This is a genomic window from Mesorhizobium sp. M1409, assembly GCF_040317535.1.
Lineage (GTDB): Bacteria > Pseudomonadota > Alphaproteobacteria > Rhizobiales > Rhizobiaceae > Mesorhizobium.
In genome coordinates this window covers 56,788-113,238 of record NZ_JAMYKV010000017.1, presented here as the reverse complement: position 1 = coordinate 113,238, position 56,451 = coordinate 56,788, and the positions used below count along the sequence as shown (strand labels likewise).

51 protein-coding genes, 2 pseudogenes and 1 riboswitch (2 of these 54 cut by a window edge) are annotated in these 56,451 nt (G+C 62.7%); of the genes and pseudogenes, 24 read left to right on the top strand and 29 right to left on the bottom strand.

The window, feature by feature from the left end; all coding sequences use genetic code 11:
* On the bottom strand, positions 1-665 hold the 5' portion of the coding sequence (bcoG, locus tag NKG99_RS16005) for a 3-dehydrocarnitine:acetyl-CoA trimethylamine transferase BcoG (RefSeq protein WP_023810589.1). It extends 253 nt beyond the left edge of the window; the window shows 665 of its 918 coding nt (coding positions 1-665); it begins with the start codon at positions 663-665; the stop codon falls past the left edge of the window.
* Positions 666-799: 134 nt separating this feature from the next.
* Here bcoG and NKG99_RS16000 point away from each other — a divergent pair, with 134 nt between their 5' ends.
* Positions 800-1,780: a GlxA family transcriptional regulator gene (locus NKG99_RS16000; RefSeq protein WP_352869359.1), complete on the top strand. Its 981-nt coding sequence runs from the start codon at positions 800-802 to the stop codon at positions 1,778-1,780.
* A gap of 62 nt (positions 1,781-1,842) precedes the next feature.
* Here the strand turns inward: NKG99_RS16000 and NKG99_RS15995 are convergent, their stop codons facing one another.
* Together NKG99_RS15995 and xylA are read right to left on the bottom strand one after the other, a co-directional pair.
* Positions 1,843-2,052, bottom strand: a complete 210-nt coding sequence (locus tag NKG99_RS15995; RefSeq protein ID WP_352869357.1) for a hypothetical protein — start codon at positions 2,050-2,052, stop codon at positions 1,843-1,845.
* Between the two features lie 396 nt (positions 2,053-2,448).
* Positions 2,449-3,774, bottom strand: coding sequence for a xylose isomerase (xylA, locus tag NKG99_RS15990; protein WP_352869355.1), 1,326 nt, complete (start codon positions 3,772-3,774; stop codon positions 2,449-2,451).
* Positions 3,775-3,910: 136 nt separating this feature from the next.
* Here xylA and NKG99_RS15985 point away from each other — a divergent pair, with 136 nt between their 5' ends.
* Complete coding sequence (locus tag NKG99_RS15985; RefSeq protein ID WP_352869353.1) at positions 3,911-4,273, top strand: nuclear transport factor 2 family protein; 363 nt, start codon at positions 3,911-3,913, stop codon at positions 4,271-4,273.
* Between the two features lie 197 nt (positions 4,274-4,470).
* Here the strand turns inward: NKG99_RS15985 and xylB are convergent, their stop codons facing one another.
* The 3 genes and pseudogenes from xylB to NKG99_RS15970 form a co-directional block, all read right to left on the bottom strand.
* Positions 4,471-5,925, bottom strand: a complete 1,455-nt coding sequence (xylB, locus tag NKG99_RS15980; protein WP_352869351.1) for a xylulokinase — start codon at positions 5,923-5,925, stop codon at positions 4,471-4,473.
* Positions 5,926-6,007: 82 nt separating this feature from the next.
* Entirely contained in the window at positions 6,008-7,330 is a 1,323-nt protein-coding gene (locus tag NKG99_RS15975) for a tetratricopeptide repeat protein (RefSeq protein WP_352869349.1), read from the bottom strand.
* Positions 7,331-7,730: 400 nt separating this feature from the next.
* A pseudogene (locus tag NKG99_RS15970) lies at positions 7,731-8,353 on the bottom strand (LysE family translocator).
* A gap of 216 nt (positions 8,354-8,569) precedes the next feature.
* Between NKG99_RS15970 and NKG99_RS15965 the strand changes: the two are divergent.
* The 8 genes from NKG99_RS15965 (at position 8,570) to NKG99_RS15930 (ending at position 15,391) form a co-directional block, all read left to right on the top strand.
* A complete protein-coding gene (locus tag NKG99_RS15965) occupies positions 8,570-9,337 on the top strand; it encodes a L,D-transpeptidase (RefSeq protein WP_352869347.1) in 768 nt (255 codons plus the stop codon).
* Positions 9,338-9,423: 86 nt separating this feature from the next.
* Positions 9,424-10,590, top strand: coding sequence for a diphosphate--fructose-6-phosphate 1-phosphotransferase (locus tag NKG99_RS15960; RefSeq protein WP_352869345.1), 1,167 nt, complete (start codon positions 9,424-9,426; stop codon positions 10,588-10,590).
* Between the two features lie 34 nt (positions 10,591-10,624).
* Positions 10,625-11,344 (top strand): MBL fold metallo-hydrolase, encoded by a 720-nt coding sequence (locus tag NKG99_RS15955; protein WP_352869399.1) that lies wholly within the window; start codon positions 10,625-10,627, stop codon positions 11,342-11,344.
* 262 nt (positions 11,345-11,606) lie between these two features.
* The gene (locus tag NKG99_RS15950; RefSeq protein WP_352869343.1) at positions 11,607-13,130 is read left to right on the top strand and encodes a DegQ family serine endoprotease; all 1,524 of its coding nucleotides are present in this window, start codon (positions 11,607-11,609) and stop codon (positions 13,128-13,130) included.
* A gap of 141 nt (positions 13,131-13,271) precedes the next feature.
* Complete coding sequence (locus NKG99_RS15945; protein WP_352869341.1) at positions 13,272-13,883, top strand: molybdopterin-dependent oxidoreductase; 612 nt, start codon at positions 13,272-13,274, stop codon at positions 13,881-13,883.
* Positions 13,880-14,626 carry an FAD-binding oxidoreductase gene (locus NKG99_RS15940; protein ID WP_352869339.1) on the top strand — a complete coding sequence of 249 codons (747 nt, stop codon included), beginning with the start codon at positions 13,880-13,882 and terminating at the stop codon, positions 14,624-14,626. The genes NKG99_RS15945 and NKG99_RS15940 overlap by 4 nt, the downstream gene beginning before the upstream one ends.
* A 130-nt stretch (positions 14,627-14,756) precedes the next feature.
* Entirely contained in the window at positions 14,757-14,990 is a 234-nt protein-coding gene (locus tag NKG99_RS15935) for an AbrB/MazE/SpoVT family DNA-binding domain-containing protein (RefSeq protein ID WP_352869337.1), read from the top strand.
* On the top strand, positions 14,987-15,391 hold the full coding sequence (locus NKG99_RS15930; RefSeq protein WP_352869335.1) for a type II toxin-antitoxin system VapC family toxin: 405 nt from the start codon (positions 14,987-14,989) through the stop codon (positions 15,389-15,391). Before NKG99_RS15935 ends, NKG99_RS15930 begins: the two co-directional genes overlap by 4 nt.
* Positions 15,392-15,407: 16 nt before the next feature.
* Here the strand turns inward: NKG99_RS15930 and NKG99_RS15925 are convergent, their stop codons facing one another.
* Both NKG99_RS15925 and NKG99_RS15920 read right to left on the bottom strand, forming a co-directional pair.
* Entirely contained in the window at positions 15,408-16,508 is a 1,101-nt protein-coding gene (locus NKG99_RS15925) for an FAD-binding oxidoreductase (protein ID WP_352869332.1), read from the bottom strand.
* A gap of 71 nt (positions 16,509-16,579) precedes the next feature.
* Positions 16,580-17,827 (bottom strand): aromatic ring-hydroxylating oxygenase subunit alpha, encoded by a 1,248-nt coding sequence (locus tag NKG99_RS15920; protein WP_352869329.1) that lies wholly within the window; start codon positions 17,825-17,827, stop codon positions 16,580-16,582.
* Between the two features lie 115 nt (positions 17,828-17,942).
* Positions 17,943-18,144, bottom strand: a riboswitch (cobalamin riboswitch).
* A gap of 508 nt (positions 18,145-18,652) precedes the next feature.
* Between NKG99_RS15920 and NKG99_RS15915 the strand changes: the two genes are divergently transcribed.
* The 3 genes from NKG99_RS15915 to NKG99_RS15905 all read left to right on the top strand — a co-directional run bounded on the left by NKG99_RS15915 (position 18,653) and on the right by NKG99_RS15905 (position 19,446).
* Entirely contained in the window at positions 18,653-18,856 is a 204-nt protein-coding gene (locus NKG99_RS15915; RefSeq protein ID WP_352869327.1) for a DUF680 domain-containing protein, read from the top strand.
* Positions 18,857-18,925: 69 nt separating this feature from the next.
* Positions 18,926-19,132 carry a DUF680 domain-containing protein gene (locus NKG99_RS15910; RefSeq protein ID WP_352869324.1) on the top strand — a complete coding sequence of 69 codons (207 nt, stop codon included), beginning with the start codon at positions 18,926-18,928 and terminating at the stop codon, positions 19,130-19,132.
* A 77-nt stretch (positions 19,133-19,209) separates the two neighbouring features.
* Complete coding sequence (locus NKG99_RS15905) at positions 19,210-19,446, top strand: DUF680 domain-containing protein (protein WP_352869321.1); 237 nt, start codon at positions 19,210-19,212, stop codon at positions 19,444-19,446.
* 86 nt (positions 19,447-19,532) lie between these two features.
* Here NKG99_RS15905 and NKG99_RS15900 read toward each other — a convergent pair whose 3' ends face one another.
* The 5 genes from NKG99_RS15900 to NKG99_RS15880 form a co-directional block, all read right to left on the bottom strand.
* A complete protein-coding gene (locus NKG99_RS15900) occupies positions 19,533-20,645 on the bottom strand; it encodes an ABC transporter ATP-binding protein (RefSeq protein WP_352869318.1) in 1,113 nt (370 codons plus the stop codon).
* A gap of 41 nt (positions 20,646-20,686) precedes the next feature.
* A complete protein-coding gene (gene bglA / locus NKG99_RS15895) occupies positions 20,687-22,351 on the bottom strand; it encodes a beta-galactosidase BglA (RefSeq protein WP_352869315.1) in 1,665 nt (554 codons plus the stop codon).
* A 4-nt stretch (positions 22,352-22,355) separates the two neighbouring features.
* Positions 22,356-23,510, bottom strand: a complete 1,155-nt coding sequence (locus tag NKG99_RS15890) for a carbohydrate ABC transporter permease (RefSeq protein WP_352869312.1) — start codon at positions 23,508-23,510, stop codon at positions 22,356-22,358.
* Position 23,511: 1 nt separating this feature from the next.
* Positions 23,512-24,525 (bottom strand): carbohydrate ABC transporter permease, encoded by a 1,014-nt coding sequence (locus NKG99_RS15885; protein WP_352869309.1) that lies wholly within the window; start codon positions 24,523-24,525, stop codon positions 23,512-23,514.
* A 248-nt stretch (positions 24,526-24,773) separates the two neighbouring features.
* Complete coding sequence (locus tag NKG99_RS15880; protein WP_352869306.1) at positions 24,774-26,129, bottom strand: ABC transporter substrate-binding protein; 1,356 nt, start codon at positions 26,127-26,129, stop codon at positions 24,774-24,776.
* Positions 26,130-26,493: 364 nt separating this feature from the next.
* On the opposite strand from NKG99_RS15880, the gene NKG99_RS15875 reads away from it, so the two are divergent.
* The 3 genes and pseudogenes from NKG99_RS15875 (at position 26,494) to NKG99_RS15865 (ending at position 29,478) form a co-directional block, all read left to right on the top strand.
* A complete protein-coding gene (locus tag NKG99_RS15875; RefSeq protein ID WP_352869304.1) occupies positions 26,494-27,516 on the top strand; it encodes a substrate-binding domain-containing protein in 1,023 nt (340 codons plus the stop codon).
* A 243-nt stretch (positions 27,517-27,759) separates the two neighbouring features.
* Positions 27,760-28,968, top strand: a complete 1,209-nt coding sequence (locus NKG99_RS15870; RefSeq protein WP_352869301.1) for an ImmA/IrrE family metallo-endopeptidase — start codon at positions 27,760-27,762, stop codon at positions 28,966-28,968.
* Positions 28,940-29,478: pseudogene (locus NKG99_RS15865) on the top strand (DUF4411 family protein). The gene NKG99_RS15870 and the pseudogene NKG99_RS15865 overlap by 29 nt, the downstream one beginning before the upstream one ends.
* A gap of 122 nt (positions 29,479-29,600) precedes the next feature.
* Here NKG99_RS15865 and NKG99_RS15860 read toward each other — a convergent pair.
* From NKG99_RS15860 to NKG99_RS15820, 9 genes are all read right to left on the bottom strand, one after another.
* Positions 29,601-31,037, bottom strand: a complete 1,437-nt coding sequence (locus NKG99_RS15860) for a S8 family serine peptidase (RefSeq protein ID WP_352869300.1) — start codon at positions 31,035-31,037, stop codon at positions 29,601-29,603.
* A complete protein-coding gene (locus NKG99_RS15855) occupies positions 31,027-31,695 on the bottom strand; it encodes an anti-sigma factor (protein ID WP_352869298.1) in 669 nt (222 codons plus the stop codon). The genes NKG99_RS15860 and NKG99_RS15855 overlap by 11 nt, the downstream gene beginning before the upstream one ends.
* A complete protein-coding gene (locus tag NKG99_RS15850; RefSeq protein ID WP_352869295.1) occupies positions 31,692-32,258 on the bottom strand; it encodes a sigma-70 family RNA polymerase sigma factor in 567 nt (188 codons plus the stop codon). The genes NKG99_RS15855 and NKG99_RS15850 overlap by 4 nt, the downstream gene beginning before the upstream one ends.
* Positions 32,259-32,530: 272 nt before the next feature.
* Positions 32,531-33,370 carry an alkaline phosphatase family protein gene (locus tag NKG99_RS15845; protein ID WP_352869293.1) on the bottom strand — a complete coding sequence of 280 codons (840 nt, stop codon included), beginning with the start codon at positions 33,368-33,370 and terminating at the stop codon, positions 32,531-32,533.
* A gap of 53 nt (positions 33,371-33,423) precedes the next feature.
* Positions 33,424-35,079, bottom strand: coding sequence for an ABC transporter ATP-binding protein (locus tag NKG99_RS15840; protein WP_352869290.1), 1,656 nt, complete (start codon positions 35,077-35,079; stop codon positions 33,424-33,426).
* A complete protein-coding gene (locus NKG99_RS15835; protein WP_127262628.1) occupies positions 35,079-35,903 on the bottom strand; it encodes an ABC transporter permease in 825 nt (274 codons plus the stop codon). The genes NKG99_RS15840 and NKG99_RS15835 overlap by 1 nt, the downstream gene beginning before the upstream one ends.
* Before the next feature lie 9 nt (positions 35,904-35,912).
* Entirely contained in the window at positions 35,913-36,872 is a 960-nt protein-coding gene (locus NKG99_RS15830; protein ID WP_352869287.1) for an ABC transporter permease, read from the bottom strand.
* A 15-nt stretch (positions 36,873-36,887) separates the two neighbouring features.
* Complete coding sequence (locus NKG99_RS15825; RefSeq protein ID WP_352869285.1) at positions 36,888-38,474, bottom strand: ABC transporter substrate-binding protein; 1,587 nt, start codon at positions 38,472-38,474, stop codon at positions 36,888-36,890.
* Positions 38,475-38,628: 154 nt separating this feature from the next.
* On the bottom strand, positions 38,629-40,614 hold the full coding sequence (locus NKG99_RS15820; RefSeq protein WP_352869283.1) for a CocE/NonD family hydrolase: 1,986 nt from the start codon (positions 40,612-40,614) through the stop codon (positions 38,629-38,631).
* Between the two features lie 181 nt (positions 40,615-40,795).
* On the opposite strand from NKG99_RS15820, the gene NKG99_RS15815 reads away from it, so the two are divergent.
* The gene (locus NKG99_RS15815) at positions 40,796-41,050 is read left to right on the top strand and encodes a BrnT family toxin (protein WP_352869397.1); all 255 of its coding nucleotides are present in this window, start codon (positions 40,796-40,798) and stop codon (positions 41,048-41,050) included.
* Positions 41,037-41,348: a BrnA antitoxin family protein gene (locus NKG99_RS15810; RefSeq protein WP_352869282.1), complete on the top strand. Its 312-nt coding sequence runs from the start codon at positions 41,037-41,039 to the stop codon at positions 41,346-41,348. Before NKG99_RS15815 ends, NKG99_RS15810 begins: the two co-directional genes overlap by 14 nt.
* A gap of 9 nt (positions 41,349-41,357) precedes the next feature.
* Here NKG99_RS15810 and NKG99_RS15805 read toward each other — a convergent pair whose 3' ends face one another.
* The 4 genes from NKG99_RS15805 to puuE all read right to left on the bottom strand — a co-directional run bounded on the left by NKG99_RS15805 (position 41,358) and on the right by puuE (position 44,799).
* The gene (locus NKG99_RS15805) at positions 41,358-41,951 is read right to left on the bottom strand and encodes a nucleoside deaminase (protein WP_352869279.1); all 594 of its coding nucleotides are present in this window, start codon (positions 41,949-41,951) and stop codon (positions 41,358-41,360) included.
* A 67-nt stretch (positions 41,952-42,018) separates the two neighbouring features.
* The gene (locus NKG99_RS15800; protein ID WP_352869277.1) at positions 42,019-42,510 is read right to left on the bottom strand and encodes an ureidoglycolate lyase; all 492 of its coding nucleotides are present in this window, start codon (positions 42,508-42,510) and stop codon (positions 42,019-42,021) included.
* Positions 42,507-43,370, bottom strand: coding sequence for a bifunctional allantoicase/(S)-ureidoglycine aminohydrolase (locus NKG99_RS15795; protein ID WP_352869275.1), 864 nt, complete (start codon positions 43,368-43,370; stop codon positions 42,507-42,509). The genes NKG99_RS15800 and NKG99_RS15795 overlap by 4 nt, the downstream gene beginning before the upstream one ends.
* Positions 43,371-43,380: 10 nt before the next feature.
* The gene (gene puuE / locus NKG99_RS15790; RefSeq protein WP_352869272.1) at positions 43,381-44,799 is read right to left on the bottom strand and encodes an allantoinase PuuE; all 1,419 of its coding nucleotides are present in this window, start codon (positions 44,797-44,799) and stop codon (positions 43,381-43,383) included.
* Positions 44,800-45,003: 204 nt separating this feature from the next.
* Here puuE and uraH point away from each other — a divergent pair, with 204 nt between their 5' ends.
* The 4 genes from uraH to xdhC all read left to right on the top strand — a co-directional run bounded on the left by uraH (position 45,004) and on the right by xdhC (position 50,614).
* Positions 45,004-45,378 (top strand): hydroxyisourate hydrolase, encoded by a 375-nt coding sequence (uraH, locus tag NKG99_RS15785; protein WP_352869271.1) that lies wholly within the window; start codon positions 45,004-45,006, stop codon positions 45,376-45,378.
* 3 nt (positions 45,379-45,381) lie between these two features.
* Positions 45,382-46,863 (top strand): xanthine dehydrogenase small subunit, encoded by a 1,482-nt coding sequence (xdhA, locus tag NKG99_RS15780; RefSeq protein WP_352869269.1) that lies wholly within the window; start codon positions 45,382-45,384, stop codon positions 46,861-46,863.
* 202 nt (positions 46,864-47,065) lie between these two features.
* Positions 47,066-49,408, top strand: coding sequence for a xanthine dehydrogenase molybdopterin binding subunit (gene xdhB / locus NKG99_RS15775; protein ID WP_352869267.1), 2,343 nt, complete (start codon positions 47,066-47,068; stop codon positions 49,406-49,408).
* Between the two features lie 72 nt (positions 49,409-49,480).
* On the top strand, positions 49,481-50,614 hold the full coding sequence (gene xdhC / locus NKG99_RS15770) for a xanthine dehydrogenase accessory protein XdhC (RefSeq protein ID WP_352869396.1): 1,134 nt from the start codon (positions 49,481-49,483) through the stop codon (positions 50,612-50,614).
* Between the two features lie 19 nt (positions 50,615-50,633).
* Here xdhC and NKG99_RS15765 read toward each other — a convergent pair whose 3' ends face one another.
* The 3 genes from NKG99_RS15765 to NKG99_RS15755 all read right to left on the bottom strand — a co-directional run bounded on the left by NKG99_RS15765 (position 50,634) and on the right by NKG99_RS15755 (position 53,936).
* Positions 50,634-51,899: an LLM class flavin-dependent oxidoreductase gene (locus NKG99_RS15765; protein WP_352869265.1), complete on the bottom strand. Its 1,266-nt coding sequence runs from the start codon at positions 51,897-51,899 to the stop codon at positions 50,634-50,636.
* The gene (locus NKG99_RS15760) at positions 51,896-52,912 is read right to left on the bottom strand and encodes an LLM class flavin-dependent oxidoreductase (RefSeq protein ID WP_352869263.1); all 1,017 of its coding nucleotides are present in this window, start codon (positions 52,910-52,912) and stop codon (positions 51,896-51,898) included. Before NKG99_RS15760 ends, NKG99_RS15765 begins: the two co-directional genes overlap by 4 nt.
* A gap of 103 nt (positions 52,913-53,015) precedes the next feature.
* Positions 53,016-53,936, bottom strand: coding sequence for a LysR family transcriptional regulator (locus NKG99_RS15755; RefSeq protein WP_352869261.1), 921 nt, complete (start codon positions 53,934-53,936; stop codon positions 53,016-53,018).
* A gap of 132 nt (positions 53,937-54,068) precedes the next feature.
* Here NKG99_RS15755 and NKG99_RS15750 point away from each other — a divergent pair, with 132 nt between their 5' ends.
* A complete protein-coding gene (locus NKG99_RS15750) occupies positions 54,069-55,286 on the top strand; it encodes a urate hydroxylase PuuD (protein WP_352869259.1) in 1,218 nt (405 codons plus the stop codon).
* Position 55,287: 1 nt separating this feature from the next.
* Positions 55,288-56,451: the 5' portion of a guanine deaminase gene (gene guaD / locus NKG99_RS15745; protein ID WP_352869257.1), read on the top strand. The gene runs 150 nt beyond the window's last position; only the first 1,164 of its 1,314 coding nucleotides appear in the window; it begins with the start codon at positions 55,288-55,290; its stop codon lies beyond the right edge, outside the window.

The following is a 56,451-nucleotide window of genomic DNA, read 5'->3' as shown; positions in this document are numbered from 1 at the left end:
GACGGCACATTGTTGACCATGGCCATGAAGGTGTTGAGATCGTCGGGCGCGCCCCAGGGCACGCCCATGCAGAGCTGTACGAGCGCGTCGGGATTGAGCACCTTTTCCTCGACCAGCTGCTTGGCGAACCACAAATGGCCGGTGTCGAAGGCCTCGATCTCCGGCTTGACGCCGAGCGCCGTCATCATGCCGCCCATGGCGCGCAGCATGCCGGGCGTATTGGTCATCACATAGTCGGCCTCGGCGAAATTCATGGTGCCGCAGTCGAGCGTGCAGATTTCCGGCAGGCACTGACGCACGTGTTCCATGCGGTTGGTGGCGCCGCCCATATCGGTGCCTTTTTCGTTGAGCGGCAGCGGCGCTTCCGGCGAGCCGAACACCATGTCGCCGCCCATGCCGGCGGTCAGGTTCAAGATGACGTCGACTTCCGCCGCGCGAATACGCTCGGTCACTTCGCGATAGAGATGCACGTCGCGCCTGGGCTTGCCGGTTTCGGGGTCGCGCACATGACAGTGGACGATCGCAGCGCCCGCCTTGGCCGCATCGATGGCCGAATCGGCGATCTGCTTGGGGGAGCGCGGCACGTGCGGGCTGCGATCCTGCGAGCCGCCGGACCCGGTCACGGCACAGGTAATGAAAACCTCACGGTTCATCGCAAGCGGCATGGAACTCTCCTCCGAATAGAACAAGCCATGCATGTCGCCCAAAAGTGGGAACCGGTTTTGGGATGACGACATGCACAAGAGCTGACCACAATGCCCGACTTGCCGGAAACTGTTTTGCGTTTTACGAAGCTTCCATGACGAAAGGCGAAAAACCGACGATCTTTTGCGCCGAGCGCTCTCCGCTCAAGGTAACGCTGCTGGTGTTTTCCGGCTCGTCTATCATGTGCGTGGCCTCGGCCGTCGATCCCTTGCGCGCCGCCAACCGCATCTCCGGCGAGACCCTGTTCGATTTCAGGCTGGTCTCGGTGACCGGCGAGGCTCCGGTCACCACCTGCGGCCTGCCGGTGGCGGTCAGTGGCCGCTTCGATGCGGGCGAGCCGACCGACGTTCTTGTCGTCGTCGCCGGCTTCGGCACCCAGAATTATGCGACGTCGGCTCTGTTGTCAGGCCTGCGCAGGGCGGCGCGGACAGCACGCGCGTGCGGCGGTGTCGAAGCCGGCACCTGGCTGGTGGCGCGCGCCGGCCTGCTGGAAGGGCGCAGCGCCACCACCCACTGGGAGGACATGGAGGACTTTTCCTCGGCCTTTCCCGGCGTCGACGTGCGCCCGGACCGCTATGTCATTGACGGGCCGGTGTTCACGTCGGGCGGCGCGTCGCCGACCTTCGACCTGATGCTGCATTTGATTCGCACGCGGCTCGGCATGGCCGTCGCGCTCGATGTCGCCAGCGTCTTCATCTACGACCAGGCGCGTGCCGCGACCGACGCGCAGCCGCTGGTCTCGCTCGGCCGGCTCGACGGCTACGATCCGCGGCTGGCGCAAGCCATTCGGCTGATGGAATCGCATGTCGACCAGCCGCTCACCATAGAAGCGGTGGCAAAACGTGCCGGGGTGACGGCACGGACGCTGGAAAGCATCTTTCGCAAATCGATCGGCGAGACGCCAGGCGCCTATTATCTCAGGCTGCGCCTCGGTGCTGCCCGCAGGCTGGTGGTCGACACCAGGGTGGCGATGGCCGATATTGCCGGGCGGACCGGATTTTCGTCCGCCGCGGCATTTTCGAGGGCTTTTTCACGGGCTTTCGGCGAAGCGCCGGTCAGGCTGCGCCGGGGCTGAGTGCATGTCACCCAAAAGTGTATTTCGGTTTTGGGACAATGACATGCACAAAATCGGAAAGATCAGGCAGCGTCCTGGTGATCGCTGCCGCTGTCGATTTGCGAGCGCATCTGTCTGGCAAGATGGGTCTCGAAGCGGCTGGCCACGGCGCGGTCCCATTCGTTCGAGCGGTGTGTGCCATCCTTCGGATGCGGCATTGCCATCAGCCTATCGATGATCGATCCGGCCTCGCCCGCTGAGAGCAGGGCGTCGATTTCACGTTCGTTCTGCATATCGGGTCGCCTCCTTCTTCCTCACCCGCCACGAGCCGGTCTTATACGAGATACGTGACGGCAGTTTGAAGGCAAGAGCGAGGTCATTGAAGGGCGCCAAAGGGCAAAACCGTGTCGTCGCACCCGTCCTTGCGCAAAGTTTGTTCCCGCGTCCGGGCAGGCCAGGTCAAGGAGAGATCTAAAGCCGCTTTTCGAACAGCAGGCAGCCGAGGATCTATGTGGTCCTCGGCTGCCTGTCGCGAAAAGGGCTGACTAGAGCATTACCGCTCTAACGCTTTGTTTTGACGCAATTCCGGACGGAAAACCGCTTCACACTTTTCCTGGAATTTCTCTAGCAGGAAGCGATTGCCGCGGCTTTCAGTCAGACGTGGTGGATATCGGTCCAGAGGTCGGACTTCACACGTACCGGTTGACGATGTTTTCCAGCAGTTCCTGGCGGCCCGACCTTGGGTGCGGCTCGATCTTCTTCTTGACGACGCGCTCGGCGATATCTTCCAGCGTGCGCTTGCCGGACAGCATCGCCTTGCCCTCGGCCGTGTTCCAGCCGGCATAGCGTTCGGCCAGCGGTGCGGACAGCGCCTTGTCCTCGACCATCCGGGCCGCCGCCTTGAGGCCGCGTGCGCAGGAATCCATGCCGCCGATATGACCGATCAGCAGATCCTGTGGGTCGAGCGACTGGCGGCGCAGCTTGGCGTCGAAATTGGTGCCGCCGGTCTTGAAACCGCCGGCCTGCAGGACCTGGTAGTAGGCCAGTGCCATTTCAGGCACGTTGTTGGGGAACTGGTCGGTGTCCCAGCCCGACTGATAGTCGTTGCGGTTCATGTCGATCGAGCCGAAGACGCCGAGCGCATTGGCCAGCGCCAGCTCGTGCTCGAAGGAATGACCGGCCAGAATGGCGTGGCCCTGCTCGATGTTGAGCTTGACCTCCTTCTCCAATCCGAAGCGCTTGAGGAAGCCGTAGACGGTCGCGACATCGTAATCGTACTGGTGCTTGGTCGGCTCCTGCGGCTTCGGCTCGATCAGGATCGTGCCCTTGAAGCCGATCTTGTGCTTGTAGTCGACGACGAGGCTGAGGAAGCGGCCGGCCTGCTCCTGCTCGCGGGCAAGGTCGGTGTTGAGCAGCGTCTCATAGCCCTCGCGCCCGCCCCACAGCACGTAGTTCTCGCCCTTCAGACGCTTGGTGACGTCAATGCAGCTTTTCACCGTCGCCGCCGCATAGGCAAAGACATCCGGATCGGGATTGGTGGCGGCGCCCGACATGAAGCGGCGATTGGAGAACAAATTGGCCGTGCCCCACAAAAGCTTGACGCCGGTCTGCTTCATCTTTCCCGCGAAGTAGTCGGCGATCTCGTCGAGGCGGGCCGCACTTTCGGAAAAATCCTTGCCTTCCGGCCGTACATCGGCGTCGTGGAAGCAGAAATAAGGCGCACCGAGCAGCGAGAACATCTCGAAGGCGACATCTGCTTTCAGTTTCGCCAGTTCCATCGTGTCGGTGCCGCCGGCCTTGGGAAACCACGGCCGGTCGAAGGTCTGGCCGCCGAATGGATCGCCGCCCGGCCAGGCAAAGGAATGCCAGTAGGCGACGGCGAAGCGCAGATGGTCTTCCAGCCGCTTGCCGGCGACGACCTCGTCGGGATTGTAGAACCGGTAGGCCAGCGGATTGGTCGAATCCGGTCCCTCGTATTTGATCTTCTTGATGTCGCCGAAAAATCCGCTGCTCATGATTTCTGTCCTCTCTCGAATAGTTCGCCCTGATTACGTCAGGTAATTCGCCTTGATTACCTCAGGCGTAATTGGTTTCGTTCGTCCGCTGGTCGAAAAGGCTCGTGTCAGAACCGTCAAACAAAGGAGACAGACCATGACCGACCTCAACAAGATCGCCCAAAACTACATCACCGCCTGGAACGAAAGCGATGCCGAGCGCCGGGCCGACTTGCTCAAGGCGACCTTCACCGAAGACGTCAGCTATCGCGATCCGCTCATGCAAGGCGACGGCCATGAGGGCATCGCGGCTCTGATCGGCGGCGTGCAGCAGCGCTTTGCCGGGTTTCGCTTTTCGCTGAAGGGCACGCCGGACGGTTTTGCCGACAAGATACGCTTCTCGTGGAATCTCGGACCCGAGGGGACGCCTTCGGTGATCGAAGGCACCGATATCGGCGTCATCGAGAACGGCCGCCTGAAGAGCGTCACCGGTTTTCTCGACAAGGTCCCGGCGCAGTGAGGACTTCTGGGGGAGGCGGGCGTGAAGCACCCCCCTCTGGCCTGCCGGCCATCTCCCCCGCAAGGGGGGAGATTGGTTGGCGTCCGCGCCATCGCCAATCATCCACCTTGCAGGACTGGCATACCCGCCAACGCTGCTAATCTCCCCCCTTGCGGGGGAGATGCCCGGCAGGGCAGAGGGGGGTGCCTCGCGCTCATTCACGCGGTCACGCCCCTGATTGCCGGGTAGAGCGACCGGTAGCGCTGATACGCATCCGCATACGCCCCAGCGAGCGCAGCGTCCGGTTCAACGGTAGCATCCGTGCTGGGCGCCGTGCACACAGCCAGCGGATCGGCACCCGTCGCCGCGATCAGGCCGAGCCGTGCGGCGCCAAAGGCGGCGCCGAAGTCGCCGTCGGCGGGAATGTCGACGGGCAGTTGAAGCGCGGTGGCAATCGCCTTCAGCCAGTAGCGCGAGCGCGAACCGCCGCCGATCGCTGTCACCCGCGTCAAGGTCGTGCCGGCCTTGGCCAGGGCTTCGAGGCTGTCGCGGAAGGCAAAGGCGACGCCCTCCAGCACGGCCTGCGTCAGCACGGCACGGCTCGATTCATGCGCCAGCCCGGTGAACGCGCCGCGAATGGCGGAATCATTGTGGGGTGTACGCTCACCCGAGAGATAAGGCAGGAAGGACACGCCGCTGGGTGTCTTCAATGAGTCGCCGAGTTCGGCGGTCAATTCGCCGGCGCCTTTGCCGGTGATTTCGGACAGCCAGTTCAGCGAATCGGTTGCCGACAGGATGACGCCCATCTGGTGCCAGGTGTTCGGAAGCGCGTGGCAGAAGGTATGCACTGCACTTGCCGGGTTGGGCAGGTAGGACGCGTTGGCGGCAAACAGCACGCCCGATGTGCCGAGCGAGACGAAGGCGTGGCCGGCGCCGACCGTGCCCATGCCGCAGGCAGAGGCCGCATTGTCACCGGCACCGCCGGCGATCGGAATGCCGGCCTGGACGCCCCATTTCGAGGCCAGTTCGATACGCAGCGCGCCTGCCTTCTCCGTACCCTCGACCAGCGACGGCATCTGCTTTTCATCGAGCGATGTCGCAGCGAGCAGTTCCGCACTCCAGCGGCGCTTGCCGACATCGAGCCAGGACGTGCCGGCGGAATCCGACATTTCCGAAATGTGTTCGCCCGTAAGCCAGAGCCGCAGGAAATCCTTGGGCAGCAGCACTTTCGCGACCTTGGCGAAGACTGCGGGCTCGTTGTTCTTAACCCAGGCAAGCTTGGGCGCCGTGAAACCGGGAAATACGATGTTGCCGGTCAGCGCGCGGAAGCGCGGATCGGCGTCGAGGACGGCGGCCTCGGCATGGCTGCGTGTATCGTTCCACAGGATGCAGGGGCGCAGCACCTTGTCGGAGGCATCGAGCAGCGTTGCGCCATGCATGTGGCCGGACAGGCCGATACCCTTGACCGCGGCGAACTCCCCGGGATGCCTGGCCTTGAGATCGGCAATCGCCTCTTCGCAAGCGCGGATCCAGTCGTTGGGGTTCTGTTCCGACCAGCCTGGATGCGGCCGCGACACGTCGATCGACGCATGGCCGGAACCGATGACGGTTTGCCCGGCATCGATGAGCAGCGCCTTGACGCCCGATGTCCCGAGATCGAGGCCGAGATACATGGTTTCCTCCCCTTGCCATTAATTTTTTCGGGTCCCGAAATAATATGGCTTGGTCAGTTTCTAAGACAAGATCGGTCGCGGGTCAATTCTCTGACAAATCGGCGGCACGCCGGGAAAGCAGCGCCGACACCGGACTGTCGGGTCGCGCCATCGACCGTTCTGCCGTCAGCGCCCGGGCAAGCGCACCCTCACCGGCGCGCAGGGCCGCCTCGATCAGTGTCAGGTCGATGACGTCGCGTTGGGCGTGGCTGCCGCCGAAACGGTGGGCGATCGCCCGGATCGGCCGGATCAGGCGTACGGTCTCGGCATAGCTGCCCTCACCGAATGCCTTGATGGCGAGCGTGAGGGGATGGCCGACATCCCTGGTGAAATCCGCATTGTCGTCGTTGCCATGCATGGCCTCGCGCTGCGTGTCGAGCAGGGTCCGAGCCGGGGCTTCGAGCCCGGCGCCGACAAACGCCATCATCGCGTGGGCATCGTTGAAGGCATAATTGCCGGCGCCGGCGTTGCGCCAGTTTGCGGCGATTGCCGTCCAGCGGTCGCCGACATCGATGCAGCCAAGATAAAGCCGCCACAGGATTGCCGACGCATCGACCATGTTGAGCGCCATCGTCGATTGCACGCTGTAGATGGGGCCGTCATAGAGCGCCAGCACTTCGTCCGTTTCACCGAGATCATAATGGAACAGCGCCAGGTGCCACCAATTGTGCACCTGCAGGAAGCTCTCCCTTGTCCACGCCTCAGGGTTGGCGCGCATCCAGGCGATGCCATCCCTTTGCCGGCTTTGCATTTCCATGACATGGGCGACGGCATGCTGCGCCCAGCCGTCGCGCGGCTCCATGTCGACTGCCGAGCGGCCAAGCTGTTCGGCCCTGATATAGTCACCCATTTCCTCCAGCCCGAAGGCCTGCATGCCGAGCATGGCGTGATAGCCGGGCATGCCGCTTTGCCAGGACGGCAGGGCACGGGCGATGCGGTCGCGCAGCATGCGGGCATTGCCGGTGAAGAAATCGATCTGGTGGCCGACCTGCAGCGCCAACCCGTCGCGCGGGGTCTCGATGGTGATATCCTCAAGAACGCGGCTGGCTTGATGCCAACGCCCGTTGGCGAGATGACCGAGAGCCGAGACATGCGCCTGCTCGCGCGCGGTCGCGGCAAGCGGCAGTGCCGTCTCATGGCACGCCTTGGCCACGGCCGTCGCCTCCCGCTCGGTCGCAAGGCCGAACAGATAGCCCTTGAAGACATGCGCCATGACAAAGCCCGGATCTTCCGCGATGGCGCGGTCGATGGACGCCACGGGATCGCCGATGAAGCACTGCAGTTGACGCACTGCCTGGCTGTAGGGCGTGACTCCCGCCTCCGTTGCACCCGAAAGCGTCAGGCCGAATACGTCCCTGATTGCCATGCGATGTCCTTTCATCGACCCGTGACAGGCCCTCGATCCTTCGGCCCAAGGCGATCCTAAAGCATGAGCCACCGACACGCCAACCATGCGCGCTGCGTTTGCCGCATGCGTGCTGGATCCATCCGCCGGGAACACCGTTTACACCTGCGATAGCGGCGACTCGGGCGGCAGACCGAGGCGTGATCGCCAAGGTGACGGACAAGGTCAGCATCTTCGCCACCGGCGACTACACCACCAATCCTGGCGGCGACAAACGCCGCATCCTCGAAGGCAATTTCGGCTTCAGCGTGAAATAGTGAGGCGAAGGTGTGCTGATATTCAGGTGATGCCGGTTTGCCACGGCTGTTTTCGCTGACCGCCGAAGTTGGCGCTGCCCGACGAACGAATCCAACCCCCTACCTCAGTTACCCGAACGCATCGCCACCGTGGCGATGCCGGCGCCGACCAGCAGCGTGCCGCCGGTGCGATTGAAGATGCGGATCGCCTTGGGATTGCGCACGACGTTGCGTGCGCGTGCCGCGATCAGCGCATAGCCGAAGGCATTGGCGAAGGCGAGCGCCAGGAAGGTCGTCTCGAAGATCAGCATCTGCGTCCAGAAATCGGCGTGCCGGTCGAGGAACTGCGGCAGGAAGGCGACGAAAAGGTGATGCTTTTCGGGTTGAGCGCGGTGACCAGCCAGGCATGCGCCATCATCTTGGCCGACGACACCGCATCGGTGAGCGGTTCGGCTTTCAGCGCGCCGCCGGCACGAAACAGTTTCACGCCGAGATAGATCAGATAGCCGGCGCCGATCAGCTTCAGGATGGTGAAGACGGTCGCCGAAGCGGCCAGCAGCGCGCCGATGCCCAGCATCGACAAGGTCATCGCGGTGAAGTCACCAAGCGCCACCCCGACGGCCATCGGCAATGCGGTGCGCCAGCCCTGGCCCAGCGCGTAGGACACCACCAGAAGGATGGTCGGACCCGGAATGATGAGAAGGATCGTCGATGCGGCGGCGAAGGCGGCCCAGTTTTCGAAGGACATGCTCGTCTCCGTTGAGCGTAAAGAAGAGGATAAATCCTTGGGTCCGGAAGAATGTAAAGAGGCGATTCCCTAATTCGCCAACGGCGGACCGGTGTCAGTTCGCGCCGCAAACGCAGGCTGAGCAAGGTGTCTTCACGCTTTATCAACCATGAATGATGAAAATGCCTGCTATCCGGTCGGACCGTGCTTCCCGCCGACAGCGTAGGGTTTGGGTATATGGGTGAGTTGCCGCAGGGTCTGACGCCGCCGCGAAATGGCGACGCAATCGAAATCGATCATCATCTTTCCCGCCGCGCCATCCTGTCGGGGGCAGGGGCGCTCGCACTGCTCGGCGCCGCCGGTTGCTCGACCTCGGGTGGCGGCCTGCCGGCGCTCGAGCTCGACGGCGTCACCACCGGTTCGGTGCCGCCGATGCGGCCCGCGATCAGCGTCGACAAGAACATCACCAGCCCCGGCGTCATGTATGCGGCGCTGACCGACGGCGGCTTTAACGTGCCGGAAGTGCCCTATTTGAAGGTCAAGCCGGAATTCCGCCGCCAGATCGTCGTCGACACGACAGGCGAGGCGCCCGGCACCATCGTCGTCCACCTGCAGGAGCGCATGCTCTATCTCGTCCAGCCGGGTGGCGATGCCATCCGCTACGGCGTCGGCATCGGCAAGGACGGCTTCCGCTGGTCCGGCCGCGCCAACATCCAGTACGGCAGGGAATGGCCGACCTGGACGCCGCCGCCCGAAATGATCGTCCGCAAGCCGGAACTGGTGAAATGGCAGGCCGGCCAGCCCGGCGGCCTGACCAACCCGCTCGGCGCGCGCGCCCTCTACATCTACCAGGACGGCAAGGACACCGGCTATCGCATCCACGGTTCGCCCGAATGGGCGAGCATCGGCCAGGCGATGTCGTCGGGTTGCGTGCGCCTGATCAACCAGGACATCATCGACCTCTACAGCCGCGTCTCCAAGAAAAACCCGGTGGTGGTCGTCTGACACGTCATCCGCTCCACTCTTCCGTTGCGCGATAGCAAAAGACAGGCGAATGTGCCTGCGAATTCATCGCTCGGGAGACGTCAGGAATGGCCGGAACTTTTGTCATCGCGCAGGGCGGCGGCCCAACCGCCGTCATCAACCAGACGGTGGTCGGGGCGACGCTGGAGATCCGCAAGCGGCATCCCGGTGCCAAGGTCCTCGGTTCCATCCACGGCGTGCGCGGTATCCGTGACGGCAACTATGTCGACCTTTCCGCGATTCCCGAGGACCGGCTGCGGCTGATTGCCGGAACGCCGAGTGCAGCCCTTGGCTCGACGCGCGACAAGCCGGATGCCGCCTATTGTGACGTCATCCTCAACGGATTGAAGAAGGTGGGCGCCGACGCCTTCATCTATATCGGCGGCAACGACACGTCGGGCACGCAGCAGATCCTGACCGATGCCGCAGGCGGCACGATCGCCTTCGTCCACGCGCCGAAGACCATCGACAATGACCTCGAGGAGAACGACCACACGCCGGGCTTCATTTCGGCGGCCGAGTTCGTCGCTGGCGCCTTCCTGTCCGTCGACCTCGATTTTCGCGCCCTGCCCGGCATCTATGTCGGCATCGTCATGGGTCGGCATGCCGGCTTCCTGACCGCGGCCGCCGCCGCATGGCAGCTCGACCCCGACAGCGGCCCGCACCTGGTCTATGTGCCCGAGCGCCCCTTCTCGGCCGCCGGTTTCATCGACGACGTGCGCGCCACGCTCGATCGCCACAAACGCTGCATCGTCGCCGTTTCGGAAGGTGTCGGCACCGCCGATGGCAAGGCGCTGGTCGAAAGCCTGGTGCCGCCGGACAAGCTCGAGCGCGACGCGCATGGCAACGTCAAGCTGTCGGGCAGCGATCTGCCGGCCGCACTCGAGCGCGCACTGGCCGAAGGCCTGCCCGGCAAGCGCGCCCGCGTCGACGCGCTCGGCTACATGCCGCGCGGCTATATCGGCGCCATTAGCGCGGTTGACGCGCGGGAGGCTTTCGATGCCGGCGCCTTCGCGGTTGCCGTCGCCGAACAGGGCGGCGGCTCGGTGGCGCTGCAGTATGACGGCACCAAAACGGTGCTGAAGAAGGTGCCACTGAAGAACGTCGCCGGCAAGACCCGCCACATGCCGGACGATTTCATGAAGCCCGATGTCAATCAACTGTCCGATGCCGGTATGGCTTATCTCAAGCGGCTGGTTCCGGAAAAATACAAGGTCGGAAAGCCCTTCGTCTGATGCTGGGTCACAGCTGATGCCGGGCTCACAGCTGATGCCGGAGTGGTTCAGCAAAAGCATCATCGACGATAAGACGACGATGCTGACCGAACCGTTCGTGCATGAGTACCTGCGTGCCAACATCTGGTATCTGCGCGGCCGCGACGCCGACCTTCTGGTCGATACCGGCATGGGCATCCGTCCGCTGGCGCCTGAGATCGAGACGCCCGACGGCAAGCCGCTGCTGGTCGTCGCCACCCACATCCATCTCGACCATGTCGGCTCGCTGCACGAATTTCCGTGGCGAGCAGGGCCAAGGACAAGCGCGGAACAGTTCGAGAGCATGGATGAGGCGGCGACCTACGCCTACATGTTCCGTGATCTCGAAGGCGCCGTTTCGAAAGTGCCGGCGCCGGGCTGGAAGGCCGCCGACTACAAGATCCCGCCCGCGCCGCTGACGCGAACCCTGGACGAGGGCGACATCGTCGATCTCGGCGACCGGCAATTCCGTGTGCTGCATCTGCCTGGCCATTCGCCGGATTCGATCGCGCTGTTCGACGAGGCCGACGGTCTGTTCTTCAGCGGCGACGCCATCTACGACGACACGCTGATCGACGATCTGCCCGATTCGGACCGAACGGCCTATATCAGTACGATGCAGCGCCTGCTCGACCTGCCGATCCGCATCGGCCATGGCGGCCACGGTCCGAGCGTCGACAGCAAGCGCATGCACGACATCGCCACCGCGTATCTAGGGCGAACCGGCGGGATCTGATGCCCCGGCGGGACAGGGAACACCGGACTGGCGCGGCGCCTGACGACATCGTGACCAGCCGTCATACGGAAATTAAATCTTCGTAAGGTTGCCCGAAAACCCTAAATCGGGCCAATCCACGTCCTAGATGCAGAGCTGTCGATCCGGTCGGCTGCCATGCCAGGCGAGACGGGCATTCGCGACGTTCGACACGCCGAATGGCCGGTTTCCCCACAAGGAGACCTCCACGGCGACCGATCAACTCTCGCCCGGACAAACGACCATGTCAGACATAATTCGCAGACATCGCGTCGCGGCCTTGCTGGGCGCTGCGCTGATCATATCTCCTTTCGTCATGTCTTTCGCTCAAAGCGAAGGTAACACTGTTCCGACGACCCAGACACCTGTCGCCGGCCTCACCGCTCCCAACGGCTCGTTCGCCCCCATCGTGGCGGCCGACAAGCCGGCAGCGGTAACGATCACCACCGTCATGAAGGCAGAGCCTGGAACGACGAGCGATGCCTCTCCCTTCGACGGCGGCTCGCCTTTCGACGACTATTTTCGTCAGTTCTTCGGTGACCAGGGCATGCCGATGCCCAAGACACCGCCACAGCAGCAACCGCAGCGTGCCGAAGCGCTGGGTTCCGGCTTCATCGTGGGCGCGGATGGTATCATCGTCACCAACAATCACGTCATCGATGGTGCCTCCTTGATCAAGGTTGCGCTCGATGACGGCACCGAACTCCCCGCCAAGCTGGTCGGCCGCGATGCCAAGAACGATCTCGCCGTCCTCAAGGTCAAGTCGGTCAAACCCCTGCCGACTGTCAAATGGGGTGATTCCGACAAGCTCATGCCAGGCGACCAGGTATTGGCCTTCGGCAACCCGTTCGGCATCGGCACCACCGTCACCGCAGGCATCGTTTCGGCCCGCGGCCGGGATTTGCACAGTGGCCCGTTCGACGACTTCATCCAGATCGACGCCCCGATCAATCATGGAAATTCCGGCGGTCCGCTGGTGGATGTGAACGGCAATGTCGTCGGTATCAACGCGGCGATCTATTCGCCCAATGGCGGCAGCGTCGGCGTTGGCTTCGCCATCCCGTCCGACCAGGCCCAGAAGGTTGTCGCCAAGCTGATGAAGGACGGCTCGATCCAGTATGGCTACCTCGGCGTCGAGATCCAGCCGGTGACGGCGGATGTGGCGAGCGCAATCGGCCTCGATCATCCCGCCGGCGCGCTGGTTTCGCGGGTCAATGACGGCTCGCCGGCCGCCAGGGCCGGAGTCGAGGCCGGCGACGTCATCACCAGCTTTGCCGGGCAGGATGTCAAGGATCCCAAGGACCTGTCGCGGGCGGTCGCCGATGTCACGCCTGGCGCCAGGGAGACCCTGAACATCTGGCGCAAGGGCAAGGCCGTGGATATTTCCGTCGATATCGGGCGCAACACCGACGACGTGAAGACCGCGTCGCTGGACGACGGGTCCGGCGCGCCTGGCGTCGGGCAAGGTTCCCCGGCGATCGAGCTTGGCCTGATGGACATCACCCCTGACATTCGCGAGCAGATGAATCTCGCCCACAATCAGCGCGGTGCGGTCGTTGCCAGCGTCAATCCCGACAAGGCTGCCGCGGCTTCCGGAATCCAGGCCGGCGACATCATCGTCGCCGTCAATCAGATGCCGGTGAAGAGCGCCAGGCAGGTCACCCAGGCGATCGCCCAGGCCGGCAAGTCCGGCAGGAAGTCGGTGCTGTTGCTGGTCGAGCGCGATGGAGGCCAGATCTATGTCGCGGTGCCGCTCGCCAATGGCTGACGCGAGGCGCTGAACTGAATGCAAAGGCGGTAGGCTCGTCGAGCCTGCCGCTTCCGCTCTCAAGATTTCGGTTGCCCGCGGCGGCATCATCGAGAAAACTGCGGCAGGCTGACGGATGCCTGGTGCAGAGGAATTGCCGCGATGGTCACCCGAGGTTTCTCTTCAGGACGGCGCCCGCCAGCCGATGGCGATGCGCGCATACCGCCCGGCCAATATCTCGAACAGGGTTTTCCGGTCTTGTCGGCCGGTCCGACGCCACGTGTGCGCACCGAGGATTGGTCTTTCACGCTGAAGCATGGGCCACGGCCGATCAAGAAATGGAACTGGGCCGAATTCAACGTGCTGCCGCTGACCAAGATGACACGCGACATCCATTGCGTGACCGCATGGACCAAGTTCGACACGCCGTGGCAGGGCGTGCTGGTCGACGATATCCTTGCAGACGCGGGTTTGGAGCCGCCGACCGGCTTCACGCTGGCGCACGCGTTCGATGGTTACACCACCAATGTGCCGGTAAAGGATCTCACCGCCGGCAAGGCCATGGTGGCGCTGCTCTATGAAGGCAAGCCAATCACGCCGGATCACGGCGGCCCGGCAAGACTGCTCGTTCCGCATCTCTATTTCTGGAAGTCGGCCAAATGGCTGAACGGCCTGCAGTTCACGACGCGCGACGAACCCGGTTTCTGGGAATTGCGCGGCTATCACATCCATGGCGATCCATGGCGCGAACAGCGCTATACGGGCGATCCATGAGCGATGCGGCAGCAGTGCAATCGCCCTGGCAGACGGCCGGGATCGTCCGTATCGAAAAGCGCACGCCGCGGGTCACCAGCTTCTTTTTCCGGCCATCGCGGCCGTTTGCCTATCGCGCCGGGCAGCATGTCGATATCAGGCTGACGGCGCCGGACGGCTACCAGGCGCGCCGCTCCTATTCCATCGCCTCCGCGCCCGAGATTGGCAGCGTGATCGAACTGGCGATCGAGAAGCTCGACGATGGCGAGGTTTCGCCCTTCTTCCACGAGGTCGCGGCGATTGGTGACGAAATCGAACTGCGCGGGCCGCTCGGCGGGCATTTCGTCTGGCCGGAAGATGAGAGCGGACCGCTTGTGCTTGTCGGCGGCGGTTCGGGCGTCGTACCCTTGATGTCGATGGTCCGCCATCGCGCCGCGCGCAATTCGACGATGCCCGTCATCCTGGTCTTTTCAGCCCGGATCTGGGACGAAGTGATCTTTCGCGACGAACTGATCGGCCTCGACGACCGCAGGGACGGCTTCGACCTTGTGCTGACGCTGACGCGCGAAGCCGCGCGGCGCCCGGCCGATTATGCGCGGCGGGTGGACGTCGCGATGATGGCGCAAGCAATGGCGCGGCTGCCCGAGCCGCCCGGTCTCGCCTTTGTCTGCGGCTCCAACGCTTTCGCGTCGGCCGCCGCCCAGGCGCTGATTGATGCCGGCGTTGCAGCGGGAAACATTCGCACCGAACGCTACGGAGTTTGAACGGACGTTGCGTTCCCAACGCGTGTCGTCTTGGCACTGACAGTTCGGCCGAGGACTCGATGCTTCAAGCATTGAAATCCGACCTGCAAGGTAATACCTTATCGAAACATGGTATTACCAGAGGACGAAGATGGCCACCACCGTTACGGCAAAGGGACAAGTGACCATCCCGAAACCGGTCCGCGATCTCCTGGGAATCGTCCCGGGCAGCAGGGTCGATTTCCGACGCGCCGCCGATGGCAGCGTGGTGCTGGCTCGCGTTGACAAAAAGCCGCCTGCGAGCCGCTTCGCCAAGTTGCGCGGCCATGCCGGCGAGGGGCTAACGACCGACGCGATCATGGCGCTGACGCGTGGCGAAGCGTGACGCTGGTCGACACCAACGTTCTGCTCGACCTCGTTACGGATGATCCGACCTGGGCGGACTGGTCGGTTGCACAGCTAGAGGCAGTAAGCCTTAATGGGCCATTGTTGATCAATGATGCGGTCTACGCCGAACTTGCTGTTCGGTACACTCGCATCGAGGATCTCGAGACGTTTCTGGACGCGGCCGGTCTCGAAATGGCTCCGATGCCGAGAGCCGCCCTTTTCCTGGCCGGGAAGGTATTTACACAGTACCGCCGATCAGGAGGATCCAGGACTGGCGTGTTGCCCGACGTCTTCATTGGCGCCCATGCCGCTGTCGCTCGGCTTCCGCTCCTGACCCGTGATGTCGGCCGCTACCGGACTTATTTCCCATCCTTGAGGCTGATCACTCAGGGCCCCTGATGGCACCAACCGCCGGTCACGCCTCGATTTCGAGCGCCGAAAGCGGTTTTGAGCAACAGGCGAGGATAAACCCGTCGTCGATCTCGTGGTCGAGGATGCCGCCATTGTGGCTCATCTCGACGTCGCCCGCGACCTTCTTCACCTTGCAGGTGCCGCACAGGCCGAACTCGCATGCGGCGGGAATCCGCACACCTGAAGCCCGCGCGGTCTGCAGCACGGTTTGGCCGGCGACGCATTCGGCGTCGATATCCGAAAGCGCGAACCGGATCGGTGTCACGGCTTCGACGACAACGGCGGCGCCGTCTTCCGCAGGCGACGTGAACGGCGCCAGGATTTCTTCCACCACAGGCGCCGCAAAGCTCTCCTGATGGTATTTCGTCATGTCGAAGCCCGTTGCCTCCAGCATGCCGCGCACGGCGCGCATGAAGGGATCGGGGCCGCAGCAGAAGATTTCGCGATCGCGGAAATCGGGCGCCAGCAATGGCAGCCGAATGGCGTCGATGCGGCCCATATGGCCGAACCAGCCCTCGCGGCTCGACCGCTCCTCGATCATGAAGCCGAGCGACAGGCCGGGCATACGGCTGCCGAGCAGTTCGAGTTCCTTGCGGAAGATGATCTCTTCCGGACGGCGCGCGCAGTTGACGAAGCCGACATCGGTCCATGGCGCGCAGTCGTTCAGCCAGCGCAGCATCGACATCATCGGCGTCACACCGGAACCGGCGGAGATGAACAGATACTTGGCCGCCGGGTGGCTGTGCAGCGAAAAGTCACCTGTCGGCCCATAGGCCTTGACGTGCGAGCCCGGCGCCAGATGGTCGAACATCCAGCGCGTGCCTGTGCTGCCCGCCTGCGCCTTCACTGTCACCGCGATAGAGAACGGCCGCGATGGCGAGGACGACAGCGTGTAGGTGCGCATCAGCGGCCCGTCGGCTGTCGGCAGTTCCAGCGTCACGAACTGGCCCGGCTTGTAGCGAAACCAGGTCTGGTTGTCGGAGCGGAAGGTGAAGGTCTTTACGTCAGGTGCTTCGTCGCTGACGCCGATCACTTCCAGCACCTGCAGCCTGTCGTTCCAGGGCGTCATCTGGTCGAGATGGCGATAGAGGCCAAGATCCGTCATCGCATTCATCCTCTTGTCCCTTTTGTTTTGTGCATGATCCCAAAGCCGCTGCGCATTTTGGGCGACATGCACTAGGCGACGCTGCGCAGGGCCGGCCGGCCGCCTTCGGCGAGGCGCGGGCCGATGAACGACGCATACCATTCGACGAACTGGATCACGCCGCCCTCATGCAACTCCGAATAGGGGCCGGGCTCGTAGGCGGGCGACAGGATGCCAAAGGCGTTTTCCTCGACGATGCGGCGATCCTGGTCGTTGGTTTCGGTCCAGACATGGGTGAGGTCTTCGATGGTGTAATCGACCCCCTCGACCGCGTCCTTGTGCACCAGCCACTTCGTCGTCACCGCCGTTTCCGTGGCGCTGATCGGCAGCACCCGGAACGTCACCGCGTGATCGATGAGGATGTGGTTCCAGGTCGTCGGATAGTGATAGTGCATCAAGGTTCCGATCCTGTCGGCGGAGACAGTGTCGGAGAGGTTCTTCTTCACCGCCAGCTTGCCGGTCATGGTGTAGCTGACGGCATCGCGCAACAGCGGCGCGCGGGTGGCGCGGTACTGCCCGGCCGGATCGATGCGGAACTTGCTCGGCAGGCCTGATGCCTCGCATTTGGCCCAATGCGCGACCATTTCGGGGTCGCTGTCGGCGCCGTTGACGCCGGTCACGGTAGGCGCTTCCGGGAAGGTCTTGCACAGCTCGGGATGATTGGCGACGCAGTGATAGCACTCGCGATTGTTTTCCCAGACCAGCTTCCAGTTGCCCTTCTCTATGATCGTGCTCTCGAAGGCGATCTTTGCTTCCCGCAACCGGTGCGGCAAAAGATAAGGTTCGATCATCGCCCGCATCGGCGCGAAATCGGCGGGCTCCTTGCCCAGGCAGATGAAGATGTAGCCGCCGACGCTCTCGCAGGCGACCGGCTTCAGGCTGAACTCACTTTTGTCGAAACCGTCGGCCATCTGGCGGGCAAACAGCAGGCGGCCGTCGAGCTCATAGGTCCACTGGTGATAGGGGCAGACCAGCTTTGCCGCCGTACCCCTCTCTGTGTTGCAGACGCGGCTGCCGCGATGGCGGCAGGAATTGTGGAAGGCGTTGATCTTGCCTTGCTGGTCGCGGACAAGAACGACCGGATAGTCGCCGATCTGCACTGTGATGTAGCTGCCCGGCTTAGGCAGCTCGCAATCGTGGCCGATGAACAGCCAATCACGATACCAGATCAGCTCCATGTCGAGCTTGAAAAAGTCTGGATCGGTGTAGAAGGGCTGCTCCAGCGAAAAGCCTTGCCGGCGGCTGTTCAAGAGCCTCAGCATGTCGTTGCGAATATCCATGTCCTGTCCTCGTTTCTTAAGGACTGAAATGGTGGTGACGGAGGAAGGATCGGACGCAGGCCGGCGATGCGCCGGACATGCACTATCCACCTCTTGACCGCCCACCGCGATCAGTCGAGTCTAGAAATCTCGGGCTGGTTTCCGGGCTCTGGAGTTGTCCTTACGGACCATCGCGACACCTTCCCAGGCAACTGCCCAGTGGTCTCCCGTTGCGACTTGAACTCCACCACCGTTGCGGGGGCAGCGCCGGATTCTGACCGGCTTCCCAATTCTCCGCCTCGTCGTCACGAAGCGGCACCTGAGATGGTATGATCTAACCACGATCGCGGGCGCGTCATCGGCATGAAAACGACATCGTATCCATGCGGCGCGACACGCATGCGAAACGTTCCGGTTGGCGATTGTTGAGCCGAAATCCTATCTCCGCGGCGGCCATTCCCAACTGCAATCTCCTCGAAGCCGGCCCCTTGCCGGCGACCAAAAAGGTTAACGGTTTCGAAAAGTGACTATTAGCTGGTTCTAAAATCGAACCGAACGGTTCGTTTCTGTTGACGGTGCGTGCAGGACGGTGTGAACGCCGGGCCTTGGAAACAGTTGGTGATCCAGCGGGCGATTTTGCTTAAGTGTTGAAAAACATAAATAAAAAGTAGCGTGTAGAATCCCGTGGCACAATTTCAAGTGGCGGATTCATGGTCCACACGGAACAACTTCGTGATTGGAAAAGGCGAGGATGCCCTCCCACATCGGGGCTGTCCGAACGACGCGATTTCCCTTCCAAGACACGCCGCTGGACGGACGGAAAAGAAGATACTGGAGTACAAAAAAATGAAAAAGATCATTCTCACTGCCGCCGCCGTTCTGGCCATTTCCGGCAGCGCCTTCGCTAATGGTAGCGACCACTACGGTTCGAACGGCGCCAATCAGCCTGCTGCCGCGGTCGACAAGTCGTACACGGCTTCCACCAAGACCTCGGAACCGGTTGCCCAGACGCCCGCTCAGGGCAGCGACCGTAACCTCTTCGGCCGCTAACAACCAATTCCCAGTTGACGGCGGGTCTGCCCGCCGTCCTGGCGAAATCCAGAAATCCAGGAGACTAAAATGAACAAGATCCTTCTTGCCGCCGCCGCCGTTCTGGCCGTCACCGGCAGTGCCTTCGCCGGCAGCGACAACTTTGGCTCCAAGGGCGCCGACCAGCCTGCCGCCGCGGTCGACAGCTCGTACACGGCTTCCGTCAAGAAGTCGGAGCCGGCCACGCAGGCGCCTGTCGACCATGGCAGCGACCGCAACCTGTTCGGCAACAACTAACCCGACCAAAACCAACATCCGACAGCGATGCGGCGGGTTAACCCGCCGTATCGAATTCGAGAATACGGAGTATCAAAATGAAAAAGATTGTTCTTACTGCCGCCGCTCTTCTGATTGCCGCCGGCAGCGCCTATGCCCGCAACGACAACGCTGGCGGCACCGACATCAACAAGCAGTCGACCGTCAACGTCGACACCTCGCATACGGGCTCGATCCGCAAGAGCGAATCGCCCGTCTACAAGCTGCTCAATTCGTCGGGCGATGCACCGAAGTCCGCCCCTCAGGGCAGTGACCGAAACCTCTTCGGCCGCTAACAGCCGAAGCTGATCTCCAAACGAGAGCGGCGGACCTTGCCCGCCGCTCTTGTTTTTGTAACAGGGCAGTATCGTCGTGCGACCTCTCAGGCCGCCTTCGCCTCCGCTTCGTGAAGAGCGAAGGACCGCCCATCCGTGTCGAAGATATGCAGATCTTCGCCATTGGCGCTCAGGCGCAATGTCGAGCCACGCTTGACTTCGACATTGCCAGGCAGCTTGGTCACCAGCGGCAGGTCGGCGCGGCCGATGTCGATGTAGACAAGCTGGACTTCGCCGAGCTGCTCGACATAGTCGACCGTCCCTTCGAACAGATAGTCCGCACCGCTGGCGATGATCAGGTCCTCCGGTCGCACGCCAAAGCTCACCGCGGCACCCTTTGCCGAAGCAGGCGTCGTGATCGGCACGGTCGCCTTGCGCCCGCCGACATGGCTGACGACAGTCGGATTTCCGGTCTTGTCGATGGTCGCCGGCAGGATGTTCATGGCCGGCGAGCCGATGAACTGGGCAACGAACAGATTGCCGGGCTTCTTGTAGAGGTCCATCGGCGTGCCGACCTGTTCGATATGGCCGTCCTTGAGCACCACGATGCGGTCGGCCAGCGTCATTGCCTCGACCTGGTCGTGGGTGACATAGATCATGGTCGTGGCGGGCATCGATTCCTTGAGCTTGGCGATCTCGATGCGTGTGGCGACGCGAAGTGCGGCGTCAAGGTTCGACAGCGGCTCGTCGAACAGGAACACCTTTGGATTGCGCACGATGGCGCGGCCAATGGCGACGCGCTGGCGCTGTCCGCCCGACATCGCCTTGGGCAAGCGGTCGAGATATTTCGTCAGCTGCAGGATTTCCGCCGCCTGGCGCACGCGCCGATCGATCTCGGCCTTGTTCTCCTTCCCGATCTTCATCGAGAACGCCATGTTGTCGTAGACGGTCATGTGCGGATACAGCGCGTAGGACTGGAACACCATGGCGATCCCCCGCTTCGACGGCGGCACGTCGTTCACGACCTCGCCAGCTATTCTGAGCTCGCCGGAGGTGATTTCCTCGAGCCCGGCGATCGACCTCAGCAATGTCGACTTGCCGCAGCCCGACGGACCGACGAAGACGATGAATTCGCCCGACTTGATATCGAGGTCGATGCCGTGGAGAATGTTCAGATTGCCGTAGGACTTCTTCACTTGTCTTAGCGTGACATCGGCCATTGGTTTCCCTCCAGTAATTTGAAATTCAAGTGATTTGAAATTCAGTCGGCGCGCCCGAACCAGGCGCCGTAGCCGCCAAGCTCGATGGAACCGGTGCTCGCCTGCCCCGAAAATCCGTGCCCGGGCAAAGGTTGCAGCGATCGGCCGCCGAGGTCAACCTCGGTTGGCCCGGCTCCCAGATTGAAGACGCAGACGATCTGCTCATTGCCTGAGCGGCGGGTGAAGGCGACGGTGTCGCCCTCGCTTTCGATGAAGGTGATGTCACCCTTGGCCAGTGCCGGATGGGCACGCCGGAAGGTCAGAAAGCGCCGGTAGTGCTCAAGCAGCGAGTTCTCGTCGCCCTGCTGGACATTGACCGCTTGCGACAGATGCTTGGCCGGCACCGGCAGCCAGGGCTTTGCCGATGAGAAGCCGCCATTGCTGGCGCTGCCGTCCCACACCATCGGCGTGCGGCAGCCGTCGCGGCCCTTGAATTCCGGCCAGAAGCGGATGCCATAGGGGTCCTGTAAATCCTCGAACCGAAGGTCGGCTTCGCCGAGCCCAAGCTCCTCACCCTGGTAGATGCAGACCGAACCGCGCAGCGACATCAGCAGCGCCGAGATGACCTTGAGATAGGCGGTCGGATCGGCTTCGCTGGCCGCCCAGCGCGAGGCCGGGCGCATCACGTCGTGATTGGAAAAGGCCCAGCATGACCAGCCGTCGCTGGCGACCTTGCCGAAGGATTCCAGCACCGAGCGGACCTTGGCCGCACTGATCTTTTCCGGCGCCAGGAAGTCGAAGGAATAGCACATGTGTACGCGCTTGCCGCCGGCGGTGTAGGCAGCCACCACGTCCAGTCCGCGCTGCGAATCGCCGACCTCCCCGACCGCGGCGGTTGCCGGATATTCATCGAGCAGGGCGCGGAAGCGCTCGAGGAAGCCGAGGTTCTCCGGGCGGCTCTTGTCGTAGAGATGATCCTGGTAGTTGTAGGGGTTGACCGCCGGTGCGGTCTGGTCGTTGCGCTCTTCCGGCGGCAGCGGCGGATTGTCTTCCAGGCCCTGGCTGTGGAAGTAGAAATTGATGGTGTCGAGCCGGAAGCCGTCGACGCCGCGCTCCAGCCAGAAACGGGTGACGTCGAGCAGCGCATCCTGGACTTGGCGGTTGTGGAAGTTGAGGTCGGGCTGCTCGGCCAGGAAATTATGCAGGTAATATTGCTGGCGGCTGGTGTCCCATTGCCAGGCCGAGCCGCCGAAGATCGACAGCCAGTTGTTGGGCGGCGTGCCGTCCGGCCTGGCGTCCGCCCAGACATACCAGTCGGCCTTCGGGTTGGTGCGGCTCGACCGGCTTTCCCTGAACCACGGGTGGTTGTCGGCGGTGTGCGACAGCACCTCGTCGATCATCACCTTCAAGCCCAGCCTGTGCGCCTCGGCGGTCAGCGCGTCGAAGTCGGCCAGCGTGCCGAACATCGGATCGACGTCGCGGTAGTCGGTGACGTCATAGCCGAAATCCTTCATAGGCGATTTGAAGAACGGCGAAATCCAGATGGCGTCCGCACCGAGTGCGGCGATGTAGGGGAGGCGGCCGATGATCCCCTTGAGGTCGCCTATGCCGTCGCCGTTCGAGTCCTGGTAGCTGCGCGGATAGATCTGATAGATCACAGCACCCCGCCACCAGTCGCGATCGAGGGCGAGGTCAGGTTTCGAGCTGGCCTTCAAAGCGGATTGCATCGTCTCAGCCTCCTTTCACCGAGCCGGCAAGCAGCCCGCGGACAAAATAGCGCTGCAGCGAGAAGAAGACGATCAGCGGCACGATTATGGTCACGAAGGCCGATGTCGTCAGAATCTCCCAGTCGCCGCCGCGTGAGCCCAACAGCGCGTTGAGCTTGGCGGTCAGCACGATCTGGTCTGCCTCTGTACCGAGGAAAACCATCGCCACCAGCAGATCGTTCCATACCCATAGGAACTGGAAGATGGCAAACGAGGCCAGCACGGGGAACGACAGCGGCAAGACGATCTTGACGAAGATCTCGAAATCGCTGGCGCCGTCGATACGCGCCGATTCCATGATCTCGCGCGGCAGGCCGGCAATGTAGCTGCGCAGCAGGTAGATGGCGAAGGGCAAGCCGAAGCCGGTATGCGCCAGCCAGATGCCGAGATAGGTTTTCGACGGCATGCCGAAGAAAGCGCCGACGCCGTTGTAGAGCTTCAAAAGCGGGATCAGCGACATTTGCAGCGGCACCACCAGCAGGCCGATGATCACCGCGATCAGCAGCGCCCGGCCGGGAAACCGCATCCAGGCCAGCGCATAGGCGGCAAACGCCGCGATCAGGATCGGGATGACTGTCGCCGGGATGGTGACGGTCAGCGAGTTCATGAACGACCGTCCGATGCCCTCGGAAAACAGCACGGTTCTGTAGTTGTCGGTGGTGAATTTCGGCGGCGCCGACGAGGCATAGTAGACGCGCTGGCCGCGATCGCCTTCGAACGCCTTGGGCGAGGCCATGACGAAGCTGCCGTCGGCGTTGAGCCGCAGGGTCACGCCGTCGCCGAGATCGGCCGAAGTGTCGGCGGGATATTGCGTCGGTGCCGCCGATTTGACACCGAAGGCGCTGATGTTGCGCTTGGCGCCGTCGCCGAAGATGTTGCCCTCGAGAACGAACTTGCCGTCCTTTTCGACTTGCGTCGAGGCGGCCGGCAGTCGGCCGGCCTCGGTCTGGGTGGAACTGGCGAACGAGTTCCACCAGCCAGAGGCGATGATCTGGTTCTTGTCGCGCAGCGACGAGACCAGGATGCCGAGCGTCGGTATGGTCCAGATCGCGACGAAGACAAGCACGGCGATGTGGACGCCAAAGCGGCTGGCGAAGGACTTTCCGGTCGCAACGGCCATCTCAATGTCCTCCCGTCTCTTTGTTCGCCTGGCGGATGTTCCAGATCATGATCGGAATGACAGCGATCATGATGATGATGGCGATGGTGGCGCCACGGCCGAAATCGCCGCCGCCACGGAACATCCAGTCGAACATCAGATTGGCCAGCACCTGGCTGTTCCACTGGCCGTTGGTCATGGTCAGAACGATGTCGAACACCTTGAGCACCAGGATGGTGATGGTGGTCCAGACGACGGCGATGGTGCCCCATATCTGCGGCACCATGATCTTCCAGAAGATCTGGAATGGATTGGCGCCGTCGATGACGGCGGCTTCCAGCGTTTCTTCGGGAATGCCGCGCAGTGCGGAAGACAGTATCACCATGGCAAATCCGGTCTGGATCCAGATCAGGATCACCATCAGGAAGAAACTGTTCCAGAACGGCAGCGATATCCAGACCTGCGGCTGGCCCCCGAAATGCTGGATGACGGCGTTGAGGATGCCGATCTGGGTCTGGCCCTCGCCACGATACTCGTAGATGAATTTCCAGATCACGCTGGCGCCGACGAAGGAGATCGCCAGCGGCAGGAAGATCAGACTCTTGGCGATCGTGCCCCACCAGATCTTGTCGGTGAGCACGGCGATGATCAGCCCGAGGAAGGTGCAGGCGGCGGGCACCACCGCCAGCCAGATGATGTTGTTGAGGATCGAGTTGCGGAACTCGCGGTCGCCGAAGGCCCATTCATAGTTGGCCAAGCCGACAAAATTGATGCCGCCGCGATCGAGGAACGACAGCCGCAGCGTCTCGACCACCGGGTAGATCAGGTAGATGGTGAGGATGATCATCGCCGGACCGACGAACAGCCATGGTCGGACCAGCCCTTGCCGGCGCAGATTGTCGATGGCCGCGGCGCCGGCGACGCCGCGCGACGGGAATATCAGGTCGACCAGTTTGTTGGCGCCCCAGAAATAGGCGACGCAACCGCCGACTCCGACGATGATTACGAATATGGCCGAGAAAATCTGAGCCGCCATGGGTCCCTCCCCCTGCGTATCATCAGCCAAGGCCGAACGGTCCGGGCGGTGAGATGCGCCGATTCAGTTGTTCAGAGCGCGATCGCCAGGCAAGACAGGCTTTCCCTTTGCTGATCGCGCTTCATGCCGGATGTTTGTGTGCTCATGATAATCGCCGCGGCACGGGCCGCCGGTCGGATCCGGGCCTCCAGGGCCCGGATCCAGTCGGGATCGGATAGCCGAACAATCGGCTGCTTACTGTCGGACGCCTACTTGATCGCGTCCCAGCTTTTCTGAATGTCGGTGGCGACATCCTGCGCGGACTTGCCGCCGACCAGGTCGATCATGCCGGTCCAGAAGGCGCCGGCGCCGATCTTGCCCGGCATCAGGTCGGAACCGTCGAAGCGGAAGGTCGAGGCGTTGGCGAGGATTTCGCCCTGCTTCCTCAGCGCGTCGCTGGCATAGGCCTCCTTGTTGACCGACTTGAGCGGCGTCACGAAACCACCCTCGGCCATCCAGATCTCATGGGCGAGCGGCATCTTCAGAAAGTCGATGAACGCGCGGGCGGCCTTGGAGTCCTTGGTGATCATCGCCAGCGTGCCGGCGCCGAGCACGGGCGTGCCCAGTTCAGGCTTGGAGGCATAGGGAGGGAAGTAGAAGAAGTCCGCGTCCTGGCCGACCTTGGTGCCTTCCGGGAAGAAGGTCGGGATGAACGACGCCTGATGGTGCAGGTAGCATTTCGGCGGCACAGAGAAGAGGCCCTTCGGGCTGTCGCGGAAATCGGTCGCCGCAACCGCCTTTGCGCCGCCGTCGACCATCTTGTCGTCGGTCGCGATCTTGCCGAAGATGTCGATGGCGCTGACCACCGCCGGGTCGTTGAACGGGATCTCGTTCTTCACCCATTTGTCGTAGACTTCCGGAGACTGGGTACGCAGCATCAGGTCTTCGACCCAGTCGGTCGCCGGCCAGCCGGTGGCGCCGCCGGAGCCGAGGCCGATGCACCACGGCTTGCCGCCATCGGCGATGATCTTCTTTTCGAGATCGGCGAGTTCTTCCTGCGTCTTCGGCACCTTGTAGCCGGCTTCCTCGAAATTGTCCGGCGAGTACCAGACCAGCGATTTCACGTCGGCCTTGTAGGGGAAGGCGAAGAAGCCCGGCTTGCCGTCCTTGTCCTTGAAGGTGCCGAGATCGACCCATGACTGGCCGGCGCCGTAATTGTCCTTGACCCATTTGGCGGTGTCGTCGCCGAGCGGCGTCAACAGGCCCTTCGATGCCAGATCCTGGATCAGCCCCGGCTGCGGCAGCACGGCGATGTTCGGCGGGCTGCCGGCCTGCGTGTCGATGACGATCTGCTGTTCGTAATTTTCCGAGGAGGAGTATTTGATCTCGACGCCGGTGGCTTCCGAGAAATAGTCGAGAACGCCGCGCACCAGGCCTTCGTCCTCACCGCGCCACGGTCCGAAGATCGACAGCGTCTCCCCCTTGAGGTCGACTTTCTTGAGCTCTTCGTAGTTGGCCCAGTTGAAGCGCTTGTCCTCACCTGGCTTGAACTTCAGTTCGGCATGAGCCGGCGCGCTCAGGGCGAGCGTGGCAAACGCGGCACCCAGCAAAAGCATTTTCTTCATCGGTATTCCTCCCAGTGGATCAAACACACCGGACGGAACCTCCATTCCGCCCGCCGACGCCGCAGGACTGTGACTCACTCGGAAAGGAACCGCAACCTTTCGGAGAGTCTTCCAAAGCGCTTTGGCCTTTTTGATCTCGCCATTGAATCGGCCGGAAGTCAAGAGGCAGGTGGGCTAGTCGATTTAATCCGGCGCGTCTGCGGCCTAAAAAGTGCGCTGCAACATGCTTTTATGGCAATGCAGCAGCATTTTTTGTTTCAAACACGTCTGAAGCACGCTTATGGTTCGTTGTCGAACGGCTCAACCCCGAGGGCACTTGGGTCGATTCAAGTTAAAAGCGCTTTGAGGGAGATGGAGAGTTTTCGTGAACCTCAAGCAGCTTGCCCATATGCTGGCGCTGTCGCAGACTACGGTGAGCCGCGCGCTGAACGGCTATCCCGAGGTCAACGAGGAAACGCGCAGGCGTGTCATGGATGCCGCCAAGCGCCATGGTTACCGTCCCAATCCGAGCGCGCGCCGCCTGGCGACCGGCAAGACCGGTATGATCGGCTATGTCCTGCCGACCGGTGCGTCCGTCGACATCGATCCGCATTTCGTCGAATTCTTGTCTGGCCTAGGCGACTACGCCCGCTCGCACGAACTCGACCTGGTGCTGTCGCCGGCCGACGCCGACGACCAGGAGACGACCTACCGGCGCATCGTCGCCAACCGGCAGGTCGACGCCGTCTACATTTCCTCGCCAAGGCCCGCCGACCGGCGCGTGGCGCTGGTCAACACGCTCGGCATTCCCTTCATCGTCCATGGCCGTAGCGAAGGCTTCGATTTCGACTATGCCTTCACCGACATCGACAATGAGGGCGCCTTCCACGAGGCGGCCAGGCTGCTGATCCAGCTCGGCCACCGGCGGCTGGCGCTGATCAACGGCGACGACCGCGAGACCTTTGCCATCCATCGCGAGCGCGGCGTGCGCCGGGCGCTCGCCACGAGCGGGCTGACTTTGGGCGAACGACACGTCTGCTCGGTGGTCATGACCGAAGAGAATGGCTATCGCGCCACCAGGCGTTTGCTGGAAGAGGGCGACGCACCGACGGCGATCGCCTGCTCCAGCCTGATCATGGCGCTGGGCGTCGTGCGCGCGGTTCGCGACCTCGGCCTGAGCATTCCGGGCGACGTGTCGCTGATTGCCCATGACGATGTCTTCCCCTGGCTGAGGCCGGAGAATTTTTCGGTGCCGCTGTCGACGACGCGCTCATCCATCCGTCTCGCCGGCGCCCGCGTCGCCGAGCGGCTGGCGGCCCGGATTTCGGGGCTGGAAGAGGGCGCTCGCGGCGAAGTCTGGCCCGTCGACCTGGTGGTCAGGGGATCGGTCGCCGGCGCGCCGGCATAGCGGCAAGACCTCAACTGCTCTAAGTGACGAAGAAGGCGGACGTCCGTCTTGTCACGGAAGCGGAGGTTGACCGAGGCGAGATGCCGCCAACAATCGTCGTCGTCAGTATATTTTTGGGCAACTTTCTCCACGGGCGAAGCCGTTGACCTCTTCATAAATATATGGCCACCTTCGTAACGAAGCGTTCGCTTACGGGTTATACGATGGCGCTGGGCGATATTGCCGGCCCAACGAAGGTGAGGAATGCCAAGCGTCAATCCCGATGTGCTGAAGTGGGCCCGTGAAACGGCAGGGCTTGACCTTGAAGGCGCCGCAAAAAGGCTGGGCCTCAAGGACACGCGTTCCGTCGTTGGTGCGGATCGTCTTGCAGCGTTGGAAAATGGTGACGGCGAACCGTCCAGGCCATTGCTCCTGAAGATGGCAAAAAACTACCGGCGTCCATTGCTTGCGTTCTATCTGCCAGCGCCTCCGAAGCGTGCGGAACGTGGCGAAGATTTCCGTACCTTGCCGGTAGACTACGCTCGGCGCGACGAGGCCTTGGTTGATGCTTTGTTGCGCGAAGTCAGGGCAAGGCAAGAGATGGTCCGCTCGCTTCTCGAAGTTGAAGATGAGGCAAAGAAGCTCCTTTTCGTTGGTGGCTTCGATATCAATGGTGGCACCAAGGCACTCGCAAAAGAAATTGAGGGCACTCTCAGTTTCAACCTCGCTCAATTCAGGCGCGGTAGCCGAAATGATGCCTTCGCCTATCTGAGGGATCTTGCCGAACAAGTCGGTGTCTTCGTGCTGCTGATTGGGAATCTTGGGAGTCACCATAGCACTCTTGACGTCGAGCTTTTCCGCGGGGTTGCCTTGGCGGATTCTGTCGCTCCTTTCGTAGTCATTAATGATCAGGACAGTGAAGCAGCATGGTCTTTTACCCTGCTCCACGAACTGGCGCATATTTGGATCGGTCGCACGGGAATCAGCGGGGCAAATCCTTCCTCCGCGATAGAGGTGTTTTGCAACGACGTTGCTGGTCAAATCCTCATGCCTGAAGGTGAATCTGCACGTGAAGACGCTCTACGAGGCGCACCAACCGACCAAGTCATCGCGAGAATAAGGCAACTCGCTGACGCCTGGCGCGTGAGCCATTCCGCAGTTAATTATAAGTTGTTTAGACAGGGGGTTATCTCGCGTGAAGTGTGGGCCGAGATCAGCGGTATCTTTCGTCGCTTTTGGCTTCAAAGCCGAGCGGCGGCGAGAGAGCGAAATAAGGAGAACGAAAACGGCCCCGACTACTACGTTGTCCGTAGGCATAGGCTGGGCAATCGGCTGGTAAGCCTTTCCGGGCGAATGCTTGCCGAAGGCGCTCTCTCGCCATCTATGGCAGGCAGGATCTTGGGAGTTAAGCCGACCAACGTCTACGCTTTGACGGGGGCGTCGGCTGCCGGCGCCTCTGGTCGCGCAGCCTGAGGGGGCGACGATTTATCTCCTCGATGCGAACGTCTTAATCACCGCCAAGAATTCGTATTACGCATTCGATCGCGTGCCCGAGTTCTGGGAGTGGTTACTGCATTGGGCCGAACGCGGTGCGGTCAAGATTCCCCTCGAAATCCTCGAGGAAATCGTTGGGGGACCGATGACCTGGCTCAATGGCTTGGCGACAAAGACAATAGGAATGCGCTTTGCCTCGAGGAAGAAGCCGATGTGGGGCGAGTTCAGGATGTCTTAGCGAATGGTTATGGAAATGACCTTACCGACGCCGAAATCATCAAGATAGGACGTGATCCTTTCCTGATATCGTATGCCATGTTTGCGCCGGATGTCCGGAAGGTTATTACGACCGAAGTATCAAAGCCGGCAACCCAACGTGCAAACCGCAGGATTCCGGATGTCTGCAACCAAATGCACGTCAGATGGGGCGACAGCTTCTTGCTCGTTCGAGACCTCAATTTCTCGACCAAGTGGCGTGATCGCATTTAGAACGTCGCTCGCTCCCCTTGTAAGGACGTGTCGCCGAACGTCGTCCACTACCGGCCCGTCCCGGTAATTGAATTGGCAGTAAGTCAACTGATTAAGTTTGACCCATCCATCTCGACGAAAGCCTACTCCTTCGCCGCCTCGGCCGCCTTGATGTCCAGCAGCCCGTAGCCGAAATCATTGTCGCGCCCCTTGGGGCCGAGATCCCTGGCCGTAGCCCCGAGCGCCTTTTCGATGTCGTCGGCCGAGCGATCGGGCGCGGCGTGGATGAGATTGGCGATGGCGCCGCTGACGATCGCCGCCGCGAACGAGGTGCCGGTGACCACATCCGAGCCGGCGCCGCTCGGCGCCACCATCTCGACGCCGGGCGCCGAGATGAAGACATAGGCGCCGCGATTGGCCTGCGGCATCAGCCCGTCCTTGGCATCGGTGGCGGTCACGGCGATGACGTCGTCGAAGGCGGCCGGATAACCATAGGGTGCTTTCGGCCCGTTGTTACCGGCGGCGGCGACCAGCACCATGCCGAGCGCCCGGGCATTGCGGCAGGCGACGCCGAGCAGGTCGTTCTTCGGCCCAACGAAGCTCATGTTGATGATGCGCACGTCCTGCTCCGCCGCCCAGTCGAGCGCCGACAGGATGACATCCATGGTCGACTTGCCGCCCTCGAAGGCCCGGGCGTGGTAGATCCTGGCGCCCGGTGCCATGCCCTCCAGCGCGCCGACGCCGGCGATCAGGCCGTCGATCGACGTGCCGTGATCGCGCTTTTCGATCGGCACCCCCGGCATGGCGTCGAACTGTTCGGCGATGACGCCAGCCAGCGCCGGGTTGGTGTCGTCGATGCCTGTGTCGATCACCGCGATGCGAACGTTTTCGCCGCTGGCCTGCTTGGAATCGAGCGCGATGCGGTCGAAGGCATAGTTGACGATGCCGGCGGCCTGCTGCAGCGAATAGACATGGTTGGGCTCGCGCCGCTGGGTGCGGCCGTCGGCCGCCAGCTGCGCAAGCACGACGCCGACGGGCCGGCCATCGGGAATGCCGAAGCGCACCAGCGTGGTGCCAAGCAGCCGCGACTGGCGCTGCGAGCGCACCTGGAGGCCGAAGGACGCGGCGATCTGCTGCACCGCGCCGGCGTCGCCGTCGACGGTCACCAGCACCTCGTCGGGCACGAAATCGCCGACCACCGCGCGCGGCGGCTGAACGGCGATGAGATCGGTCGGAGAGACGATCGGGCCGCCAGGCGGAGGGCCGGCTTGACTATCGGCCGGCGGTGTCGCCGGAGCCGGCCGTGGCGTCGGCACCGGTGCCGGAGGCGCGGCCGGGTTTGGAAACAGGTCGACGATCAAGGCGGGCAGAAAGACGGCCCCTGCCGCTGCAGGACCCGCACCGACTGCACTGTCACTGTCGTCCTTGGCGCAGTCGGCTCCCGCCGCATTGGCCCCGTCGCGGCAGTCGATTTTCGCGGGATCAGGCTTCGCGCTGGTCTGCGCCGACGCGGGCACGGCGGCGATTGTCATCGTCGCCGCAAGCATTGCCGCAAATCGAATGACCGCCTCAGCCGCCATCAACCGGCCTCCTTCCCTCGATCACAGTCTCCGTGAAAGGCTGGGCGGCAACAAGGCCGATTTGCCTTGTGTAGTCGGCGGTGGTGGTCGCGGGAATGCCAAGCCGGAAGACGCCGTCGGTGGTCGGTCCGCCGATGATCTTCAGCCCGTTGCTGCCGAGAAAGCCAGAAATATCCGACATCTTCGCATCCGGCTTGAACTTGACCAGGGCGAACGGCATTTTCGCCAGATCGTCTTGCGCGCCGGCTATCTCGAAATCACTGCCCTTGCCGCTGGGCTCGACAAATGACTGCACCATGACCAGGGCCAGCAGAACCGCGGCCGCGGCCCAGGCGACGCCGACCGGCACCGCCATGAAGCGGCCCCAGGCCTGCGCCAGCCAGGACGAGCCCGCCGGCTGGCGGACAGGTCCGGCCTCGGCATCGAGCGCCCTGGCGAAGCGGCCGAGCGCATCGGCCGGCGGACGGATCGCTTCGTTGGCGGCCGTGGTGCCGGAGAATTCGGCTTCCGCCTCGCCAAGGGCGGCAAGTGCCGCCGGATCGCTGGCCAGCCATTCCTCGACGGCTTCCAGGTCCGAACCTTCCAGCGAGCCGTTCAGATAGAACGGCAGCAGCGTTTCCATTTCGTCGCGGCGCGACATCTTTTCAGCGGCGCTCATGGCCACCCCCTGTCGTAACCGGCGGCCTTGAGGGCCTCACCGAGTTTCTTGCGGGCGTAAAACATTCGAGTCTTGACGGTCGCGACCGGAATGTCGAGCACTTCGCCGATCTCGCTCACCGACTGGCCATGATAATAGGCAAGATCGATCACCACGCGATGCTCTTCCGGCAAGGCGTCGACGAACCGGCGCAAGGCGGCAGCCTTGTCTCCCTTCATGGTGACGACTTCCGGCGTGTCGGCGCTGTCGGCCACCGCGGCGGCGGCCTCGTCGTCGATCCAGTCTTCCTTCTTCTTGCGCAGCAAGGACAGCGCCTTGAAACGGGCGATGCCGAGCAGCCATGTGGAGACTTCGGAGCGCCCTTCGAAGCATGGCGCCTGGCGCCATAGCTCGAGGAACACTTCGTTGGCGATATCGTCGGCCATCATTTCCGATCCCGTCTGGCGTGCCACGAAGCGGTAGACCCGCACGTGGTGACGCATGAACAGGAGCCGCACGGCGGCACGGTCGCCCTTCGCGACCCGGTCGACAAGCACGCGATCGGTTTCCGTCGCTGCCGTCATGGCCGGTCGAGCCGCCTGGCTCCTGTCTGCTCTGTCGCTGATCGGTCCAAAAAGGTTCATCCTCCCGCCAAGGAATTTTTTGGAGGCTAACCGAAGAGCGGGGCGGTTGCCAGAGCATCCCTTCTCCCGGTCATTATACGGGGAGAATGTACCGGCAGGCGCATGAGGGGCGGCGCCAGCGTTCGCTATTCATATTCGATGTTAGCGCTGCCCTCACCCTTACCATCTCCCCGTAAAGGACGGGGGAAGGGGGCGCCGACGTCGCGGCAACGTCACCCCAAGAACGGCTTAGCCTTCATCGTCTCCGGCACCGGCACGCCGAGGCGCGTCAGCACCGTCGGCGCCAGTTGCAACTGGTCGAGCAGCGTGTCGGCCTGCGGGCCTTTGCCGGGCCCAAAATAATACAGCGCGAAATCCTGCATCTCGTCGTCATGGCCGCCATGATGGCCACGATCGGTCTGGCCATGGTCGGCGGTGACCATCACCTCATAGCCGGCTTCGATCCAGCGCGGCAGGAAGGCGGCCAGCATGCCGTCCATCGCATAGACCGCGTGGTCCATCTCGTGGCAGTCATGGCCGAAACGGTGACCCATCGAGTCCAGCGTGCAGGTGTGCAGGATGCCGTAGTCGATGCCGTGGCGTTTGGTCAGCATGGTCAGTGTCGCGAACAGGTCGACATCGCTCGGCGTCATCTGATTGCGGGCGTTGTAGCCGGTCATGGTGTGGAAGCGGCCATGCGTGATCGGTCCGCCCGGCTCGTCGAATTCCATATCCTCGACCAGGTCGAACGGATGGGCGCGGAAGAATTCCGACCAATAGGAATGTGTCACGGCGCCGGTCTTGCCGCCGGCCTTGCTGACTTCGGAGAAGATGTCGGGTTGCGCGATTCGAAACCGGTTCTCGTTGGATAGGATGCCATGCACCTGCGGCGAAACGCCGGTGTGGATGGAGGCGTAGCAGCAGGCCGAGGTCGACGGCAGCACGGAGCGCATCTTCCAGACCCGCGCCTCGCCCGATTGCACCCACCCTTCGAGATTGCCCATCAACCGGCGCCAGTTCCTGTAGGGAACGCCATCGAGGATGATCAGCAACAGTTTTGTCTCGAGCGCCATGGGCGACTCCGGAAGGCTTTGTCGTTGAAGGATGGCTTCGCGCCACGAATTCCCTAGTTCCCCGCGCTGGCCATGCGCCGTCCCTTGATCGCCTTTTCCAGCCAGCCGATCTCCATCTCGGGAACCGAGGAAAGCAGAAGATCGGTATAGGCGTCGAAGGGCGGCGCCAGAACCTTGCTCTTCGGGCCGTAGCGCACCACCTCGCCGCGATACATCACCGCGATCGAATCTGCGATCGACTTCACCGTGGCCAGGTCATGGGTGATGAACAAGTAGGCGACGTTCTCTTCCTTCTGCAGCTCGAGCAGCAGCTCGAGGATGCCGTGTGCCACCAGCGGATCGAGCGCCGAGGTTACCTCGTCGCAGATGATCAGCTTGGGCTTGGCGGCAAGCGAACGGGCGATGCAGACGCGCTGTTTCTGGCCGCCGGAAAGCTCGGCCGGATAGCGGTCGGAGAAGCCCTTGCCCATCTCGATCTTGTCGAGCAGTTCGGCGACGCGTTTGTCGCGCTCGCGGCCGCGTATGCCGAAATAGAATTCGAGCGGCCGGCCGATGATGGTGCCGACCGTCTGACGCGGGTTCATCGCCACGTCGGCCATCTGATAGATCATCTGCAACTGCCGCAGATCCTCCTTCGGCCGGTCGGCCAGCCGGTTTGCCAGCGGACGCCCATCGAAGGTGACAGTGCCTTCTTCTGGCGGCAGCAAACCGGTGATGGCGCGTGCCAGAGTCGACTTGCCGGAGCCGGACTCGCCGACAACGGCCAGCGTCTGGCCCGGATAGATGTCGACCGAGACGTTCTTCAGCACCTTGATGTGGCTGCGGCCATAGGCGGCGGTGACGTTCTTCACCGACAGGAACGGCGTCATGCCGGGCTTCTGCTCGTGGTGTTCGATCTCGTGCACCGACACCAGCGCGTTGGTGTACTCCTGGCGCGGCTCCTTGATGATCTGCCTTGTGCCGCCCCATTCGACCAGTCGGCCATGGCGCAGCACCATGATCTCGTCGGAGACCTGGGCGACGACGGCAAGGTCGTGCGTGATATAGAGTGCCGCCACATGGGTATCGCGAATGGCGTCCTTGATCGCCGCCAGCACGTCGATCTGCGTCGTCACGTCGAGCGCCGTGGTCGGCTCGTCGAAGACGATCAGGTCGGGCTCGGAGCACAGCGCCATCGCCGTCATCACGCGCTGCAGCTGGCCGCCCGAGACCTGGTGTGGAAAGCGTTCGCCGATGGTTTCGGGGTTCGGCAGGCTGAGCTTCCTGAACAGCGCGATGGCGCGCTTTTCGGCCTCGGCGCGTGTCGCCGTGCCGTGCAGCAGCGTGGCTTCCACCACTTGGTCCATCAGCCTATGCGCCGGGTTGAACGCGGCGGCCGCCGACTGCGCGACATAGCAGACCTCGCGGCCGCGCAGCTTGCGAAAACCGTCCTTGCCGCCCTTGAGGATGTCGCGGCCGTTCAGGATGACCTCGCCGCCGGTGATGCGCACACCACCGCGGCCATAGCCCATCGACGATAGGCCAATGGTCGACTTGCCTGCGCCGGATTCGCCGATCAGGCCAAGCACCTTGCCCTTCTCGAGCGTCAGCGAGACATCGTGCACCAGCACGATATTCTTCGGCGGTTCGCCGGGCGGGAAGACGGTCGCCTCGATGCGCAGATTGCGGATGTCGAGAAGCACGCCGGGCTTCGCTTTGCTGTCGGCCATCACCCGCGTCCTCCCTTCAGGCTTGTCGTCCGGTTGAGCACCCAGTCCGCGACCAGGTTGACGGAAATCGCCAGCAAGGCGATCGCCGCCGCCGGGATGAGTGCGGCCGCGATGCCGAAGACGATGCCGTCCTTGTTTTCCTTGACCATGCCGCCCCAGTCGGCGTCCGGCGGCTGCACGCCAAGGCCGAGGAACGACAGTGTCGACAGGAACAGCACGGCATAGATGAAGCGCAGGCCGAGTTCCGAAACCAGCGGCGACAGTGCGTTGGGCAGGATCTCGCGGAAGATGATCCAGGCGCTGCCCTCGCCGCGCAGTTTCGCCGCCTCGACATAGTCCATGACGTTGATGTCGACGGCGACCGCGCGCGACAGGCGATAGACGCGGGTCGAGTCGAGAATGCCCATCACCAGGATCAGCGTCACCAGATTGGTAGGCAGCACGGACAGCACGACAAGACCCATGATCAGCGTCGGGATCGACATCAAAAGATCGACAAGGCGCGACAGCAGCGTATCGAACCAGCCGCCGAAGACCGCCGCCGAGAAGCCGAGTATGGCGCCGAGCGAGAACGACAGCGCGGTGGCCAGCACCGCGATGAACAGGGTGATGCGCGCGCCGTAGATCATGCGCGACAGCAGGTCGCGGCCAAGATTGTCGGTGCCTAGCAAATGGGTAGCCGACATTGGCTCCCAGACATCGCCGACGATCTCGCCATTGCCGTGCGGTGCGATCCACGGTGCGAAGACCGCCGCCAGCACGAACAATGCCGTCAGCACGATGCCGATCAGCGCGGGGATGGGGATGCGTTTGATATCGAGCATATCCGCCCCCTATTTCGGATGTCTGAGACGCGGATTGGCGACGATAGCCCCTATGTCCGCAATGATGTTCAGGCTGATGTAGACGGCGGCGAAGATCAGGCCGACCGCCTGCACCACCGGCACGTCGCGCTTGGTGACGTGGTCGACCAGATACTGTCCCATGCCCGGATAGACGAAGATCACCTCGACCACGACGACGCCGACGATCAGGTAGGCGAGGTTGAGCATGACGACGTTGATGATCGGCGCGATGGCATTGGGAAAGGCATGCTTGCGGATGACGTTGAAGGCCGACAGGCCTTTCAATTCCGCCGTCTCGACATAGGCCGACTGCATGACGTTGAGGATCGCCGCGCGCGTCATGCGCATCATGTGCGCCAGCACGACCAGCGTCAGCGCCGTCGCCGGCAGGGCGATCGCCTGCATGCGTTCGCCGAACGGCATGCCGTCATAGACGGTTGAGATGCCGGGGAATATTTGCCACTTCACGGCGAAGAAATAGACGAGCACATAGCCAATGAAGAATTCGGGAAACGACGTCGAGGCGAGCGCAAGTCCTGAGATCAGCTTGTCGACCCAGCCATTGCGGTAGCGCACCGCGATGAGACCGAGGATGATCGCCAGCGGCACAGCGACAACGGCCGCCCAGAAGGCGAGGAACAGCGTGTTCCACAGCCGGCCCTTGATCGACGTGGCGATGTCCTGGCCGCTCGACATGGCGGTACCCAGGTCGCCTGTCATTACCCCGCCGAGCCAGCGGAAATACCTGATATAGGCCGGATCGTTAAGGCCGAGCTGCTCGCGCAGATTGGCGAGCGACTCCGGCGTCGCCGATTGCCCGAGAATGGCTTGCGCGACGTCGCCGGGCAGGATCTGTGTGCCGGCGAAAATCAGGACCGAAACGGCCAACAAGAGGAGAATGCCCAGCGCAACGCGCTGGGCAATCAGTTTCAGGATGGGTGAAGACATATCCGCAAAGCCGGCTCAGGCTTCGAGCCAGCACTTCGCCAGTGCGTAGCCGTTCATTAGCTCCTGATGCGGATCGTCGATCCAGCCGCCGACCTTGGCGCCGGTCGCGTCGATGAACTGGTTGAACATCGGCAGGATCAGGCCGCCTTCGTCGCGCACCAGGACAGCCATGTCGTGGTACATCTGCTTGCGCTTGGTCTCGTCGAGCTCGGCGCGAGCCGCCAGCACCATCTTGTCGAAATCCGGACGCTTGAAACGCGTGTCGTTCCAGTCGGCCGTCGATAGATAAGCGGTGGAATACATCTGATCCTGGGTCGAGCGGCCGCCCCAGTAGGAGGCACAGAAGGGCTGCTTGTTCCAGACTTCGTTCCAGTAGCCGTCGCCCGGCTCGCGCTTGAGCTCGAGCTTGATGCCGGCCTTGGCGGCGCTCTGCTGGAAGAGCTGCGCTGCATCGACTGCGCCTGGGAAGGCGACGTCCGAGGTTCTCAGTAGCACGGCGCCGTCGTGACCGGACTTCTTGTAGTGGAACTTCGCCTTGTCGGGATCGTACTTGCGCTGCTCGATCTCGGTAAACAGCGGATAGGACGCATTGATCGGGAAGTCGTTGCCGAGGGAACCGTAGCCGCGCAGGATCTTGTCCAGCATCTCCTCGCGGTCGATGGCCAGCTTGAGCGCCATGCGCAGGTCGTTGTTGTCGAACGGCGCGGTGTTGCAATGCATGATGAACACGTAGTGGCCGGGGCCGGCGTGATTGCGGATGGTGACGCCCGGCAGACGCTTGATCAGATCGACGATCTTCGGCTCGACGCGGTTGATCATGTTGACCTGGCCACCCTGCAGGGCCGCTGTGCGCGCCGTCGCGTCGTTGATGACGATGACCTCGATCTGGTCGGCATGGCCCATCTTGTCACCTTGCCAGTAATTGGCGAAGCGCTCGGCGCCATGGCGCACGCCAGGCTCGTTGGTCTTGACCATGTAAGGGCCGGCCGAGATGCCGGCGTCTGGCTTATCCTTGCCGCCGTTCGGCTGGACGATCAGGTGATAGTCGCTGAGCAGGTAGGGAAGGTCGGCATTGGCTTCCTTCAGGGTCAGCACGACTTCCTTGCCGCTGGCCTTGATGGTTTCGATGCCCTTCATGTAGCCGAGCGCACCGGATTTCGACTTCTCGTCCGAATGGCGCTCCAGCGTGGCCGCGACGTCTTCGGCGGTCACCGTCTTGCCGTTGTGGAATTCAACGCCGTCGCGGATCTTCAGCGTCCATACCTTGGCGTCGTCCGAGGCGCCGATCTCCTCGGCGATGCGGTTCTCGAGCTTGCCGTCGGGAGACAGCTCGACGATCATTTCGCCCCAGCACTTGCCGAAGGCGAACGGCACCTGCGTCATCATCAGCGCCGGATCGAGGCTGTTGGTGGATTCGCCACCGACCAGGCCGGCCTTCAGCGTGCCACCCTTGACCGGACCCGCCGCGCGCGCCGCACTTGAAAGCAGCGAGTTGGCGAAGGGGGCGGTGACGCCGAGCGCTGCCGCCCGGCCCAGAAAATCACGACGGCTCAGTTTGCCCGACGCGACACGCCGGCTAAGATATTCCAGTTCGTTTGACATTTTGAGTTCCTCACTCTGTTGGTTCGACTCTGGGGTCGTTTTTCTTGTTTCTTGTGGGGAGAATAATGACCGCAAGGGAAAGCGGTAAGCAAGACCGAATGCGACATGCCGTGGCGTAAATCGTACGTCGCAATTGGACCAACGAAACCGGCGTTCAAAGAAGCGCGCGGGGCACCTTCTCTTCGAAATTGCGTTCGAAAACGAGCCTTTCGCCCTCATAGGCCTCGATTCTGGCGCTGACGATGAAGTTTTGCGCGTCGGATCGCATTTCGGCGGATGTCTCGGTGCGCACCGACCATCCATTTCGCGACAGGGTCTGCGTCCAATGCGTCTTTCCCGAGGCCGACAGCGGATCGTCGGGATGGATCGTCCAGGTCTCGCGGGCGATGCTGCCATTGGCAAGGCCGTGATCGAGATCGCGCACCTCGCCAAAATCATCAACGATGGAAAGCGTGACAATTCCGGTCTTCTCGTCGCGATCGACATGGCGCTCGGAATTGGTGGCGCGGATCGTTTCTGTCGCCCAGGGGGAGGCGCCTTCCGGCTCGGCAAACGTCGCTTCGTCGCCTGTTGCCAGCGGCCGCAGCGGCAAGGACAGCGTCGCGGTCGACAGCGCGAGTTGGACCGGCTCCGGCGACGGCCAGATCATCGGCCAATAGGCGTTCGAAACAGCAATACGCAGGCGGTGGCCAGCCGGCACGCGGTAGGCGCATTGATCGAGCACCACGCGCGCCGACACGGTTTCGCCCGGCACCAGCGCCTCGGGGAATTCGTGCGAGTTGCGATGCGTCAGGTTGAGTACGCCGTAAGAGATCAGCTCGGTGGCACCGTCGGGATGCACGTCGCAAAGCCGGACCGCGATGTTGGCCTGACGCCGGTCGGACGCGACCCGGACCAGGACTTCGGGCGCACCGACGATATCGATAGCCTCACGGAGTTCCGGCTGGTCGAAACACACCGACAGCGCATCGTCGGGGCGCTGGTCGCCGGGCAGTTCGGGGCCGAAGGTGAACGGAAAATACTCGCCGCCGGCCAGCCCGCAGCTTTGCGGCGAGGCGACGATCGCGGGGTTGCCGCCCTCGGCGATAAGCTCGATCGATTGCGTCTTGATATTGGACGAAGGCCATTGCTGTTCCGCCACCCAGCGGCCCGGCCGCTCGGGATGCCAGCGTGCCGGACGCACGCTGTCCATGACATAGGCGCGGTAGGCGGGGTCGGCCTCGACGCCCGTGTCGATATCCTTCAGCCAGCGGTCCCACCAGCGCAACGCCTCCTGCAGGAAGCCAATGGCGGGCTTGGGCCCGGCGTAGTGCGGGTATTTGTGGATCCACGGCCCGATGATGCCCTTGACCGGCGCTTCGATGTTGCTGGCGAGATGCGAGACGGTGTTGCGGTAGCCGTCATGCCAGCCGCCGATCGACAGCACCGCGGCTTTGACGGCGGAAAAATCCTCGCAGATCGAGCCGCGCTTCCAGTAGGCGTCGCGGTGCTGGTGCTTCAGCCACAGCGGCGCCAGGAAGGACTGGTTTTCCAGCCGGGTGAGCCACAGGTCGCGCCATCTATTGTCTCCGGCCAGCAGCGGATCCGGAGGCCGCGACGAGTAGGACAGCATGGTCGAGGCCCAGCCGAAATTCTCGATCAAAAGGCAGCCGCCCTTGTAATGGATGTCGTCGGCATAGCGGTCGACGGTCGAGCACAGGCTGATCACCGCCTTCAGCGCCGGCGGCTGCTTGGCCGCCACCTGCAGGCAGTTGAAGCCGCCCCAGGAAATGCCCATCATGCCGACATTGCCGTTGCACCAGGGCTGGCTTGCCGCCCAGGCGATGACGTCGCAGGCATCCTGCAATTCCTGCTCTGAATACTCGTCGTCCATCAGCCCTTCGGAATCGCCATTGCCGCGCATGTCGACGCGGATCGAGGCATAGCCGTGGCCGGCGAAATACGGATGCGTCAGCTGATCGCGAAAGATGGTGCCGTCGCGCTTGCGGTAGGGCAGATGCTCAAGGATCGCCGGCACCGGATCATCACCGGCATCTTCCGGCATCCACACCCGCGCCGACAGCCGGCAGCCATCGGGCATGACGATGGCCATGTCCGGAAATTCGACGACCTTGCGGGGAAATTCGGTGACGGTTTTCATGGGAGCTCTCCAGGATGTCAGTGACGCATGAAACGTGTACGTCACGAAGTCAAACGGGCGACGGTCCGTGTCGCCGAGACGACGCCTGGCGGGGACCGTTCGACTTTCCATCTTGCGTTGTCCCATTAATTTATGTATTACTTTTATTCGCTTAGGCCCGATGCATTGAGGACAATCTCGACTGAAGATCGTTTGGGATGAGCCAAAGCGCGTGACGAACCTCGAAGGCCGAGGTCTGGACTTTGCCGAACTCGATATCGAGTTTTTTGCGACTTCAACCGTCCTCCCGGCCAAAGCAGGCCGACTCAAGGCGATTGGCGAATTCGGAGAGATCATTCTCGCCGTGATCTTTAAGCCGCTTGGTTCCGAAGCGATTTCGGTAATCTCGATGCGTCGTGCCAGCCGAAAGGAAAGGTCCGTATATGAGCAATCCTAAATCGCATATTCGACCGCTTACCAATGAGGAGGAAGCGGAAATTCAAAGACAAATTGCCGCTGATCCCGATGATGCGGAGGCGACCGACGAAGAGCTGGTGCATGCCAAACCTTTCGCGGAAGTGTTTCCAGAACTTTTCGAGAGTATAAGGCGGTCCCGTGGTCGGCCGACCGTGGAAAAGCCGAAGCAAGTTGTGTCCATCCGCCTGGATCAGGATGTCGTCAGAAAATTCAAGGCCACCGGCAAGGGTTGGCAAGCCAAGATAAATGAAGTGCTGAAGAAAGCGAAAGTTGGTTAAGCATCCGCGTCAATTCAGCGGAATGTCGTTTTCATCCTTGCTCGCCTGGTAGGCGCCGGACAACTCGTCATAACGGGCCGAGATATTGTCGATGCGTGTTTCCAGCCGCTGGCGTTCGGCCTCGGGCAGGGACCGCACCAGCCTGCGGATCGAAAAGCTCTTCCAGTAGGCGTTCTCGGCATTGTAGCCGCCGGGATCGAGGGTGAAGACCTCCTTCAGGATCTTCAAATCATGCGGGATGGCGAAGCTGTCACGCGAATCCTCATGACTGAACAGATAGTAGAAATTGTCGAAGCCGGTCCAGGTGATCGCCGACAGGCACAGCGAGCATGGCTCGTGCGTGGCGATGAAGATTGCGTCCTTGGTGTCGACTCGCTCTGCCTTCGGCATTTCGTAGAAGCGCTTCAGGCAATGCACCTCGCCATGCCAGAGCGGGTTTTCCATCTCGTTGTTGGTTTCGGCCAGCACCAGCGAACGGTCGTCCTTGCGCAGGATCGCCGCGCCGAACAGTTTGTTGCCATGGGCGACACCTTCGGCCGTCTTCGGCACGATATCGTGCTCGACCACGTCGAGCAGGCGGTCGATCAGCGAAATGTCGGTCATTACTGGGTCTCCTGCTGCATGTCCCCCAAAAGTGCCCCGGTTTCGGGGTAACGACATGCACAAAAAATCAAGGGAGATGTATCTCGTAGGCGTGCGAGAAATGGAATTCCTCGAGGTTGGGGCCGTCGCCACCCCGGTCGACGATCAGGAAATCCTGCGCCTCGCCGAGCGGCGTCAGCACGCCATGCCAGAGATTGCGCCGGTAATTGATCCCTTGTCCGGGGGCAGTGATAAAGGCATGCGGCTCTCCGGGTCCTTCATCCCCGTCATGGCAGACGACGACCAGGAACGGGCGCGGCGACAGCGGAATGAATGCCTGGCTGCCGAACGGGTGGCGCTCGACCATCGTCAGCTTCAGCGGCAATTCGTAGGGCGTGCCGCGCACCATGGAGATCAGCACGCGGGCGTTCGGCCCGGTCGCCTCGGCGGTGGCGAGATCGTGGTAGCGCTCGGCCCTGCCGCCATTGATCGGGTAGTGGTTGTCGCCGCTCATGTCGATGACGTTGCCAAATGGAGCAAAGCTCTCGCGGGTCAGCGGCCGCGCGACGATACGGGTCATGGAGCGCGCTTTGCGATGCCGGCGCCACCGAGCTTGGCGTGGCGGTTGACGTCCTTGTAGAGCAGATAGCGAAATTTGCCCGGACCGCCGGCATAGCAGGCCTGCGGGCAGAAGGCGCGCAGCCACATATAGTCGCCGGCCTCGACCTCGACCCAATCCTGATTGAGGCGGTAGACCGCCTTGCCTTCCAGCACATAGAGCCCGTGCTCCATGACATGGGTCTCGGCGAAGGGAATGACCGCGCCGGGTTCCAGCGTCACGATTGTCATGTGCATGTCATGGCGCAAGTCGGCCGGATCGACGAAACGTGTCGTCGCCCAGCGACCCTCGGTGCCGGGCATCGGCGTTGGCGCGATCTCCTGTTCGTTGGTGAAGAAGGCTTCGGGCGTATCGAGACCGTCGACCACCTCGTAGGCCTTGCGAATCCAATGGAAGCGGACATCGGCCTTGCCTTCGTTGCGAACCGTCCAGCCGCTGGCCGGCGGCAGGAAGGCAAATCCACCGGGCCGCAATACGTGCTTCTTGCCGGCAAGCAGAACCGTCAATTCGCCTTCGACCACGAACAGGGCACCTTCGGCGCCGGCATCGGGTTCCGGCCGGGCGCTGCCGCCGCCGGGCGCGACCTCGACGATGTACTGCGAGAACGTCTCGGCAAAACCGGACAGCGGTCGCGACAAGATCCAGACGCGGGTCTTGTCCCAGAACGGCAGGGCGCTGGTGACGATGTCCTGCATCACGCCCCTGGGGATGACGGCGTAGGCCTCGGTGAAGACGGCGCGGCCGGTCAGCAACTCGCTCTGGCCGGGGTGGCCGCCATGTGGTGCGTAATAGGTTCGCTCGGGCATCCTGATCGTATCCATGGGTTCAAACCTATTGCGGAAGCATGTCCTTGAGGCGGAGCAGCGCGATGCGCTCGACCTGTTTGCAGGCGGTCTCGAATTCGACGCCGCGGCTATTGCCGATGCGCGTCTCGAATTCGGCGAGGATTTCCTCCTTGGTCTTGCCCTTCACCGCGATGATGAAGGGGAAGCCGAAGGTGGTGACGTAGGCGGCGTTCAATTTGGAAAACAGTTCGCGCTCCTTGTCGGTTAGCGCGTCGAGCCCGGCCGAAGCTTGTTCCCTGGTTGATTCAGCCGTCAGCCGTTTGGCCTTGGCCAGCTTGCCGGCAAGGTCGGGATGGGCATTAAGCACGGAAAGCCGCTCGGTCTCGCTGGCGGAGCGGAAGATACGGCAGAGTGCGTTGTGCAAGCCACCGGCCGTGTCATGCGCCGGGCCCAGTTCCAGCTCATGGGCGCGTTCGGCGATCCAGGGCGAATGCTCGAACACGCCGCCGAACGTGTGAACAAACGTCTCGAACTCCATCTTGGATGGACGCAATGCCGCCGGCTTGTAAGGATGATTCTCCTGCCAATGCTTGGCGATATCGACGCGCCGCGCCAGCCAGACCTTTTCATGCGATTTGACATACTCGACGAAGCGCTTCAGCGCTGCCACCCGGCCCGGACGCCCGACGAGGCGGCAATGCAGGCCGATGTTCATCATGCGCGGCCGGCCGGCCTTGCCCTCGGCGTAGAGCGTATCGAAACTATCTTTGAGATAGGCAAAGAACTGGTCGCCCGAATTGAACCCTTGCGGCGTGGCGAAGCGCATATCGTTGGCGTCGAGCGTGTAGGGGATGATGAGCTGCGTGCCGCCTGCGTGCTCGAACCAGTAGGGCAGTTCGTCGTCATAGGTGTCCGACACGTAGTCGAAACCGCCCTCTTCCGCCACAATCCGCACCGTGTTGATCGATGTGCGGCCCGTGTACCAGCCGGTCGGTCGTTGCCCGGTCACCTCATAGTGCAGGCGGATCGCTGCTTCGAGGTCGCGACGCTCATCTTCGGCGCTGTGGTCGCGGTAGTCGATCCATTTCAGCCCGTGCGAGGCGATTTCCCAGCCGGCTTCCTGCATGGCCGAGACCTGATCGGGCGAACGGGCGAGCGCGGTGGCGACACCGTAGCAGGTGATCGGCACCTCGGCCTCGGTGAACAGCCGCAGCAGCCGCCAGAAGCCGGCGCGCGCGCCATATTCGTAGATTGATTCCATATTCCAGTGGCGCTGGCCCACCCAGGGCGCAGCGCCGACGATTTCCGACAGGAAGGCTTCCGACGCCTTGTCGCCATGCAGCACGCAGTTCTCGCCACCCTCTTCGTAGTTGACGACGAACTGCACGGCGACATGCGCACCATCGGGCCATTTCGGATCCGGCGGATTGGCTCCGTAGCCGCGCATGTCTCTGGTGTATCGCATCGTCCCTCCTGCCGGGCATGGCCCGAAGTGTGGTGAGAATATCGAAAGGACTGCCTACGCATTCCCCCGAAAATTTTTGAAAGTGTTTTTGTCGCACTCCGCTCGACCAGGACTTATGCATCGCCTTTAATTGGCGCACAATTCACTGTTGATACTTGATCGTACCGGGCCAAATTCGCTCGTACCGAAAATGGGAGGCGGCCAATGGCAGAAACGTCGAAAGCCGATGGCGGGCGTCTGACGACCCATGTCCTCGACACGGCGACCGGCAAGCCGGCGGCGGGACTGTCGATCGCGCTCTATTACCTCGAGGGCAAGGCGCGAACACATCTGAAGACTGTTGTCACCAATGCCGACGGCCGTTGCGATAAGCCGCTGCTCGCCGGCGTGGAGTTCCGCACCGGCGAATACGAACTGGTCTTCGCGGCCGGTGATTATCTACGCCAGCAGGGAACGAAATTGCCAAACCCGGCCTTTCTCGACTTGATACCAATTCGTTTCGGCGTGGCCGAGCCGGTGCACTATCATGTGCCACTGCTCGTCTCGCCCTATGGCTATTCGACCTACAGGGGGAGCTGAAGCATGGCCAAAGTCAGCATCCGTAACGAGATCCGGTTCATTCTCAATGGCAGGGATGTCGTGCTTTCATCGGTGGCCCCTGAGGCGACCTTGCTTGATTGGCTGCGGCTCGACCGTTCGCTGTGCGGCACCAAGGAAGGCTGTGCCGAAGGCGATTGTGGGGCCTGCACCGTGTTAGTGGGCAAGCTCTCGGCTGGCGGCCTGGTCTATGAAAGCGTCAACGCCTGCATCCGGTTCCTTGGCTCGCTGGACGGCACCCATGTCGTCACCGTCGAGCATTTGCATGGGTCGCCCGGGCAGTTGCACCCGGTGCAGCAGGCGATGGTCGATTTCCACGGTTCGCAATGCGGCTTCTGCACGCCGGGTTTCGTCATGTCTCTCTATGGCCTGTGGATGAAATCACCGGACCCGTCGAACGCTTCTATCGAAAAGGCGTTGCAGGGCAATCTCTGCCGCTGCACCGGCTACGAGGCGATCATACGCGCGGCGCATGCCATCTCCAGCTACGGCAAGGTGGCGAAGGACCCGCTGGCCGCCGAGCGCAAGGCGATCACAGCGAGGCTCGAGGCCATGCATGACGGTGCGCGGGTCGAGATCGGCGCCGGCAAGAAGCGGCTGATCGTGCCGGCCAATGTCGATGATTTCGCCACCGTGCTGGACAAGGAACCTGGCGCCACAATCGTCGCCGGTGCGACCGATGTCGGCCTGTGGGTGACCAAGCATATGCGCGATATTTCGCCGGCGATCTTCATCGGCGATCTCGATGGGCTTTGCACCATCGCCGAAGACAATGGCCTCATCACCATCGGCGCCGGCGTCACCTACACCGAAGCATTCTCGACGCTGGCCAGACGCATACCGGCGCTGGGGCCGTTGTTCGATCGCATCGGTGGCGATCAGGTGCGCAACATGGGCACTATCGGCGGCAACATCGCCAACGGCTCACCGATCGGCGACATGCCGCCGCCCCTGATCGCGCTTGGCGCGCGGCTGACGCTGCGCAAGGGCAACAAGCGGCGCACGATCCCGTTGGAAACCTTCTTCATTGCCTATGGCAAGCAGGACCGGCAGCCTGGCGAATTCGTCGAAGCGGTGCACGTGCCAGTGCCGGCCAAGGGCACAAAATTCGCCGTCCACAAGATCACCAAGCGCCGCGACGAGGACATCACGGCAGCCCTCGGCGCCTTCTTCCTGACGCTGGCCGAGGATGGCACGGTCGCGGATGTGCGCATCGCCTATGGCGGCATGGCGGCGACGCCGAAGCGTGCGCCGGCCGTTGAAAAAGCGCTGCTCGGCAAGCCGTGGACAGAACAGACGGTAGAGGCGGCGATGGCCGAGTACGCGAAAGACTTTACACCGCTCACCGACATGCGCGCCTCGGCAGAGTATCGAACTCTGGCGGCGAAGAACCTGCTGCTGCGCTTCTTTGTCGAAACCACGGATACCCGGGCACCATTCCAGGTGTCACGCAACGAGGCGGCATGATGAACACCAATGGTAGTGAACAAACAGCCGAACGGTCGCGAGTAGCGTCCCCGTTCACGGGGAGAAGATGCCGGCAGTCAGATGAGGGGCGGCGCCGTCATCGATCTTTGTCTGAAAGGCTGTCAACGTCGGCGCTGCCCCTCATCCGGCCCTTCGGGCCACCTACTCCCCGTGAACGGCGAGAAGGGAAAGGGGGCGCTCAATGACCAGCCACGCTCCCAACCTCAAGGCTGAAAAGATTTCAGGTGGCGTCGCCACCGACCAGCGCCACGATTCCGCGCACAAGCATGTCAGCGGCACCGCCGTCTATATCGACGACATGCCGGAGCCGGCCGGCACGCTGCATGGCTGCCTCGGGCTTTCGGCTGCAACACATGCCACCATCACCAGCATGGATCTCTCGGCGGTGCGTACGGCGCCCGGCGTTGTCGACGTGCTGACGGCCAAGGACGTGCCGGGCGAAAACGACATCTCGCCGACCGGCCGCCACGACGAGCCGGTGCTGGCCGACGGCAAGGTGCAGTTCTACGGACAGCCGATCTTTTGCGTCATTGCCGAGACGCGCGAGCAGGCGCGTCGTGCGACAAGGCTGGCCAAGGTCGAATACAAGGAATTGCCTTTCGTCACCGACATCGGCGAGCTCGATCCGAAGAAAGACAAGCTCGTCACGCCGCCGCTGACCCTGAAGCGCGGCGATGCCGCCACAGCGATCCGTCAGGCGCCGCGCCGGCTGAAAGGAAAGATGCGCATCGGCGGCCAGGAGCATTTCTATCTCGAAGGCCATATCGCTATGGCCGTGCCCGGCGAGGACCAGGACGTCACCATCTATTCCTCGACCCAGCATCCGAGCGAAATCCAGCACATGGTCAGCCACGCGCTGGGCGTGCCGAGCAACGCCATTACGGTGGAAATCCGCCGCATGGGCGGCGGCTTCGGCGGCAAGGAGACGCAAGGCAACCAGTTTGCGGCATTGGCCGCGATCGCCGCGAAGAAGCACCATCGCGCCGTGAAAATCCGGCCCGACCGCGACGACGACATGATAGCCACCGGCAAGCGTCACGATTTCCTGGTCGACTATGAGGTCGGCTTCGACAACGAGGGCAACATCCTCGGTGTCGATTTCATGTTCGCGGCACGCTGTGGCTTTTCGTCGGACCTTTCCGGCCCGGTGACCGATCGCGCGCTGTTCCACTGCGACAACACCTATTTCTGGCCGGCGGTGCATGCGCAATCGGCACCGCTCTACACCAACACCGTGTCGAACACCGCTTTCCGTGGTTTCGGCGGCCCGCAAGGCATGGTCGGCGCCGAGCGCGTCATCGACGAGGTCGCCTTTGCGGTCGGCAAGGATCCACTCGAAATCCGCAAGAAGAATTTCTACGGCACATCCGACCGCAACATTACGCCCTACCACCAGACGGTCGAGGACAACATCATCCAGCGCATCGTCGCCGAACTGGAGGAAAGCGCCAGCTACGCACGGCGGCGGCGGGAAATATCGGCCTTCAACGCCAACAGTCGTTTCATCAAGCGGGGCCTGGCGCTGACGCCGGTCAAGTTCGGCATCTCGTTCACCGCCACGCACTACAATCAGGCCGGCGCGCTGGTGCATGTCTATACCGACGGTTCGGTGCATCTGAATCATGGTGGCACCGAGATGGGGCAGGGCCTCTACGTCAAAGTGGCGCAGGTGGTGGCGGAAGAGTTTCAGATCGACCTCGACCAGGTGAAGATCACCGCGACCACGACCGGCAAGGTACCGAACACTTCGGCCACGGCGGCGTCGTCCGGCTCCGACCTCAACGGCATGGCGGCGCGGAACGGCGCTCGCCAGATCAAGGATCGGCTGACCGATTTCGCCGCCGAAAAATATCAGGTGCCGCGCGATCAGGTGCTGTTCCTGCCCAACCGGGTGCGCATCGGCAACCAGGAAATCGCCTTCGCCGACCTCGTCAAGCAGGCTTATATGGCCCGCATCCAGCTTTCGGCGGCCGGTTTCTACAAGACGCCGAAAATCCACTGGAACCGTGACAAGGGCGAGGGGCGCCCATTCTATTATTTCGCCTATGGAGCCTCGTGCTCGGAGGTCTCGGTCGACACGCTGACCGGCGAATACATGGTCGAGCGCACCGACATTCTGCATGATTGCGGCCGCTCTCTGAACCGCGCCATCGACATCGGCCAGATCGAGGGAGGCTTCATCCAGGGCATGGGCTGGCTGACGACGGAAGAACTGTGGTGGGACGACAAAGGCCGTCTGCGCACCCACGCGCCATCGACCTACAAGATCCCGCTCGCCTCCGACCGGCCGAAGATCTTCAACGTCACCTTGGCCGACTGGCCGGAAGCCAGCGAGCCGACGATCCACCGTTCCAAGGCGGTCGGCGAGCCGCCGTTCCCGCTCGGCATGTCGGTGCTGCACGCCCTGTCGGACGCGGTGGCGAGCGTCGCCGACAACCGGATCTGTCCGCGCCTCGATGCGCCGGCGACACCGGAGCGGGTTCTGATGGCGATCGAGCGGCTGAAGTCCGAGGCCAAGGCCTGAGTCTGCGCCACGGTCGGCATGCGTGCAATTCAGGCCGAAAAACCCTATGTTTCCCGCACGGGAATGCGAATGATGAATTCGAACGTGCAAAACCTCAAAGACTTCCTTGCTGGTCAAGGCCGCATCGCTTTGGTCGAGGTCGCCGGCACGAAAGGGTCGACGCCACGCGAGAAGGGCGCCTTCATGCTCGTCTCGCAATCGGCGATTTCAGGCACGATCGGCGGCGGGCAACTTGAGTATATGGCCATCGACAAAGCCAGGCAGATGCTTTTCTCCCCCCTTGAGGGGGGTGAGGAACGATCGGCTGAAGGCCGAGAAAAAGCCAATGATTTGGCTTTTTCAGCGACGAACGCCCGGAGCCATGGCGAAGGGCAATCCGCGAAGCGGCCAGAGGGGGCACTCTCAGAAGGCACCACAAGGGCGTCGAGCACTGCCGCAACGACCCCCTCTGTCGGCTTCGCCGACATCTCCCTCTCAAGGGGGGAGAGACCCCGCGCCGCGGCGACCCCACCCGACGGCTTCGCCGCCACCCTCCCCTCAAGGGGGAGGGATATTCGCGCCACCCTCGACGTCCCGCTAGGCCCCGAGATCGGCCAATGCTGCGGCGGGCGCGTCGAAGTGCTGATCCGGCTCGTCGATGCCGCGCTCGCCGCCGACCTGGTTGCGGCCGCGGAAGCCGAGGAGGCTCATCTGCCGCATGTCTATATCTTCGGTGGCGGCCATGTCGGCCAGGCGCTGGCGTCGACGATCTCACTTCTTCCCGTGCATGGCGTCGTCATCGAAACGCGGGCCGAGGCGCTGGAAGGCATGCCGGAAACCGTGGAGATGCGGCTGACGCCGATGCCCGAGGCTGAGGTGCGAAACGCTCCCGCCGGCACCGCTTTCGCCATCCTCACCCATGATCATGCGCTGGATTTCCTGATTGTCGCCGAGGCGCTGAAACGCGACGATGCCGCCTATGTCGGCATGATTGGCTCGAAGACCAAGAAAGCGACGTTCAAGAACTGGTTCTTGAAATCGGCGGATGGCAGCGAGGCGGAATTTGCCCGCCTCGTCTCGCCGATCGGCGGCGACACCGTCAAGGACAAGCGTCCGCAAGTCATCGCGGCGCTGGCGGCGGCCGAGATCATGACGGCGCTGGTCGCCCACGCCGCAGCATCAAATGTAGGCCATCAGGTTCCGCATGACAAGGTGACGGTCGGCTAAGCTTGCGCCTCAACGCATCTCAGCCAGGCCGCTTCAAGCCCAGATGCTCGCGCAGGGTGCGGCCGTCATAATCCCTGCGGAACAGGCCGCGCCGTTGCAATTCCGGCACGACGAGCGTTGCAAACGCATCGAGTTCGCCGGGGAAATACGAGGGCATGACGTTGAAGCCGTCGGCCGCTCCGCCCTCGAACCGCGCCTGCAGCTCGTCGGCGATTTGGGCCGCTGTTCCGACGATGCGCCAATGGCCGCGCGCGCCAGCGAAATGCCGCGCCAGCTGCCGGATGGAAAGTCCGTCGCGGCGCGACTGCTCGATCACCAGCGCCTGCCGGCTCTTCATCCCCTCGCTCTCAGGCAGCTCCGGCAGCGGTCCATCGATCGGATAGCGCCACAGATCGGAGATGCTGAGATAGCTGGACAGCAGCGCCACCCCGACATCGTCGGGGATCAGCTCCTGCAATTCTTCGTATTTTTCCTGGGCCTCCGCCTCGGTTTCCGCCACCACTGGCGCGACGCCGGGCATGATCTTGATGTCGTCCGGCTCACGCTCATAGGCCGCCAGACGCCCCTTGAGGTCGTCGTAGAAGGCCTTGGCCTCCTCGAAAGTCTGCGCCGCCGTGAACACCACATCGGCGGTGCGGGCGGCGAGGTCGCGGCCGATCTCAGAGGCGCCGGCCTGGACCATGACCGGCGCGCCTTGCGGTGAACGCGGCAGGTCGAGTGGATCCCGCACCGAAAAGCTTTGGCCGGCATGACGGGAAGTTCCATCGAGCTTGCCGCGCCAAAGCCCGGCGACCACTTCGGCGAACTCGCGCGCCCGTTCGTAGCGGTCGGCATGGGGCTTGAGGCCAGTCGAGCCGAAATTGGCGGCTTCGATGGGGCTGGCCGAGGTGACCAGGTTCCAGCCGGCACGGCCGCCGCTTAGATGATCGAGCGACAAAAAGGTCCGTGCCAGCCCATAGGGCTCGTTGTAGCTTGTCGACGCCGTGGAAACGAGGCCGATGCGGCTGGTCTGGACGGCGAGCGCCGAAAGCAGGCTGATCGGCTCGAAGCCGATCGAGCGCGACGTCTGGCTGGCGATGCCGACATTGGCTTCGCGCAGGCCGGCGGCGTCCTCGCAGAACACCATGTCGAATTTCGCCGCCTCCGCCGTGCGCGCCAGCTGGACGTAATGGTCGATGTCTATGCCCGCCGTGACATGCGCCTTTGGGTGGCGCCAGGCGGCGATGTGGTGGCCGGTCGCCCACAGGAAGGCACCGAGCTTCATCTGACGGTGCGCGCCGGTCATTGATCTTCTCCGCCGGCAAGCCCGAGATGCGAGCGCAACGTCGCGCCGCGATAGCTCTGTCGAAACAGGCCGCGCAGCCGCAGCTCCGGCAAAACCAGATCGACGAAATCGTCGAGCGCTGAGAGTTGTGCCGGCATCTGGATATTGAATCCGTCGCAGCTTTTCGAGCGGAATTCTTTTTCCATGCTGTCGGCGATGGTCGGCTTGGTGGTGCCATTGGTGAGGAGCGAGATATTCGTCAGAAGCCTCACGGCATCAGGATCGCGTCCGCAGGCGACAACGCGGCGCTTCAGGTCCTCATAGCGCGCTTTCGCGCCATCGATCGGCCCGTCGTCCAGCAGAATGACATCGGCGGCGCGGGCGGCAATATCCAGGTCGGGCTCCGACAGACCGGACAGCACCAGCACCGGCCTGTCCTGCGGCGATCTCGCGACGTTCAGCGGTCCGCGCACGGAAAAGAACTCGCCCTTGTGGTCGAGCAGGTGCATTTTTCCGGGGTCGTGGAAGCGGCCACCGCTCTTGTCGAATAGCAGCGCATCCGCATCCCAGCCCCGCCACAAGCCCTGGACGATGCCGATATACTCCTCCGTGCGCCGGCGAAAATCGTCGGACGAAAAGCCTTCGGGCCGGCTGAAATTGGCCGCCTCGCGCGGGTTCTGCGCCATGGTCGCGTTCCAGCCGGCGCGGCCATGGCTGATGATGTCGAGCGAGGCGAAACGGCGCGCCAGGTTGTAGGGCTGATGGGCAATTGTGGAGGCCGTGGCGACGAGGCCGATCCTGCTCGTTACGGTTGCCAGTGCGGCCAGCAGCGTCGTCGCTTCAAAGGGCACCGGCCTATTCGCTGCATCGCCACCGGCAGTCGGCGCGGAATCGGCGAACAGCACCATGTCCAACCCCGCAGCTTCGGCCTTTTGCACAAACTTTGCCAAGCGACCGAATGGCGGTTCGGGTGATGGATCGGCGGTCCCCGGAAACAGCGAAACGGCAAGATGCATTGTGGCGCCGTTGTCCATCGATGGTCCCTGCAAGACGAAAATCGACCTGAACTATGTTCGCCGCTTCCCGGGATGGCAACCGCTTGCGCTGGGCCAACCGCCGGTCACTTGCCGGCCAGTCCTATTTACCCGCGAGCAGATCATTGATCAGCCGCTGGCAGCGTTCGGCCATGAAGTCGAGCAGCAGCCGCACTTTTGGATCCTGCAGCTTCTTGTGCGGGTAAACGGCGGCGAACTGCACTGGCGTCGGCGGCGTGTTGCTCAGGATCACCTTCAGGCGCTGGTCGCGGATGAACGGCTCGACCTCGAAGCGCGGCTTGTTGATGATGCCGCGCCCCGACAGCGCCCAACTGGTCAGCACGTCGCCATCGTCGGTGTCGTAGGGCCCGTGCACTTCGAATTTCTGCGGGCCTGTGGGTGTCTGCAGCGTCCACACATATTCGCGCGCGCCGGAGTAGCGCAGCATCAGGCAATCGTGTTTCTTGCCGATCAGCTCCTGCGGCTCCACCGGTTCGCCGCGCGCTTCCAGATATTCCGGCGCTGCCACCAGCACGCGCTCGCATTCCATGATGCCGCGCATCCTGAGGCTGGAATCCTCGATGATGCCCAGCCGGAAGGCGACATCGATCCCTTCCTTCATGATGTCGACATTGTGGTCCGAGAGCCTCAGCCGCACCTCGATATCAGGGTATTTGTCGTGGAAATCGGGAATGCCCGAAGCCACCAGCCGGCGGCCGAGGCCCAAGGGTGCCGTGACGCGGATGGTACCGCGTGGCTGGCCGGAAAGGGCCGAGACAGCCGCTTCGGCCTCGGTGATCGCCTCCAGAACCTGCTTGGCGCCAGAATAAAAAACCGTGCCGTGTTCGGTCGGCATCAATTGCCGCGTGGTGCGGTTGAAAAGCCGCACGCCAAGGTGCTTCTCCAGCTCCTTGATGCGGTTGGAGGCGACCGCCGGTGAAATGCGCATGTCGCGCCCGGCCGCCGACAGATTGCCGAGCTCGACGACGCGGACGAAGACGGCGATGTTGTCGAGATAGGCCATACGGAGCACCTTCGCCGGTTTGCAGCGATAAGCCTAGTATTTTCCATTTTTTTTTGAAAGTCATCGTGCACCTCGCCCCTTTCCGTTTGCGCTCCAGCCCGTAAAGTCACCCAATCGGCAGGGACGACTTCAATGATGGATTTCGCGATTTTCTGGGACTGGCTGAGCTTCGCCGTGCGCTGGCTGCATGTCATCACCGGCATTGCCTGGATCGGCTCGTCGTTCTACTTCGTCGCGCTCGATCTCGGCCTGCGCCAGAGGCCGGGCATGCCTGTCGGTGCCTTCGGCGAGGAATGGCAAGTGCATGGCGGCGGCTTCTACCACATCCAGAAATACCTGGTGGCGCCGGCCGAGATGCCCGAGCACCTGACTTGGTTCAAATGGGAATCCTACGCCACCTGGCTGTCCGGCTTCGCCATGCTGTGCGTCGTCTACTATGCCGGAGCCGATCTGTTCCTGATCGATCCCAACGTTCTGCCTATGTCGGTGCCGGTCGGGATCCTGCTGTCGCTGGCTACCATCGGCGTCGGCTGGGTGGTCTATGATCTCCTCTGCCGCTCGCCGCTCGGCAAGAGCGACACCGGGCTGATGCTGGTGCTCTACTGCGTGCTGGTGTTCATCGCCTGGGGACTGACGCATTTGTTCACCGGCCGCGCCGCCTTCCTGCATCTGGGCGCCATCACCGCCACGATCATGTCGGCCAACGTCTTCATGGTCATCATCCCCAACCAGAAGATCGTCGTCGCCGACCTTATCGCGGGGCGCAAGCCCGATCCGAAATACGGCAAGATCGCCAAGCAGCGTTCCCTGCACAACAACTATCTGACGCTGCCGGTGCTGTTCCTGATGCTGTCGAACCACTATCCCCTGGCGTTCGCCACGCAGTTCAACTGGGTCATCGCCTCGCTGGTGTTCATCATCGGCGTGCTGATCCGGCATTATTTCAACAGTGTCCACGCGCGCAAGGGCAACCCACATTGGACCTGGCTGGGCGCTCTTGTCCTGTTCATCATCATCATCTGGCTGTCGACCGCGCCGAAGGTGCTGACCGGCGAACCCCGGGAATCGGCGTCGGCGCAGGTCTATGTCGCTTCGGTGCATTTCCCAGCGGTGCGCGACACCGTGCTCGGCCGCTGCTCGATGTGCCATGCGGCGGAGCCGGTCTACGAGGGCATCTATCATGCGCCGAAGGGCGTGATGCTGGATACCGACGCCGGCATCGCCAACCATGCTCGCGAGATATATCTGCAGGCCGGCCGCAGCCATGCCATGCCGCCTGCCAACGTCTCGCAGATCACCGATAAGGAACGGGCGCTGCTGGTGGCCTGGTTCGAAGGCGCAGGGAAATAGCATGATTTCGACATTTCTGCGCGGCCGCACGCTGTCCTTTGTGCGCTGGCCGCAAACCATCGACGACCATGCCGCCTGGCGCTACGAGGAGGATGGCGGCCTGCTTATCCGCGAAGGCAGGATCGTCGCCGCGGGCGCCTATGCTGACGTGGAGAAACAGGCCGGTGAAGCGGCGAAAAGAATCGACCACCGGCCGCATCTGCTGCTGCCGGGCTTCATCGATGCGCATGCGCATTTCCCGCAGATGCAGATCATCGCTTCCTATGGCGCCGAACTGCTCGACTGGCTGAACACCTACACCTTCCCGGAAGAAACCAAGTTCGCCAACGCGCAGCACGGCCGCCGCATCGCGCGGCTGTTCCTCGACGAGATGGTGCGCCACGGCACCACGACGGTCGCCGCCTATTGCTCGGTGCACAAGGCGTCAGCCGAAGCCTTCTTTGCGGAGTCGCATGACCGCAACATGCTCAACATCGCCGGCAAGGTGATGATGGACCGCAATGCGCCCGACGGCGTGCTCGACACCCCGCAATCCGGCTACGACGACACGAAAGCGCTGATCGCCGAGTGGCACGGCAAGGGGCGGCAGCTCTATGCCATCACCCCGCGCTTCGCCATCACCTCGTCGCCGGAGCAGATGGAGATGGCCGGCGTGCTGTGCCGCGAGCATCCCGACCTGCACATGCAGACGCATCTGTCGGAAAATCATGGCGAGATCGCCTTCACGCAGGAACTCTATCCGTGGTCGCGGGACTATACCGACGTCTACGAGCACTATGGGCTGTTGGGCAAAAAGAGCCTGTTCGGCCATTGCATCCATTTGTCGGAGCGCGAGGCGGATGCGCTTTCGGACTCGGGCTCGGTGGCGGTGTTCTGCCCGACTTCGAACCTGTTCCTTGGCTCCGGCCTGTTCGACTATCAGCGCTTTCGCCGCCGCGACAAGCCGGTCCGCATCGCCGCCGCCACCGATGTCGGCGGCGGCACCAACTATTCGATGCTGCGCACCATGGACGAAGGCTACAAGGTGATCGCGCTGAATGGCGAGAAGCTGAACCCGTTCCAGTCCTTCTGGCAGCTGACGCGCGGCAATGCCGAGGCGCTGTCGGTGGCGGAAAAGATCGGCACGCTGGATGCCGGCACCGACGCCGACATCGTCGTGCTCGAT

Excerpts from the sequence above, each read along its gene's own strand:
- bglA (WP_352869315.1), bottom strand. The coding sequence starts at position 22,351 with ATGCAATCCGCTTTGAAGGCCAGCTCGAAACCTGACCTCGCCCTCGAT.
- NKG99_RS15855 (WP_352869298.1), bottom strand. The coding sequence starts at position 31,695 with ATGAGCGCCGCTGAAAAGATGTCGCGCCGCGACGAAATGGAAACGCTG.
- NKG99_RS15985 (WP_352869353.1), top strand. The coding sequence starts at position 3,911 with ATGACCGACCTCAACAAGATCGCCCAAAACTACATCACCGCCTGGAAC.
- NKG99_RS15870 (WP_352869301.1), top strand. The coding sequence starts at position 27,760 with ATGCCAAGCGTCAATCCCGATGTGCTGAAGTGGGCCCGTGAAACGGCA.
- NKG99_RS15975 (WP_352869349.1), bottom strand. The coding sequence starts at position 7,330 with ATGGCAATCAGGGACGTATTCGGCCTGACGCTTTCGGGTGCAACGGAG.
- NKG99_RS15755 (WP_352869261.1), bottom strand. The coding sequence starts at position 53,936 with ATGGCCTATCTCGACAACATCGCCGTCTTCGTCCGCGTCGTCGAGCTC.
- NKG99_RS15890 (WP_352869312.1), bottom strand. The coding sequence starts at position 23,510 with ATGGCCGTTGCGACCGGAAAGTCCTTCGCCAGCCGCTTTGGCGTCCAC.
- NKG99_RS15805 (WP_352869279.1), bottom strand. The coding sequence starts at position 41,951 with ATGACCGACATTTCGCTGATCGACCGCCTGCTCGACGTGGTCGAGCAC.
- NKG99_RS15760 (WP_352869263.1), bottom strand. The coding sequence starts at position 52,912 with ATGGACAACGGCGCCACAATGCATCTTGCCGTTTCGCTGTTTCCGGGG.
- NKG99_RS15750 (WP_352869259.1), top strand. The coding sequence starts at position 54,069 with ATGATGGATTTCGCGATTTTCTGGGACTGGCTGAGCTTCGCCGTGCGC.
- NKG99_RS15920 (WP_352869329.1), bottom strand. The coding sequence starts at position 17,827 with ATGGATATTCGCAACGACATGCTGAGGCTCTTGAACAGCCGCCGGCAA.
- NKG99_RS15825 (WP_352869285.1), bottom strand. The coding sequence starts at position 38,474 with ATGTCAAACGAACTGGAATATCTTAGCCGGCGTGTCGCGTCGGGCAAA.
- NKG99_RS15995 (WP_352869357.1), bottom strand. The coding sequence starts at position 2,052 with ATGCAGAACGAACGTGAAATCGACGCCCTGCTCTCAGCGGGCGAGGCC.
- xylA (WP_352869355.1), bottom strand. The coding sequence starts at position 3,774 with ATGAGCAGCGGATTTTTCGGCGACATCAAGAAGATCAAATACGAGGGA.
- NKG99_RS15960 (WP_352869345.1), top strand. The coding sequence starts at position 9,424 with ATGGCCGGAACTTTTGTCATCGCGCAGGGCGGCGGCCCAACCGCCGTC.
- xdhA (WP_352869269.1), top strand. The coding sequence starts at position 45,382 with ATGGCCAAAGTCAGCATCCGTAACGAGATCCGGTTCATTCTCAATGGC.
- NKG99_RS15955 (WP_352869399.1), top strand. The coding sequence starts at position 10,625 with ATGCCGGAGTGGTTCAGCAAAAGCATCATCGACGATAAGACGACGATG.
- NKG99_RS15910 (WP_352869324.1), top strand. The coding sequence starts at position 18,926 with ATGAACAAGATCCTTCTTGCCGCCGCCGCCGTTCTGGCCGTCACCGGC.
- NKG99_RS15830 (WP_352869287.1), bottom strand. The coding sequence starts at position 36,872 with ATGTCTTCACCCATCCTGAAACTGATTGCCCAGCGCGTTGCGCTGGGC.
- NKG99_RS15850 (WP_352869295.1), bottom strand. The coding sequence starts at position 32,258 with ATGACGGCAGCGACGGAAACCGATCGCGTGCTTGTCGACCGGGTCGCG.
- NKG99_RS16000 (WP_352869359.1), top strand. The coding sequence starts at position 800 with ATGACGAAAGGCGAAAAACCGACGATCTTTTGCGCCGAGCGCTCTCCG.
- NKG99_RS15820 (WP_352869283.1), bottom strand. The coding sequence starts at position 40,614 with ATGAAAACCGTCACCGAATTTCCCCGCAAGGTCGTCGAATTTCCGGAC.
- NKG99_RS15795 (WP_352869275.1), bottom strand. The coding sequence starts at position 43,370 with ATGGATACGATCAGGATGCCCGAGCGAACCTATTACGCACCACATGGC.
- NKG99_RS15810 (WP_352869282.1), top strand. The coding sequence starts at position 41,037 with ATGAGCAATCCTAAATCGCATATTCGACCGCTTACCAATGAGGAGGAA.
- NKG99_RS15845 (WP_352869293.1), bottom strand. The coding sequence starts at position 33,370 with ATGGCGCTCGAGACAAAACTGTTGCTGATCATCCTCGATGGCGTTCCC.
- NKG99_RS15885 (WP_352869309.1), bottom strand. The coding sequence starts at position 24,525 with ATGGCGGCTCAGATTTTCTCGGCCATATTCGTAATCATCGTCGGAGTC.
- NKG99_RS15935 (WP_352869337.1), top strand. The coding sequence starts at position 14,757 with ATGGCCACCACCGTTACGGCAAAGGGACAAGTGACCATCCCGAAACCG.
- NKG99_RS15950 (WP_352869343.1), top strand. The coding sequence starts at position 11,607 with ATGTCAGACATAATTCGCAGACATCGCGTCGCGGCCTTGCTGGGCGCT.
- NKG99_RS15860 (WP_352869300.1), bottom strand. The coding sequence starts at position 31,037 with ATGGCGGCTGAGGCGGTCATTCGATTTGCGGCAATGCTTGCGGCGACG.
- NKG99_RS15905 (WP_352869321.1), top strand. The coding sequence starts at position 19,210 with ATGAAAAAGATTGTTCTTACTGCCGCCGCTCTTCTGATTGCCGCCGGC.
- NKG99_RS15765 (WP_352869265.1), bottom strand. The coding sequence starts at position 51,899 with ATGACCGGCGCGCACCGTCAGATGAAGCTCGGTGCCTTCCTGTGGGCG.
- xdhC (WP_352869396.1), top strand. The coding sequence starts at position 49,481 with ATGAATTCGAACGTGCAAAACCTCAAAGACTTCCTTGCTGGTCAAGGC.
- NKG99_RS15945 (WP_352869341.1), top strand. The coding sequence starts at position 13,272 with ATGGTCACCCGAGGTTTCTCTTCAGGACGGCGCCCGCCAGCCGATGGC.
- xylB (WP_352869351.1), bottom strand. The coding sequence starts at position 5,925 with ATGTATCTCGGCCTCGATCTCGGGACATCGGGCGTCAAGGCGCTGCTC.
- NKG99_RS15840 (WP_352869290.1), bottom strand. The coding sequence starts at position 35,079 with ATGGCCGACAGCAAAGCGAAGCCCGGCGTGCTTCTCGACATCCGCAAT.
- uraH (WP_352869271.1), top strand. The coding sequence starts at position 45,004 with ATGGCAGAAACGTCGAAAGCCGATGGCGGGCGTCTGACGACCCATGTC.
- NKG99_RS15880 (WP_352869306.1), bottom strand. The coding sequence starts at position 26,129 with ATGAAGAAAATGCTTTTGCTGGGTGCCGCGTTTGCCACGCTCGCCCTG.
- NKG99_RS15925 (WP_352869332.1), bottom strand. The coding sequence starts at position 16,508 with ATGACGGATCTTGGCCTCTATCGCCATCTCGACCAGATGACGCCCTGG.
- NKG99_RS15940 (WP_352869339.1), top strand. The coding sequence starts at position 13,880 with ATGAGCGATGCGGCAGCAGTGCAATCGCCCTGGCAGACGGCCGGGATC.
- NKG99_RS15835 (WP_127262628.1), bottom strand. The coding sequence starts at position 35,903 with ATGCTCGATATCAAACGCATCCCCATCCCCGCGCTGATCGGCATCGTG.
- NKG99_RS15965 (WP_352869347.1), top strand. The coding sequence starts at position 8,570 with ATGGGTGAGTTGCCGCAGGGTCTGACGCCGCCGCGAAATGGCGACGCA.
- NKG99_RS15900 (WP_352869318.1), bottom strand. The coding sequence starts at position 20,645 with ATGGCCGATGTCACGCTAAGACAAGTGAAGAAGTCCTACGGCAATCTG.
- xdhB (WP_352869267.1), top strand. The coding sequence starts at position 47,066 with ATGACCAGCCACGCTCCCAACCTCAAGGCTGAAAAGATTTCAGGTGGC.
- NKG99_RS15800 (WP_352869277.1), bottom strand. The coding sequence starts at position 42,510 with ATGACCCGTATCGTCGCGCGGCCGCTGACCCGCGAGAGCTTTGCTCCA.
- puuE (WP_352869272.1), bottom strand. The coding sequence starts at position 44,799 with ATGCGATACACCAGAGACATGCGCGGCTACGGAGCCAATCCGCCGGAT.
- NKG99_RS15915 (WP_352869327.1), top strand. The coding sequence starts at position 18,653 with ATGAAAAAGATCATTCTCACTGCCGCCGCCGTTCTGGCCATTTCCGGC.